Source organism: Arthrobacter sp. B0427-1-12 (assembly GCF_059092905.1).
In genome coordinates this window covers 1-55,953 of the sequence record NZ_JBNHIC010000021.1, presented here as the reverse complement: position 1 = coordinate 55,953, position 55,953 = coordinate 1, and the positions used below count along the sequence as shown (strand labels likewise).

At 67.5% G+C, this 55,953-nt stretch carries 52 protein-coding genes and 1 pseudogene; 15 read left to right on the top strand and 38 right to left on the bottom strand.

The window, feature by feature from the left end; translation table 11 throughout:
• Positions 1–3: 3 nt before the first annotated feature.
• The 7 genes from AC5RWU_RS13690 to AC5RWU_RS13660 form a co-directional block, all read right to left on the bottom strand.
• Entirely contained in the window at positions 4–195 is a 192-nt protein-coding gene (locus AC5RWU_RS13690) for a DUF2795 domain-containing protein (protein WP_494031282.1), read from the bottom strand.
• Positions 196–257: 62 nt separating this feature from the next.
• Positions 258–1,133 (bottom strand): glycosyltransferase, encoded by an 876-nt coding sequence (locus AC5RWU_RS13685; RefSeq protein WP_494031283.1) that lies wholly within the window; start codon positions 1,131–1,133, stop codon positions 258–260.
• Positions 1,130–2,662 (bottom strand): D-glycero-beta-D-manno-heptose 1-phosphate adenylyltransferase, encoded by a 1,533-nt coding sequence (rfaE2, locus tag AC5RWU_RS13680; RefSeq protein WP_494031284.1) that lies wholly within the window; start codon positions 2,660–2,662, stop codon positions 1,130–1,132. The genes AC5RWU_RS13685 and rfaE2 overlap by 4 nt, the downstream gene beginning before the upstream one ends.
• On the bottom strand, positions 2,659–4,086 hold the full coding sequence (locus tag AC5RWU_RS13675) for an aldehyde dehydrogenase family protein (RefSeq protein ID WP_494031285.1): 1,428 nt from the start codon (positions 4,084–4,086) through the stop codon (positions 2,659–2,661). The genes rfaE2 and AC5RWU_RS13675 overlap by 4 nt, the downstream gene beginning before the upstream one ends.
• 216 nt (positions 4,087–4,302) lie before the next feature.
• Complete coding sequence (locus AC5RWU_RS13670; RefSeq protein WP_494031286.1) at positions 4,303–4,545, bottom strand: NfeD C-terminal domain-containing protein; 243 nt, start codon at positions 4,543–4,545, stop codon at positions 4,303–4,305.
• Positions 4,546–4,549: 4 nt separating this feature from the next.
• Positions 4,550–5,992: a flotillin family protein gene (locus tag AC5RWU_RS13665; RefSeq protein ID WP_494031287.1), complete on the bottom strand. Its 1,443-nt coding sequence runs from the start codon at positions 5,990–5,992 to the stop codon at positions 4,550–4,552.
• Positions 5,993–6,123: 131 nt separating this feature from the next.
• Positions 6,124–6,870: a hypothetical protein gene (locus AC5RWU_RS13660; protein ID WP_494031288.1), complete on the bottom strand. Its 747-nt coding sequence runs from the start codon at positions 6,868–6,870 to the stop codon at positions 6,124–6,126.
• Positions 6,871–7,078: 208 nt separating this feature from the next.
• On the opposite strand from AC5RWU_RS13660, the gene AC5RWU_RS13655 reads away from it, so the two are divergent.
• Positions 7,079–7,681: a hypothetical protein gene (locus AC5RWU_RS13655; RefSeq protein WP_494037030.1), complete on the top strand. Its 603-nt coding sequence runs from the start codon at positions 7,079–7,081 to the stop codon at positions 7,679–7,681.
• 148 nt (positions 7,682–7,829) lie between these two features.
• On the opposite strand, the gene AC5RWU_RS13650 is transcribed toward AC5RWU_RS13655, so the two are convergent.
• Positions 7,830–12,161 carry a LamG-like jellyroll fold domain-containing protein gene (locus AC5RWU_RS13650; RefSeq protein ID WP_494031290.1) on the bottom strand — a complete coding sequence of 1,444 codons (4,332 nt, stop codon included), beginning with the start codon at positions 12,159–12,161 and terminating at the stop codon, positions 7,830–7,832.
• A gap of 195 nt (positions 12,162–12,356) precedes the next feature.
• Here AC5RWU_RS13650 and AC5RWU_RS13645 point away from each other — a divergent pair, with 195 nt between their 5' ends.
• Positions 12,357–13,259, top strand: coding sequence for a ribonuclease Z (locus AC5RWU_RS13645; protein WP_494031291.1), 903 nt, complete (start codon positions 12,357–12,359; stop codon positions 13,257–13,259).
• Positions 13,260–13,362: 103 nt separating this feature from the next.
• Here AC5RWU_RS13645 and AC5RWU_RS13640 read toward each other — a convergent pair whose 3' ends face one another.
• The 3 genes from AC5RWU_RS13640 to AC5RWU_RS13630 all read right to left on the bottom strand — a co-directional run bounded on the left by AC5RWU_RS13640 (position 13,363) and on the right by AC5RWU_RS13630 (position 14,955).
• Positions 13,363–13,716, bottom strand: coding sequence for a hypothetical protein (locus tag AC5RWU_RS13640; protein WP_494031292.1), 354 nt, complete (start codon positions 13,714–13,716; stop codon positions 13,363–13,365).
• Positions 13,713–13,925 carry a hypothetical protein gene (locus tag AC5RWU_RS13635; protein ID WP_494031293.1) on the bottom strand — a complete coding sequence of 71 codons (213 nt, stop codon included), beginning with the start codon at positions 13,923–13,925 and terminating at the stop codon, positions 13,713–13,715. Before AC5RWU_RS13635 ends, AC5RWU_RS13640 begins: the two co-directional genes overlap by 4 nt.
• Before the next feature lie 286 nt (positions 13,926–14,211).
• Positions 14,212–14,955: a hypothetical protein gene (locus tag AC5RWU_RS13630; RefSeq protein ID WP_494031294.1), complete on the bottom strand. Its 744-nt coding sequence runs from the start codon at positions 14,953–14,955 to the stop codon at positions 14,212–14,214.
• Positions 14,956–15,150: 195 nt separating this feature from the next.
• On the opposite strand from AC5RWU_RS13630, the gene AC5RWU_RS13625 reads away from it, so the two are divergent.
• Together AC5RWU_RS13625 and AC5RWU_RS13620 are read left to right on the top strand one after the other, a co-directional pair.
• Entirely contained in the window at positions 15,151–15,657 is a 507-nt protein-coding gene (locus AC5RWU_RS13625; RefSeq protein ID WP_494031295.1) for a hypothetical protein, read from the top strand.
• 96 nt (positions 15,658–15,753) lie between these two features.
• Positions 15,754–17,094: a glycosyltransferase family 9 protein gene (locus AC5RWU_RS13620; protein ID WP_494031296.1), complete on the top strand. Its 1,341-nt coding sequence runs from the start codon at positions 15,754–15,756 to the stop codon at positions 17,092–17,094.
• On the opposite strand, the gene AC5RWU_RS13615 is transcribed toward AC5RWU_RS13620, so the two are convergent.
• The 7 genes from AC5RWU_RS13615 to AC5RWU_RS13585 are packed head-to-tail and all read right to left on the bottom strand — an operon-like array spanning position 17,060 to position 24,026.
• A complete protein-coding gene (locus tag AC5RWU_RS13615; protein ID WP_494031297.1) occupies positions 17,060–17,800 on the bottom strand; it encodes an SDR family oxidoreductase in 741 nt (246 codons plus the stop codon). The genes AC5RWU_RS13620 and AC5RWU_RS13615 overlap by 35 nt on opposite strands.
• Before the next feature lie 42 nt (positions 17,801–17,842).
• Positions 17,843–19,210, bottom strand: a complete 1,368-nt coding sequence (locus AC5RWU_RS13610; protein WP_494031298.1) for a PfkB family carbohydrate kinase — start codon at positions 19,208–19,210, stop codon at positions 17,843–17,845.
• Positions 19,207–19,917 carry a D-sedoheptulose-7-phosphate isomerase gene (locus AC5RWU_RS13605; protein ID WP_494031299.1) on the bottom strand — a complete coding sequence of 237 codons (711 nt, stop codon included), beginning with the start codon at positions 19,915–19,917 and terminating at the stop codon, positions 19,207–19,209. Before AC5RWU_RS13605 ends, AC5RWU_RS13610 begins: the two co-directional genes overlap by 4 nt.
• Positions 19,914–21,260 (bottom strand): glycosyltransferase, encoded by a 1,347-nt coding sequence (locus AC5RWU_RS13600; RefSeq protein WP_494031300.1) that lies wholly within the window; start codon positions 21,258–21,260, stop codon positions 19,914–19,916. Before AC5RWU_RS13600 ends, AC5RWU_RS13605 begins: the two co-directional genes overlap by 4 nt.
• Complete coding sequence (locus AC5RWU_RS13595; protein WP_494031301.1) at positions 21,257–22,288, bottom strand: glycosyltransferase; 1,032 nt, start codon at positions 22,286–22,288, stop codon at positions 21,257–21,259. The genes AC5RWU_RS13600 and AC5RWU_RS13595 overlap by 4 nt, the downstream gene beginning before the upstream one ends.
• Entirely contained in the window at positions 22,285–23,427 is a 1,143-nt protein-coding gene (locus AC5RWU_RS13590) for a glycosyltransferase family 9 protein (RefSeq protein ID WP_494031302.1), read from the bottom strand. The genes AC5RWU_RS13595 and AC5RWU_RS13590 overlap by 4 nt, the downstream gene beginning before the upstream one ends.
• Positions 23,424–24,026 (bottom strand): D-glycero-alpha-D-manno-heptose-1,7-bisphosphate 7-phosphatase, encoded by a 603-nt coding sequence (locus AC5RWU_RS13585; protein ID WP_494031303.1) that lies wholly within the window; start codon positions 24,024–24,026, stop codon positions 23,424–23,426. The genes AC5RWU_RS13590 and AC5RWU_RS13585 overlap by 4 nt, the downstream gene beginning before the upstream one ends.
• Positions 24,027–24,189: 163 nt before the next feature.
• Here AC5RWU_RS13585 and AC5RWU_RS13580 point away from each other — a divergent pair, with 163 nt between their 5' ends.
• Positions 24,190–25,173: a glycosyltransferase family 9 protein gene (locus tag AC5RWU_RS13580; RefSeq protein ID WP_494031304.1), complete on the top strand. Its 984-nt coding sequence runs from the start codon at positions 24,190–24,192 to the stop codon at positions 25,171–25,173.
• Between the two features lie 26 nt (positions 25,174–25,199).
• On the opposite strand, the gene AC5RWU_RS13575 is transcribed toward AC5RWU_RS13580, so the two are convergent.
• Both AC5RWU_RS13575 and AC5RWU_RS13570 read right to left on the bottom strand, forming a co-directional pair.
• On the bottom strand, positions 25,200–25,946 hold the full coding sequence (locus tag AC5RWU_RS13575) for a sigma-70 family RNA polymerase sigma factor (RefSeq protein ID WP_494031305.1): 747 nt from the start codon (positions 25,944–25,946) through the stop codon (positions 25,200–25,202).
• Between the two features lie 132 nt (positions 25,947–26,078).
• On the bottom strand, positions 26,079–26,627 hold the full coding sequence (locus tag AC5RWU_RS13570) for a CGNR zinc finger domain-containing protein (protein ID WP_494031306.1): 549 nt from the start codon (positions 26,625–26,627) through the stop codon (positions 26,079–26,081).
• Positions 26,628–26,750: 123 nt separating this feature from the next.
• Between AC5RWU_RS13570 and AC5RWU_RS13565 the strand changes: the two genes are divergently transcribed.
• Positions 26,751–27,713, top strand: a complete 963-nt coding sequence (locus AC5RWU_RS13565) for an EamA family transporter (protein ID WP_494031307.1) — start codon at positions 26,751–26,753, stop codon at positions 27,711–27,713.
• A gap of 23 nt (positions 27,714–27,736) precedes the next feature.
• Here AC5RWU_RS13565 and AC5RWU_RS13560 read toward each other — a convergent pair whose 3' ends face one another.
• The 4 genes from AC5RWU_RS13560 to AC5RWU_RS13545 all read right to left on the bottom strand — a co-directional run bounded on the left by AC5RWU_RS13560 (position 27,737) and on the right by AC5RWU_RS13545 (position 31,423).
• Positions 27,737–30,052: a heavy metal translocating P-type ATPase gene (locus AC5RWU_RS13560; RefSeq protein WP_494031308.1), complete on the bottom strand. Its 2,316-nt coding sequence runs from the start codon at positions 30,050–30,052 to the stop codon at positions 27,737–27,739.
• 26 nt (positions 30,053–30,078) lie between these two features.
• Positions 30,079–30,306, bottom strand: coding sequence for a heavy-metal-associated domain-containing protein (locus tag AC5RWU_RS13555; RefSeq protein ID WP_494031309.1), 228 nt, complete (start codon positions 30,304–30,306; stop codon positions 30,079–30,081).
• Positions 30,307–30,331: 25 nt separating this feature from the next.
• Positions 30,332–30,655 carry a metal-sensitive transcriptional regulator gene (locus AC5RWU_RS13550; RefSeq protein ID WP_494031310.1) on the bottom strand — a complete coding sequence of 108 codons (324 nt, stop codon included), beginning with the start codon at positions 30,653–30,655 and terminating at the stop codon, positions 30,332–30,334.
• A gap of 117 nt (positions 30,656–30,772) precedes the next feature.
• Positions 30,773–31,423: an arsenate-mycothiol transferase ArsC gene (locus AC5RWU_RS13545; protein WP_494031311.1), complete on the bottom strand. Its 651-nt coding sequence runs from the start codon at positions 31,421–31,423 to the stop codon at positions 30,773–30,775.
• Positions 31,424–31,685: 262 nt separating this feature from the next.
• Between AC5RWU_RS13545 and AC5RWU_RS13540 the strand changes: the two genes are divergently transcribed.
• The 4 genes from AC5RWU_RS13540 (at position 31,686) to pstB (ending at position 35,479) form a co-directional block, all read left to right on the top strand.
• Positions 31,686–32,639 (top strand): PstS family phosphate ABC transporter substrate-binding protein, encoded by a 954-nt coding sequence (locus AC5RWU_RS13540; protein ID WP_494031312.1) that lies wholly within the window; start codon positions 31,686–31,688, stop codon positions 32,637–32,639.
• Between the two features lie 19 nt (positions 32,640–32,658).
• Positions 32,659–33,612, top strand: coding sequence for a phosphate ABC transporter permease subunit PstC (gene pstC, locus AC5RWU_RS13535; protein WP_494031333.1), 954 nt, complete (start codon positions 32,659–32,661; stop codon positions 33,610–33,612).
• 10 nt (positions 33,613–33,622) lie between these two features.
• Positions 33,623–34,528: a phosphate ABC transporter permease PstA gene (pstA, locus tag AC5RWU_RS13530; protein WP_494031313.1), complete on the top strand. Its 906-nt coding sequence runs from the start codon at positions 33,623–33,625 to the stop codon at positions 34,526–34,528.
• Between the two features lie 177 nt (positions 34,529–34,705).
• Complete coding sequence (gene pstB / locus AC5RWU_RS13525; protein ID WP_494031334.1) at positions 34,706–35,479, top strand: phosphate ABC transporter ATP-binding protein PstB; 774 nt, start codon at positions 34,706–34,708, stop codon at positions 35,477–35,479.
• A gap of 21 nt (positions 35,480–35,500) precedes the next feature.
• Here the strand turns inward: pstB and trxB are convergent, their stop codons facing one another.
• The 11 genes from trxB to AC5RWU_RS13470 all read right to left on the bottom strand — a co-directional run bounded on the left by trxB (position 35,501) and on the right by AC5RWU_RS13470 (position 47,611).
• Positions 35,501–36,478 carry a thioredoxin-disulfide reductase gene (gene trxB / locus AC5RWU_RS13520; RefSeq protein WP_494031314.1) on the bottom strand — a complete coding sequence of 326 codons (978 nt, stop codon included), beginning with the start codon at positions 36,476–36,478 and terminating at the stop codon, positions 35,501–35,503.
• Positions 36,479–36,564: 86 nt separating this feature from the next.
• Entirely contained in the window at positions 36,565–37,386 is an 822-nt protein-coding gene (locus AC5RWU_RS13515) for a GDSL-type esterase/lipase family protein (RefSeq protein ID WP_494031315.1), read from the bottom strand.
• A 112-nt stretch (positions 37,387–37,498) separates the two neighbouring features.
• The gene (locus AC5RWU_RS13510; RefSeq protein WP_494031316.1) at positions 37,499–38,077 is read right to left on the bottom strand and encodes an alpha/beta hydrolase; all 579 of its coding nucleotides are present in this window, start codon (positions 38,075–38,077) and stop codon (positions 37,499–37,501) included.
• Positions 38,078–38,243: 166 nt separating this feature from the next.
• Positions 38,244–39,065, bottom strand: coding sequence for an HpcH/HpaI aldolase family protein (locus AC5RWU_RS13505; protein WP_494031317.1), 822 nt, complete (start codon positions 39,063–39,065; stop codon positions 38,244–38,246).
• Positions 39,050–39,835, bottom strand: a complete 786-nt coding sequence (hpaH, locus tag AC5RWU_RS13500; protein WP_494031318.1) for a 2-oxo-hept-4-ene-1,7-dioate hydratase — start codon at positions 39,833–39,835, stop codon at positions 39,050–39,052. Before hpaH ends, AC5RWU_RS13505 begins: the two co-directional genes overlap by 16 nt.
• An 85-nt stretch (positions 39,836–39,920) precedes the next feature.
• A complete protein-coding gene (gene hpaD / locus AC5RWU_RS13495; RefSeq protein ID WP_494031319.1) occupies positions 39,921–40,997 on the bottom strand; it encodes a 3,4-dihydroxyphenylacetate 2,3-dioxygenase in 1,077 nt (358 codons plus the stop codon).
• 27 nt (positions 40,998–41,024) lie between these two features.
• The gene (gene hpaE, locus AC5RWU_RS13490) at positions 41,025–42,542 is read right to left on the bottom strand and encodes a 5-carboxymethyl-2-hydroxymuconate semialdehyde dehydrogenase (RefSeq protein WP_494031320.1); all 1,518 of its coding nucleotides are present in this window, start codon (positions 42,540–42,542) and stop codon (positions 41,025–41,027) included.
• 28 nt (positions 42,543–42,570) lie between these two features.
• Positions 42,571–43,251 carry a GntR family transcriptional regulator gene (locus AC5RWU_RS13485; protein WP_494031321.1) on the bottom strand — a complete coding sequence of 227 codons (681 nt, stop codon included), beginning with the start codon at positions 43,249–43,251 and terminating at the stop codon, positions 42,571–42,573.
• A 1-nt stretch (position 43,252) separates the two neighbouring features.
• Entirely contained in the window at positions 43,253–44,752 is a 1,500-nt protein-coding gene (locus tag AC5RWU_RS13480) for a fumarylacetoacetate hydrolase family protein (RefSeq protein WP_494031322.1), read from the bottom strand.
• 639 nt (positions 44,753–45,391) lie between these two features.
• Positions 45,392–47,218 (bottom strand): glycoside hydrolase family 15 protein, encoded by a 1,827-nt coding sequence (locus tag AC5RWU_RS13475; protein ID WP_494031323.1) that lies wholly within the window; start codon positions 47,216–47,218, stop codon positions 45,392–45,394.
• 180 nt (positions 47,219–47,398) lie between these two features.
• Positions 47,399–47,611 (bottom strand): hypothetical protein, encoded by a 213-nt coding sequence (locus AC5RWU_RS13470; protein WP_494031324.1) that lies wholly within the window; start codon positions 47,609–47,611, stop codon positions 47,399–47,401.
• A 466-nt stretch (positions 47,612–48,077) separates the two neighbouring features.
• Here AC5RWU_RS13470 and AC5RWU_RS13465 point away from each other — a divergent pair, with 466 nt between their 5' ends.
• The 5 genes and pseudogenes from AC5RWU_RS13465 to AC5RWU_RS13445 all read left to right on the top strand — a co-directional run bounded on the left by AC5RWU_RS13465 (position 48,078) and on the right by AC5RWU_RS13445 (position 52,895).
• The gene (locus AC5RWU_RS13465) at positions 48,078–48,353 is read left to right on the top strand and encodes a DUF3040 domain-containing protein (RefSeq protein WP_494031325.1); all 276 of its coding nucleotides are present in this window, start codon (positions 48,078–48,080) and stop codon (positions 48,351–48,353) included.
• A 922-nt stretch (positions 48,354–49,275) separates the two neighbouring features.
• Complete coding sequence (locus AC5RWU_RS13460) at positions 49,276–49,740, top strand: Hsp20/alpha crystallin family protein (protein WP_494031326.1); 465 nt, start codon at positions 49,276–49,278, stop codon at positions 49,738–49,740.
• 36 nt (positions 49,741–49,776) lie between these two features.
• Entirely contained in the window at positions 49,777–50,184 is a 408-nt protein-coding gene (locus AC5RWU_RS13455) for an Hsp20/alpha crystallin family protein (protein WP_494031327.1), read from the top strand.
• A 740-nt stretch (positions 50,185–50,924) separates the two neighbouring features.
• A pseudogene (locus AC5RWU_RS13450) lies at positions 50,925–51,569 on the top strand (proteasome activator).
• A gap of 996 nt (positions 51,570–52,565) precedes the next feature.
• Entirely contained in the window at positions 52,566–52,895 is a 330-nt protein-coding gene (locus tag AC5RWU_RS13445; protein ID WP_494031328.1) for a histone-like nucleoid-structuring protein Lsr2, read from the top strand.
• 264 nt (positions 52,896–53,159) lie between these two features.
• On the opposite strand, the gene AC5RWU_RS13440 is transcribed toward AC5RWU_RS13445, so the two are convergent.
• From AC5RWU_RS13440 to AC5RWU_RS13430, 3 genes are all read right to left on the bottom strand, one after another.
• Positions 53,160–53,657 carry a hypothetical protein gene (locus AC5RWU_RS13440; RefSeq protein WP_494031329.1) on the bottom strand — a complete coding sequence of 166 codons (498 nt, stop codon included), beginning with the start codon at positions 53,655–53,657 and terminating at the stop codon, positions 53,160–53,162.
• Positions 53,658–53,781: 124 nt separating this feature from the next.
• Entirely contained in the window at positions 53,782–54,255 is a 474-nt protein-coding gene (locus AC5RWU_RS13435) for a MarR family winged helix-turn-helix transcriptional regulator (RefSeq protein ID WP_494031330.1), read from the bottom strand.
• Positions 54,256–54,941: 686 nt separating this feature from the next.
• Positions 54,942–55,676, bottom strand: a complete 735-nt coding sequence (locus AC5RWU_RS13430) for a GAF and ANTAR domain-containing protein (RefSeq protein WP_494031332.1) — start codon at positions 55,674–55,676, stop codon at positions 54,942–54,944.
• Positions 55,677–55,953: the final 277 nt, after the last annotated feature.

Genomic DNA, 55,953 nt, shown 5'->3' with positions numbered 1-55,953 from the left:
GCCTCAGCTGCCGCTGATGGCCTCGCTCACGTCGGTCGGCTTGTTGTATTCCTTGTCCGGCAGGTTGCGCAGCGCCTCGAGGACGGATTCGTCCGCGCCGGACTGCTCAGCCTTGCTGACCAGGTCCTGGGCGGTGGCGGGGTAGTCCACGCCGCCGAGGGCTTTCTGGATGTCGATCGGGCTGGGGTTGGCCATGCTGGTTTCCTTTCCCTGGTTCCGCACCGGAGGTCCCGGTGCGGGTCTATCGGTTTCCTTGGTCAGTCAGCGGGCTCCACCGCGTCCCCGAACACCACCTCGTAGGCGTTCAGCGGACGGTCCGCGATGGTGGTGGGCGCCTCCAGATGCACCGCGCCGCTGGGCAGGATGCCCGCGCCGCCGTAGCGTTCCATCACCTTCCACTGCGCGGCCACATCCTCGCCGACCGTTCCTTCCGGCAGGTCCTTCCAGAAGCTGAAACCGCCGCAGTCCACCAGCTTCTGGCGGTCGAACAGCACGCAGCCGCCCACCCAGGCGACCCTGTAGGCGAGCCAGCCTTCCCCCGGAAGCTCCTGCTCCTCGGCAAGATGGACCAGGTTCGCGGCATTGTGCAGCGTCCAGCGGCCGAACTCCGGAGTGTCCGGCCGGATCCGCTCCGGCTGCACCTTGCCCTCCCACGGATCGAACGGCTCCAGCTCCTGGGGCCGGCGGTCGCCCAGGAAGGACAGGCCCTGCACGGCGGAGCCGATGAAGCCGCAGCTGTGCGTCTCCAGCGCCTTCGCCATCCGGCCCAGCGTGTTCGGCTCCAGCCAGACATCGTCGTCCAGGAACAGGACGTACGGCGCAGAGGACTTCTCCAGCAGGAACAGGCGGTGTTCGGCCAGGCCCTGCCGCGGCAGGTGCCGCAGGGTGCGGACCGCGATGCCCTGCGCCGCCAGGACGTTGACCATGGCCAGTACCGCCGGCGTCTTCCACGGCGGTTCGCCGTCACTCTGGTCGCTGATGATCACGCCGAAGGCGGGGCCTTCCTGCGCGGCCAGCCCGGCCAGGGTGACCGCGAGTTCGGCGGGCCGGTTGCAGGTGGGGATCAGCACCTGGATGTCCTCGCGCGGCGGGGCCATCGGCCTGCCCCAGTCCGCGGGCGGGCGGCGGGTCATGCTCCCTCCGCCGTCCGGATCCGCCGGACCACCGCCGTCGTCGAGTGCTCCGGCACGTAGTCCAGGATCCGCACCTGCCCGCCGCTGGCTTCCACCACCGGGGTTTCCTCCAGCATCTGAGGGGTGTAGTCGCCGCCCTTGGCGTAGATGTCCGGCCGCAGCGCCTCGATCAGCGGGATGGGGGTATCGGTATCGAACACGGTCACATAGTCTACGCAGCTGAGCGCGGCCAACACCCCGGCGCGGTCCGCCACCGGATTGATCGGCCGGCCGGGCCCTTTCAGGCGCCGCACCGACTCGTCCCCGTTCAGCGCCACCACCAGCACGTCACCCAGCTGCTTGGCCTGGTTCAGGTAGCTGGTGTGGCCGCGGTGCAGGACGTCGAAGCAGCCGTTGGTCAGCACGATCCGCCGTCCGGCCGCGCGTTCGGCCGACAGCCGCGCCAGCAGATCCTCCGGCGCCAGCGCCGCTTCGGCGAAGCTGCCCAGGTGGGCGGCCAGGTCCGCGGTGCTGCACACCGAGGTGCCGAAACGGTGCACGACGACGTCGGCCGCCGCCTGCGCCAGGTCCAGTCCGGTGGTCAGCGGCAGGCGGCAGGCCCGCGCCAGCGTCAGCGCTGCGACGAAGGTGTCGCCCGCCCCCGAGGCCTGCTTCTCACTGGAGGGCCGGGCCCAGGTGCGGTGGCGTCGCCCGTCGGAGGTCAGCAGCACCGTGCCGTCTCGGTCCAGGGTGACGACGGCGGCCCGCGCCCCCGTGGCGGTCAGCAGCTTTTCGCGGTGCTCGGTGATGACCGCGGCACGGTCCGTGTCCTGGTCCAGCTTCAGGCCCAGCAGCCCGGCCGCCTCCTGCGCGTTGGGGGTCACGAGGTCCGGTTCCAGCACGGCCCAGGGCCGCGGATCGTGGGCGTCCACCACAGTCAACGGACGGCGTCCGGCGGGCATGCCGGCCAGGGCCGTCCGCACACTTTCCCCGAGTGCCCCGGAGCCGTAGTCGCAGATCACTAGCGCGCCGGCGTCGTCCGCGGCCTCTCCTGCCATGACGGACGCGGCGGCAGCGAGGTCCCGCAGGACCTCCGGCGGGAAGTCCGCGCCGGTGTCGTCGAGGCGCAGCATGACCTGGTCCCCGCCGATGACGCGGTACTTGGTGGTGGTGGTGACGCCGGCGTGCTGGAGCAGCCCGGAGGTGTCCACCCCGGCGGCGGCTAGCAGCGCGCGGAGGCGCTCGCCCGCGTCATCCGTTCCGGTCAGCCCCACGATCCGCACCCGGGCACCAAGGGCGGCCAGGTTCATCGCCGTGTTGGCGGCGCCGCCGGGGGCATAGTCGCGACGGCGGATGTCCACCACCGGTGCGGGGGCCTCGCGGCAGAAGCGCTCGATCGTCCCATTCCACCAGCCGTCCAGCATCACGTCGCCGACCACGGTGACCGCCGGGGCCTTGGCAGCCAGCAGCGCCGGGACCAGCGGGGTCAGGCCGCGCAGCGCGGCCAGGTCGTGCGGCGCGGTCTCCGGAGACTGCTCGCCGGTGGTCACGCCTGCTCCCGGGGCAGGCCGACGTGGACCACCTTGACCAGGGTCATTTCGTCCAGCAGCTCCGGGCCATATCCGAAACCGGCGCCGCTGTCCTTGCGCGGCTGGGCGGATCCGCCGGGGGCACCGCCGAAGACGTTGTTGACCTTCACCGTACCCACGGGCAGTTCCGCGACGGCACGGTGGGCGTTGGCGATGCTGCCGGTCAGCACGGAGGCGGCCAGCCCGTAGCGGTCCGCAACGGCCAGCTCCAGGGCCTCATCGAAGTTCTTCACCACGGCCACGGGCGCCACCGGGCCGAAGGTTTCCTCGGTCATGATGCGCATCCGTGACGTGCAGTCCAGCAGTACCGTGGCGGGGTAGTGGGCGCCGGGGCCCTCGGGAATCTCGCCGCCGACTGCCGCTTCCGCGCCCTGGGCGAGGGCCTCGGACACCTGCGCGTGGACCTCGTCCCGCAGGCGGGTGTCCACCAGCGGCGCGATCCCGGTCTCGTTACGGCGGCGGGCCTCGTCCGCGAGTGCCGCGCAGAACGCGTCCGCGACGGCCTCATGCACGAAGATCCGTTCCACGGAGGTGCAGATCTGGCCGCTGTTGGCGAACGCCCCGATGGCCGCCTGCTCGGCAGCCCAGACGGGATCGACGCCGGCATCCACGATCAGCGCATCGTTGCCTCCGTTTTCCCGGATCACATGGGCACCGGTGAGTGCTGCGGCGCGGGCGATCCGCGTTCCGGTGGCGCTGGAGCCGACGTGTGCGACGGCGCCGACCCCGGCCTCGGCGGTGAGCATCGCGCCGACGGAGGCACCGCCGTCGACCGTCACCAGCACGTCCTGGGGCAGGGCGGCGGAGAGGACCTCGCCCAGCCGGGCACCCAGATGCGGGCAGCGCTCGCTGGGCTTGTGGACCACGGTGTTACCGGTGACGATCGCCGCGCCCAGCAGGCCGGCGGCCACCGCCACCGGATCGTTCCACGGGGTGAGGACGACGACCACGCCGCGGGGCTCGGTCACAGTGTAGTCGGCGGCGTCGATCCCGCCGCGGAGGCTGTGGCCGCGGTGCACCGGGCCCAGCTCCGCGTACTGTTCCAGCGTGTGCACACCGGCTTCGACGCCGGCCAGCGCCTCTTCACGGGGCCGTCCCGTTTCGCGGCTGTTCAGGTCGGCGAGTTCACCGGCGTGGGCGGCGAGTTCGGCGGCCGCCTGGCGCAGCGCCCGGCCGCGCTCCTCGGGGGAGGTCCGCCGCCACGCCGGCTGGGCCTTGCGGGCTGCGGCCAGGGCCGCAGCTACCTCGGCGCGGGTGGCGCTTTGGATGGTGCCGACGACGCTGCCGTCCCGCGGGTCGAGCACGGTGAACTGTTCGTCGTCATGCTTGGCGGGGTTTTCCTGCGCGTTGTTGTCTTGGGCAGCCAGATTTGTTGCGGTGGACATGTGCCTCCTCGGTGGTCGCGCCGGAGCCATGGCCCGGCGTGGCGGGCAAACCGTTCTAGATGTTCCATACCCACCGGGGGAGGAGGTTAGACAGCAGGCCGCAGGTACTGGGGTGTGGCCCGGGACCTCTCCGGACAGACTTCCGGAGCCGTCATGGTCTCCCGCATCCTGCGGGTCCATGCCTGGCATTAAGAACCGAGGCTCCTCCTCGGGGCGCTACTGCTCCTCCCTGAGGATGTCCGGCAACTCATCCACGAAGACCGTCTGCGGCGGTTGGAAGTAGATCACCAATACCTTGTCGCCTTCAGGGAATTCGCTCATCTTGTCAAAGGGATGGGCATGGAAGGCGCTGGTTCCGCCGCGGTAGGCCAGCATGACCTCGCCGATCGTGCCCGGCGCGATCCGTCCCGTGACGCGGCCGATCTTCCCCGTGAGGGTGGTGTCCACTTTTCTGCGCATGGTGCTACTGCCGGGGAACGGCCGGGTGATGCTGCTTGGAGTCCGGTGATTTCCCGTTCTTCAGCGCATTGGACAGGGAAGGAAGGAACTGGCCTACCTGGGCCAGGATGCCGCCCACCATATTGTTCAGCCCCTCGCCGCCGTTGAGGACGGTCAGCTGGTCCACATGCGCAAACGGCTCGGCGGCGGCCTGCACGATCGACGGCATGTTCTCGGCCAGCTGCTGCGAGATGACGGCGTCTTGGTTGGTTTCGAGGGCCTCGCCGCGCGCCTTGATGCCGTCCGCCTCGGCCAGGGCCTTCGCCTTGATGGCCGACGCCGCCGCCTCGCCGCGTGCCTTCGTGGCCGCTGCTTCTGCCTCACCGGTGAGCCGCGTGGCGCCGGCTGCGGCCGCCGCAGCATTGGCGCCCGCCTGCGCCTCCATTTCGACGCGCCGTGCGTTGGCCTGCGCCTCCAGCTCCGTCCGCCGGGCCCTGGCCTCGGCGGCGCTGATGTCGGCTGCCTTCTGCGCCTCGGCCTCCGTCTTCAAAGCATAGGCCTTGGCATCGGCGGGCTTCCGTACGATGGTCTGCAGCTTCTGTTCCTCGCGCGCGGCCTCCAGCTTGGCGACCTCTGTCTCCTGCACCACCACTTGTTGCCGGGCCGTGGCATCGGCGAGGGGCCCGGCCTGCGCGGCATTGGCTTTGGCCTGCTCGGCATTGGCCTGTGCCGCGGACTGCTTGATCATCGAGATGCTCTGCGCGTCTGCGATGAGGGCAGCAGCCTCGGCTTCCTTCTCCGACGCTTCCCGGTTGCGGGTGGCCTCGGCGATGCGGGCTTCCATCTTGACATGGGCGATGTACGGCTTGGCCAGGTTCTGGATGTAGCCGGTGGGGTCCTGGAGGTCCTTGATCTGGAGTGAGTCCACCACGAGGCCCAGCTTCTCCATTTCAATGCCGCTCGCGCCGCGCACATGGGAGGCCAGCTTGTCGCGCTCCCGGATGATCTCCTCCACGGTCATGCTGCCGACGATGGACCGCAGGTGGCCCTCGAAGACGTTGTAGACCTGGCTCTCCATCTTCGCCTGCTGGCCAAGGAAACGGCGTGCGGCGTTGGCGATGAACGCAGGGGAGTCGCCGATCTTGTAGATGACCACGCCCTCCACCACCACCTGGATGCCTTGCGAGGTTACGCAGGACACCTTGAGTTCCGTCTCATTCAGGGTGAGCGCCAGCGCCCTGACCGTCTGCAGCCCCGGGACCACCAGGGCGCCTTTGCCGGTGACGATCCTGAAGTCCATGCCGTCGGTGTTTTCCAGCGTTGCGCGTGTCAGGCCAGAGATAATGAGTGCTTGGTTCGGCTCTGCAACCTTCCACATCGCCTTGATAAGGGCCCATACGAGACCGACGACGACGATGACGCCGACAATCGCGAGGAAGGTGGGCAGATACGCTGCAACGTCGGGCATGACCCTGTCCCTTCAGACACTGGTGAACCGGCGCGGCGGTAACCCGGGCAGGCCTGGCGCCGCTTCGTGTACACAGTCTGGTTGGGTACGGTCAAAGTGTCCAGAGGCCCTGCCGCGCCACCCGCCTCCAGCTAGCCCGCCGGACGCAGTGAGGTGATCATCCTGCGGATGTCCTGGTACTCCTGCGTCTCCATATACGCCTGTGGTGTGTCGATGTGCGGCTCGCCAACCGGTAGGAAAGGATCATAGATGCCGGCAAAGACAGCACCGCTCGGGGGCCACATGAAGAAGTGGTAGATGGGGCACGCCGTTGGCCCGGTGGGCTCCGGAGCTGAGGTGATCCCGTAGGCCAGGACGTTCGCCCTGGCTGGATCGGTGGCGGTGGGATCCATCCTTCCCTGGAAGACGAACCACGGGGTGCTCCCGGGCTGCGCCAGGGCCGGAAGGGGCTCCGAGTCCAGGATGGAGTAGGGCTGCTCCGCCATGCACTCCGCACCGGTAATGACGTTGGTCTCCAGTGTGGCGAATGTCTTGTTGTTTCCTACCACTTCCACAAAGATCCCGCCGGTGGGTGATTCGCTCGACCGGTCAAGGATGTTCCAGTCCGCCGGATGCTCGAAGGTCAGGTCTCCGTCCGTCGTCGTGTAGTTGGTCCAGTCTGAAGCGGGGGCCGTCGTGTTCTCAGGCGACGTCGTCGGCGGGGCTGATACGGAGGCGCTGGGGCTCGGGGAGGAAGCGGCTGTGGTCGTTGCCGAGACCGCCGGGGAACTGGTTACGGGCGCAGCGGTCGGCGTACCGCAGCCGGCCAGCAGGACGGCCAGACCGGTCAGACCGGCTGCGGCGAAGTAGGGGAATCGGTCTTGTCTGAGCGGGCGCATACGTCCTCCTGGATAATCCAAATCAATGGACTAATTCTGGAATGGACAGCGGGCGAGGGGAAGACTTCCAGCGGTACTGTGGCCGAAGTGTTGCAGGGCCGGGCCGTACCGCCGAACCAGCAGCCGTGGCAGACTGGCGGCCATGGGGATGAATCCGGGATCGGTGGACCCGCAAGGACTTCCGCGAGAAGAACTGCCTTACTCTTCCGTGCAGCGCTCGCTGCTGTACTTCACCACGACCAGGCGCAAGGCCGCGGCCATCGCCGTCTTCATTGCCGGGTGGTTCGGCCTGGAGGTCATGGCCGAAAGCAGCGGCATCCTCTTCCCGGGGCTCATCACCAATCTCTACTTCTTCGGTGGCATTTGTGCGCTATCGGTCTTGTTCACGCATGGTGCGAGGCTGCACCGGCCGGTTCACCTTCCCGCAGAGATCATGGTCGGGAACGCCAAGCAGCGCTTTTTTCTCGAAGAGGAATGGACAACGTCCTTGCCTCCGCAGGAGGCGCTGGAACGGCTGCGACGTGCCTTCGACCAGCCGAACGTGACGGTGAGAACCATCGGTCCAACCCTCTGGATAGAGATCGACAGGCAGTGGGACGCCGGACAGTGGCTGTACCGAAGCGCTGCCCCGCACCTGAAATTCCGGCCCGACATCCAGTTCTTCTTCGACGTTACCGACGGTGGAACCGGCATCACTGCCTACAGCCGTGACCGGCGGTTCGCCGGGATGTACGACGTGCTGAAACTGGCGGATGAAATGAGCGCCACAGCGGTGGAACTGGCTAGGAAGGCAACCACCCAGGCCGATTGACCTGCCGGCACTGCCTAAACCTCCGTCCGGTGCCACGTTCCGGCCTGACGAACCCCTGAGCCGGGCCGTTGCCAGCACCCCGGAATGACAAACAGCCCGCCCCAGCGCCGGGGCGGGCTGTTTTGCCGCTGCTACCTAATTGCCGGTGCTACTTGGCGAGTTTGCCGTCCAGGCGGAAGAGGAAGGCTGCCATGGCATCCCGGTTGACCGGGGACCAGGGGCGGTAGGACCTGGTGCCGTCGGTTTCGGTCCAGCCGGTGGAGATCTCCTGGCCGGCAAGCCAGGCCATTTCCTTGTAGAACTGCACGCCGTCGGCGATGTCACCGAACGGTGAGCCCGACGGTGCGGTGTACTGGGGTTCTCCGGCGAGCCGGTAGAGGAAGGCTGCCATGGCATCCCGGTCGATGGATTCGTAGGGGCGGAAGGTCTTGGTGCCGTCCGCTTCGGTCCAGCCGGTGGAGATGCCTTCAGCAGCAAGCCAGCTGATTTGCTTGTAGTACATGTTGTCCGTGGCTACGTCCGTGAACGGGCTCTCTGCCGGAGCCGTGAACTCCGGCTCGCCTGCCATCCGGTAGAGGAAGGCCGCCATGGCGTCGCGGTTGATGGCCTCGTAGGGGCGGAAGGTCTTGGTGCCGTCTGCTTCGGTCCAGCCGGTGGAGATGTTCCGTTCGGCGAGCCAGGAGATTTCCCGGTAGTAGACGTTGTCCGTGGCCACGTCGGAGAACAGGCTCTTGGCTGGCGGGACATAGTCGCCAGCTGCCTCAACGACCACCGACCGTGACGCGATGGACTGGTTGCCGTTCGCGTCCTGGACCACGTAGGTGAGGGTGTAGACACCCTCACTTGCGGCATTCACCGACCCCAGGACCTCGAGGTTGGCAGTTACGTCGCCGTCGGTGTTGTCCGCTGCCGTCACACCCTCGAGCGGGTCGAAGGTGTCCCCGGCGGTGATCGTGGTCGGGGATCCAGGCAGGGTGATGACCGGAGCGGTCGTGTCGGTCCCGGCGGCCCGGGCGGTGAAGACGCCCATCTGGTCCACCGATCCGGCGGCCAGCTCCTGGCCGGTTTCGGCGTCGCGGCTGACCGCGTACCAGGCGTGCACCTCGCCCTCGGTCAGGCCGGACCATTCCACGGAGGCCGGCCAGCCGGAGCGGGCTGTGGCTTCGCCGATGACTGTCTCGGTCGGCGCGGTGACCATCACGGAGTCGGTGGTGAAGCTGGTCTTGCGGGTCTCCAGCTGAATTGGCAGGCGCAGGTCGTCTTCGGTGCCGTTGTAGCGTTTGTCGTCGTCATACTCGGTGGCGCCGAAGTTGTCCAGCAGCGGCGAGTAGGTGTCGATCGCCAGTTCAGAACGGTCAATGTCGAACTGGAGCATCCGCAGGTAGCTGGAGCCGAAGCGCAGCAGCTCGGAACCGGTGAGCCCGTCCACGCCGGTCAGACCCAGCTCCTCGGAGCTGACTTCGTAGAACTGGTAGTCGGCGAGCAGCTCGACCACATTGTTGCCGGTCTGTCCCACGTCCTTGCGGACCTCGATGCTGACACCGTGCTCGTGGCCGGAGAGAACCAGGAAGACATTGTCGTTCTTCTCCAGGATGCCCTCGGACACGGTCTTACCGTCGCGGGAGTACGCCGCGCCCCGGCCGTCGGCGCTGGTGCTGGGCTTGTTGTAGGCGTGGGTGAGCAGGATGGCGTTGCGGTCGGAGTACTGCTCCAGTACGTCGTTGGCCCAGGCGATTTCCTCGTCGGTCACGTCGTAGCCCAGGTAGACGCCAATGAAGTCCAGCCCGCCGGCGGAGAACAGGTCGTAGTGGTTGTCGTTGTCCCCCTCCTTCCACGCCTGGTAGGACGCGCCCGCTTCCTGCCAGCCGGCCGTCTGCTCCAGCGCCTCGTAGCGCTCGGGACCGAAGAACTGGTTGTACATGTTGTCCGCGCCGTTGTCGGTCCCGGTGCGGTTGTCGTGGTTGCCTGGCAATACGCCGTTCGGAATCCCGGTGTCGTCAAGGATCTTTTGGGCCTCGGAGGCAAACGCGAACTCTTCGAGGGCGATCTCTTCCTGAGCTGCCTCGTCGGCATAGGTCTTCGCGTGCCAGTTTTCGATGATGTCGCCGGTGTGGGTGACGTACTCGATCTTCTTCTCTTCAGCGTTCTCGGCAATCCATTCCGGAATGGCGGTGTAGGCCTTCTGCCAGACAGCCTTCTGCTCCTCGGAGTAGGCGTCTTCCGCGGCGCCCTCGGCGAGATACTGGGTGTCGGTGTAGTGCACCATGGAGAAGTCGTAGGCTTCGGGGTCCTCGAAGGAGTCCTTGACGGGCTCGTTCAGATCGTCGGCGAAAGGATCCTCGCCCGTGACCATGACGTGGACCGCGCCGCCGTCGACGTACTCGGCCTTGACATCACCGGAGAGCACCAGCTGGCCTTCGGTAAGGCCGCGTCCGCTGTCTACGGTGTCCCAGGTCTGGGACACCGTGTTCCAGACCCGCAGGGTCGCCTGGCGGGCCGGATCGACGGTGCCGCTCCAGCGGACCGACTGTCCGTCCGCCGCGGTGCCGACCTCGGCCTCGAAGCGCTGGAACGGAATCTGACCCTCGGTGGCGGAAACGCTGGAAAGCTCGGCGCCGTCATTGGGCTTGGCCGGGCCGGTGAGCTCTTCGCCCTCGGTGTAGGTGAACTCCAGCGTGGCGGGCAGTTCCGTCACGATGCCCTGCACGCCGCCAGCGGCCACGGCCGCGGTGCCGGCGTAGAAGGTTGAGGTGACGTCTCCGCCGTCCGGATTGGTGGCGTTGGCCGAGAGGGTCACCGTGCCCGCCCCCTGGCCGGTCTCCACGCCGCCGGCGGTGGGGATGCTGGCGGAGGTGAAGGGGACGTCACGGGTCAGGGTGCGCCCGAAGACGTCCTTTGCCTCGATGCGCACGGTGTGGTTGCCGGCTGCCAGGCCCGCGCCGATCATTTGGCCGGGCTGGATCTGCACGCCGTCCAGGGTGTAGGTGGTGTCCTGGCCGACCAGCGCCTCGTTGGTCCAGTCAATGCTGAACTGCGTAGCCCGGTCGATCGAGGCACCGGCGGCCGGCGTGGTGGACACAATCTCCAGCGGCGCGGACTGCGCCTCACCGAGCGCCGTGGTGTTGAGCGCGGCAATCTGCGCGGTATCCAGCGCGTCGCCGAAGACGCGGGCCGAGGCGATGGTCGCCGTGGCATGGAACTGAGCGCCGCCGTTGGAGGAATCGGCACCGATCACGAAGTTGTGCGCGCCGGGGTTCGGCGGCCAGGTGATGGCCGGGCCGCCGGCCACGGAGGCGGCCAGCTCGCCGTTGACGTACAGCTTGGCGGTGGAGCCGTCGTAGACGCCCACAGCGTGGTACCAGCGGCCGGGCTCAATCTGTACGCCGGCGTTCTTGTAGCCCGACGTGTTCACGGCGAAGGTGAGCTTGTCGCCGTACATGGTCATCGAGAAGCCGCCGGCCTCTTTGTTGGCACACAGGTTCGTCTCGCCGGAGGCGGGGAACGCACCGTTGTACTGGAAGACGCACTCGACGGTCATCGAGTCACCCAGGGCGGGGTACTGGGCGCCGAACGGGTAGAGGAGGGCATCGTCACCGTCGAAGGTGGCAACGTTGCGGCCCAGCGCGCCGCTCTCGGCGATTACCGGCTCGCCATGGGTGGTGGCCGGCAGGCCCTGCACCTTGTCGGCAGCGGTCCCATCGGAGAAATCGACGTCCAGGACGTCGGCAGCGGGGGCGTCCGGTACGGCGTGGAACGCCTGGCTCAGTGCGCCCGCCTGCTGGCCGGTGATCGCCTCGCCGTAGACGCGGGCGGAGCCGATCGCCGTCTTGGCGAAGGACTCGGCCTTGCCCGAGGCACTGTCCGCGCCGATGACCATGTTGTGGGCGTTCACATTCGACGGCACAGTCATCGGGCCGCCGGCTTCGGCCTCGGCCGCCAGTTCACCGTCCAGGTAGAGCCTGATCGTCTGACCGTCGTAAACACCGGCCGCGTGATACCAGCGGTCGGCCTCCACCGTGGTGCGCGCGTACTTGTAGCCGCCGTTGGTGTGGAGCATGAAGCCCAGCGAGTCGTTCTTGAGGATCAGCGCGAAGCCGCCGGCCTGCTTGTTTCCGCAGAGAGTAACCTCGGAGGTCGGAAGCGCCGGATCGTACTTGAACGAGCATTCGACGGTGAACGAATCGGCCAGCTTCGCATAGTCGTCCGCGGTCATGTCGTAGGAGAATGCATCGTCCTGGCCGTCGAAGTCCGCGGCATTGCGTGCCAGCTGTCCGTCGACATCGATAACAGGTTCGCCGAAGGTTGTCACGGTCTTGCTTTGGGCGGCATCGGCAGCAGAACCGTCTGCGAAGCTCACGTTGAGGATATCGGCGGCAGGGGCGGCGATCGCCGCCGTCGCCGCCGGTGGAAGTGCGAATCCGCTGGTCACGACGCCGGCGCCGAGCAGCATGGACAGCACTGATTTAGAGGGGGGTTTCATTTTTTGCTCTTCCCGCAAGTGATGAGGACACCCGCAGGCTAGGGAGCGAAAATGAACCCTCTATGTACTTGTTGTGAAATAGCCATCCTGTGGCTGTGATCTGCACCATGGCCTATTGGGCCAGGGCAGTCCAGGCGGAAACGGCGGCAATGGACATGATGGCCCTACGTCACGAACGGGTGGCACACTCAGTTCATGCGTGAATTCGTCGTCCTCGGTACCGCCTCGCAGGTCCCGACGCGGACCCGCAACCACAACGGGTACCTGCTGCTGTGGGACGGTGAAGGCCTGCTCTTCGATCCGGGGGAGGGCACGCAGCGGCAGATGATCCATGCCGGTGTTGCGGCCACCCAGATCACGCGCATCTGCCTCACCCATGTCCACGGCGACCACTGCTACGGGTTGCCGGGTGTGCTTTCACGCATGGCCCTGGACGGTGTGGCGCATCCGGTCCACTTGCACTATCCCGCCTCCGGCGAGGACATGGCCCGGGCGCTCGTGTCCATTGCCTCCCCGGGCCTTGATCTGCGGCTGCACCCGCACGCGGGCCCCGGCCCGATCGCGCCCGGCCTGGAGGTGCGTCCCCTGCACCACCGCCTCGAGACCTACGGCTACCGGCTCGCCGAGCCCGACGGCCGTACCCTCCTGCCGGAGCGGCTCGCGGCGGCCGGAATCGCAGGGCCGGACGTCAGCCGGCTGCAGCGCGAGGGAAGCCTGCGCGGGGTGCGCCTGGAGGAGGTGAGCGTGCCGCGGTCCGGCCAGCGCTTTGCCTTCGTCATGGACACGGCGCCGTGCCCGGGCGCCGAGGAACTCGCCGATGGGGTCGACATGCTGGTGGCCGAGTCCACCTTCAGCGACGACGACGCCGAGCTCGCCGCGCAGTACCGCCACCTCACCGCCGGGCAGGCCGGGGAACTGGCGGCCTCCGGCAGCGCTGGACTGCTAGTCCTCACCCACTTCTCCTCGCGCTATGGGGACGTTGCCCCGCTGGCCGAGCAGGCCCGGGTCCGCGCCGGAGGGGCCGCCGTCGTGGCCGCGAAAGATCTGGACCGCATCCCGTTCCCCAAGCGGCGCCGGACCACTCAACGAACGGCCTAGACGAACTCCGCGAATCGCTCCGGCAACCGACCGCGCTGCCGGAGGTCCTCACAGTCCGGCCTTCCCCGCCGCCGCCGGAGGTCGAGATGCTGGAGGCGGTGCCTTAGCCCTCCTGACCCTTGGCGAGCGCGTCGTCGACGAGCTTTACGAGTTCGGCCTGGGCCTCTGACGGGACGGCGGATCCGACCTTGACCGCCGTGGCCGCCAGCGTCCCCTGGACACCGGAGACGGTCATGATTGTCTGTGTTTCTCCGGTATCGAGGGCCTGGGTGACGGTCGTGCCGATGGATTCCTCGCCGATGGTGGTCACCTCCAGCGGCTGCACCTGTCCGGTGAGCGTCCGGCCCTCGGCCTGGATCTGGAAATTAGCGCATTCGGCGGACGCCTCCTTGGCCTGGGCCAGTTCATCCGCCATGGCCTGCGGATCAGGAACGGCGAAGACCGTCACGGTGGTCACTGTGTTTTCCGCAGCTGACTGGCTGGTGCCGGCGGCGTACGTGCTGCCTTCGGGGATTTGCGCGCTCTCGGTGGCGAGGCGCTGCAGGATTCAGGGGTGATGGTTGCGGTGGTCTGCAGTTCCTTCGCCTGGGCCAGGAGCTGGTCCAGCTGGGCCGCCGGGACGACGATCAGGGGCTGGCCCTGGGCATCGGTGAGGGAGGAGACCAAGGCGGTCAGGTCCTCATTGGTGTAGGTTTTGGCCGCGGTGGGGGTCCGCGAGGGCGCTTCGGAGGACGCCGGCGCGGCTGACGCAGGCTCCGACGATTCCGATTCCGCCTCTCCGCCGCAGCTGGTCAGTACCAGCGCCTACGCCAGCAGTAAACCGCAGATCCCGCTGTTCCGTTTCATCGGCTTCGTCCTGTCCACTAATAGCTGTCCCAGCACAGCGTGGTTTATGTATGCAGATCACGCTAAATTCAGTCTGCGGGACCCCGCCAGAGTGCCGGTACTCGGCTCAGTAGGCGGCTCCCGTTTCGGCTGCGGCCAGGGCATCGTTGACGAGCCCGGTGAGCTCGGCATCGGCTTCAGGGGCGATGGACATCCCGATCTTGACGGCGGTTGCCGCCAGTGTTCCGTCGGTGCCGGTCACGGTCATGATCTGCTGGGTTTCCCCGGTTTCGAATGTCTGGGTGATCAGCGAACCCAGGGATTCCGCGCCGATCGTCTCTGCGTCCAGCGGTTCCATGTGGCTGGACAGCGTCTGGCCCTGCATTTCCACCGTGAAGTCGGCACATTCATCCGCGGCGTCCCTTGCCCTGTCCAGTTCCTCCTCCATGGTCGTCCGGTCCTGGACCGCGAAAAGGGTGAGGGTGGTCAGGGTGCTGTCCGCCAGTGACGGGCTGATGCCCGCGGCGTGGGTGCTGCCCTCGGGCAGCTGCATGCTCTCGGTGGCGAAGACGCTGCATTCCTCCGGAGTGATGGTGGCGGCGGCCAGCAGCTCCTTGATCAGGGCAGCGCCCCGGTCCAGTTCGGCCGCCGGCACCACGATCAAGGGCTGCCCTTGGGCATCGGTCAGCGAGGCCACCAGGGCGGTCAGCTCCTCGGTGGTGAACGTTTGACCGCCGGCCTCAGGCGGCGGTACTTCCGAAGTGACCGGAGGTGCTGCCGGCTGCGCCTGCGCGAAGGCGGCTCCGCCTCCGCCGGTGAAAACCAGTGCTGCCGTCAGCAGCACGCAGCCGATGCCCGTGTTCCGTTTCATGGTCCCGTCCTGTCGGTCAGACCACTGTCCCAGCCACAGCAGTGTCTATGTAATACACCACACGCTACATTCAGCTCTCGGGACCCGCCAGAGTGCCGGACTCCGCAGGACCTGGTTAATTGTTGCAGCTGCCAAGTCCACCCCGGCTGGCTAGACTTTGTGGATCAGCGATCCCACCCAGTGCCAGGGGGAACCGTGGACAAGGCCAAGAGGATACCTGCTGCCGCCGCGGTGATTGCTGCGCTTGGCCTCGCCGCCGGAATGACCGGCTGCGAACAGACCCCGCCCGGCTCCACCTCGGTCCAACCGCAGCCGGAACGGCCGGCGGAAGCAGCCGCTCCGGCGGAAACGCCCGGGTCCACGGCCACCGCGGCGGACCGTTGCCTGCCGGTCGACCTGCGCATGCTCGAAGCGATCGCCCAAGGCGCACACGACTACGAAGTCACACCGATCCGGGGCGCAGCCGTCAAGTCTGCGGACTACGAGAACCTCTACCTGATCGTCATGCAGTTCACTCCAGATGACAGCGAACCGGAAACCGGCATCTGGGCCTCGGAAAGTCTCGAACCCGGACAGGCACAGATCATCGCCGTCAACGGCTTTGCCCGGGAATACACGGTATGGCCGTTCGGTGCGGATACCTCCCTGCAGGTCACCCAGGACGATGACGGCGCCCAGGAAGCGGCGGCGCGCCTGGATTGACCGCAGGGGTGCCTGAACAGACCTCCGCAGGTGACCTCCGCGCCGGATGGTTCTATGGTGAGAGGCGCAGCTAGTGCCAGTGGAAGGAGGACCGCCGTGAGCCACGAACATCGACGCGACGGGCACCGCCACTTTGGGATCGGCCGCCACATCAGCCACTACGCCGGACAGGATGCCGGCGCCAGCCATGAAGCCGCCGGGCACGGCGCCGACAGTCCTGCCGAAGAGTATCCTGCCGTGGCGGTGGCCGGCTACGGCATGCGCGACGGTGAGGCCCATGCGCCCGTCCCGCACGGCCTGAAGCCGCAGGGCGCCGGTCCGGTCGCGGAGCCGTTCGACGGCGTCGAACGCATCGCGGTGCTGCGCGGCGGCGGGCTGGGCGACCTGCTGTTCGCGATGCCGGCCATCGAGGCCCTGGCCGCGGCCTACCCGCAGGCGGAAATCACCCTGCTGGGGACGCCGCTGCATGCGGAACTGCTGCGCGGTCGCCCCGGACCGGTATCCCGGGTGGAGGTGCTGCCGGTTGCGGAGGGGGTCCGCCCGCCGCGCCGGGGCCAAACCGAGGACCCTGACGCAACGGGCCGGTTCCTGGACCGCATGAGCAAGCAGGGCTTCGATCTTGCGCTGCAGCTGCACGGCGGCGGACGCTTCTCCAACCCGTTCCTGCGGCGGCTGGGCGCGCGCCACATGGTGGGAATGCAGACGCCCGACGCCGAGCCGCTGGAACGGAACCTGCCCTACACCTACTACCAGCATGAGGTGCTGCGCGCCTTGGAGGTCGCGGGGCTGGCCGGAGCGGTGCCGGTCACGCTGGAGCCCCGGCTGGAGCCGACGCCGGGCGAGCTCGCCGCGGCCGCGGGCCTGGTCGACGACGGGTGCGCCGGCCTGCTGACGCTGCATCCCGGGGCGACGGACCCGCGCCGGCGCTGGCCGCCGTCGCACTTTGCGAAGGTGGCGGCGCTCGCGGCCGCCGATGGCTGCCAGGTGCTGGTGGTGGGGGACGACGGCGACCGGCCGGCTGCCGTGGAGATCGTCCGGCTGGCGCGGCAACAGGGAGGCGACGGCGGCGGTTCCATCCGCTCGCTGGCGGGCCGGCTTGAGCTGGGCGAGCTGGCCGGACTGCTGGCGCTCAGCGACGTGATGGTGGGCAACGACAGCGGCCCGCGCCACCTGGCCCAGGCGGTGGGCACTGCGACCGTGGGCGTCTACTGGATCGGCAACGTGATCAACGCGGCCCCGCTGGGCCGGGGCCGGCACCGGATCCAGATCTCCTGGCTGACGCACTGTCCGGTGTGCGGGGCGGACTGCACGCAGATCGGCTGGACGGCCGAACGCTGCCCACACGATTTCTCCTGTGTGGACAGCGTTCAGCCGGAAGCGGTCTACCGTGACGTGGCGGACCTTAAGGCCACGACGGTTCTTCCTCGGGCGCGATGACCAGTTCGCGGACCTCGCAGCCCTCCGGCTGGGACAGGGCGAAGAGGATGGCGTTGGCCACCCGGGAGGGGTCGTTGAGCTTGGAGGGGTCCTTCGGCCTGTACTGCTCCGGCCGGTCGTCGAAGAAGCGGGTCTTCATGCCGGCCGGCACCAGGGTGGTGACGCCGATCTCCCCTTCCGTTTCCTTGGCCAGCGCGCGGCTGAAGCCGACCACGGCGAACTTCGAGGCGCAGTAGGCCGTGGCTTCCGGCACCGCGCGCAGGCCCAGGGTGGAGGCCACGGTGATGACGCGGCCCTTGGATTCCTTCAGGTACGGCAGCGCGGCGCGGACCACCGATACCGTGCCGAACAGGTTCACGTTGACCACGTTTTCCCACTCGTTGGTGGGAACGTCGGCCAGCTTGCCGCAGCGGTCGGTGCCCGCCGCGGTCACGACGGCGTCCAGCCCGCCGAGCGCGTCGGCGGCCTCCTGCACGGCCTGGGCGGCGGCCGCGGTGTCGGCCAGGTCCACCTGGAAGACCTTGGTTTCCTGGTCCAGCGGGCGGATGTCGCGGTCCAGCACCACGGGGGTGCCGCCGGCGGCGTGGACGGCATTGACGACGGCGGCGCCCAGGCCGGAGCAGCCGCCGGTGACCAGGACGCGGCCCGGGTTGAAAGCGGCCGTATTGACCGTTGCCGGTTCAGTGGTTGTGGTGCGTTCAGTCATGATGATCCTTTCGGGTTCGGAACGATTCCGGGAAAACAGCGGCTAGCCGACGCGCTCGAGCGCGGCCGCCAGACTGGTCGTGGAGCGCGCAGGGTAGTAGGGGACCGTCACCGTCTGGCCGCCCCAGCCCGCCACGAGCTTCGCCTCGGGGAGCTGGCCGGCGTCGTAATCGCCGCCCTTGACCCACACATCCGGGCGGAGCTGGTCCAGCGCAGCCTCCGGGGTGTCCTCCCCGAAGACCAGCACCGCATCAACGCACTTCAGGGCGCGCAGCAGCTCGGCGCGGTCCTCCTGCCGGATGATGGGCCGCGAACTGCCCTTGAGCCGGCGGACTGAGTCGTCCGAATTCAGCAGCACGATCAGGCAGTCGCCCAGCCGGCGCGCGGCCTCCAGTGTCCGGGTGTGGCCGGCGTGCAGCAGATCGAAGCAGCCGCCGGTGGCCACCACGGTGCCGCCCTTGGCGCGGGTCTGGGCGGCCAGCCGCTGTGCGTCCACGGCGCCGCTGTGCAGTTCCACCAGGGCGGCTCCGCCGTCCATCGCGGCGACACCGCCGGCGGCGAGGAAGGCGGCGGCATCGGCCACGGCCCGGGAGACGGCGTCGGGCAGGGCCGCGCCGTCCAGCAGCTGGACCGCCAGGGTGGCGGCGAAGCGGTCGCCGGCGCCGCAGGGATCGGCGACCGAGACCGGGGGAGCGGGGAGGACCTGCGGCAGGCCGTCCGGGGTTTCCAGCAGCAGCGCGCCGCCGGCGCCCAGGGTGACGACGGCGGCCCGGCAGTCCCAGCGTGCCAGCAGTCCGGCCGCGGCCGCCGTTGCGGCGGCGGGCGTGCCGGCACCGTCGGCCAGGTCCGCGGCGCGCAGCGCCTCGTCCAGGTTCGGCGTCACTACCGTGCCCGGCAGCGGGTCGCTGCCGGCCGGGTGCGGATCCCAGACCACCGGGATCCGGCCGATCCGCCGCTGCAGCGCCTCGCGCAGCCGCGGGTCCGCGGTCAGCCTGCGGCCGTAGTCCGAGACCAGGATGGCGTCCGCGGCTTCGACGGCGGCGAGCATCTCCGCCGTGGCCTCTGGGACGGGAGCGGGGCCGCAGCCCTCGTCGAACCGGACCACCGACTGGCCGTTGGCGCGGATGCGGGTCTTGACCGGGGTCGGGGCGCCGGAGGGGCCGGCCACCACGTCGATGCCGTCCAGCGCCTCGCGCAGCTGGGCGGACGCGCCGTCGTCGGACAGCACAGTGACCAGGCGGATGTCCCGCCCTTCGCGGGCCAGCATGCGGGCCACCAGCCCGGCACCGCCGGCACGGCGGCGGACGCCGTCGACGTCGACCACCGGGACCGGAGCCTCCGGGGAGAGCCGGCGGGAACCGCCGGTCAGGTCCGCGTCCAGCAGCACGTCTCCGACAATCACCAGGCTCATGGAAACTCCTTCAGGTTGGCGGGGGCAGTCTTGGCGGGGGCGCCGTTAGCCCCGGCAGCGCGGGCGGAACCGTTGGTTCCGGCGGCGCCGGCAACGCCGGAGGAGCGGCGGGCCACCTCGGCGTCGAAGGCGCGGCAGAGGGCATGCAGCCCGATCAGGTGCGCCTCCTGCACGTTCGCCGAGGGCGCGTCAATCGCCACGAAATCGTCGGAGGCGAACGCCAGCGGATTCGGTGCCGGGCCCGTCAGTGCCCAGGTGGTCGCGCCTGCGCTCCTGGCCGCCGCGGCGGCGTTGAGCAGGTTGGGGCTGCTGCCGCTGGTGGACATCAGCACCAGCACGTCCCCGGGCCGGGCATGGCCCTCGACCTGGCGGGCAAACAGGTGCTCGAAGCCGTAGTCGTTGCCAATGGCGGTCACCGCTGAGGTGTCCGCGTGCAGGGCGATCGCGGAGAAGGCGCGGCGCTCGCCGTCGAACCTGCCGACCAGCTCGGCGGTGAGGTGCTGCGCCTCCGCCGCGGAACCGCCGTTGCCGGCGGCGAGCAGGCGCTGCCCGTTGAGCAGCCGCTGCGCCAGCTCGGTACCCCAGTGCGCGAGCTGCCGCGCCTGGCACTGCAGCGACGCGACGGCGGGAGCCAGATTGGCCAGGTGGTCCAGGACGGGGTCAAGGCCGGCGTTGAGTCGGGTGTTGCTTCCGGGGGCCAGGGTCACTGTGCCGCACCCCCGACCTGCTCCAGACTGGCGGCATTCCTGGCCGCCCGCGCACCGGAGGCCCCGGCCAGGGCCAGGCGGTAGGCCTTTTCCGTGTCCGCGGCGATGCGGTCCCAGGAGTAGCGCTCGTTGACCCGCCGCAGTCCGGCGGCACCCAGCCGCGCGGCCAGCTGCGGCTCCTGCAGCAATTTGGCCAGGGCCGCCGCCAGGGCATCCGGGTCCCGCGGCGGGACGTGAAGGCCGGTGACGCCGTCGACCACGGTGTCGATCAGTCCGCCGACCGCGGAGGCGACCACGGGGGCCGCACAGGCCATGGCTTCCAGCGGAACGATGCCGAAGGGCTCGTACCACGGCGTGCAGACCACCGCGTCGGCGCTGCGCAGCACCTCAGGCATGCGGTCCCGCGGCACCCGGCCGCGGAAGACCACCTGGTCCGCTACACCCAGCCGCGCGGCCAGCTGCTGCAGGCGCTGCGCCTCCGGATCCGCGCTCAGCCCGGCGGCATCCGCGCCGCCGCCGATGATCAGCAGTTCGACGTCGTCGACCCCCTGGGTGCGCAGCCTCGCCAGCGCCTCGATCACCAGGTCCACGCCCTTGCGCGGCACCAGCCGGCCTACGCTGACGATCCGGTGCTTGCGGCCGCGCTGCTCCACGGTCCCCTCCGCCCCGAACAGCGCCAGGTCCACGCCGCAGGGGGCAATGGAGACATTGTCCGTGTCCACCCCCATGGCCTTGAGCTCGAAGACCTCGTCCGAGCAGGTGGCGATGATCCGGTCCACGCTCCGGCCGACCCACGGTTCCAGCCAGGCGCGCTCGGCCGGGCTGGTGTCCTGGGCCCCCTGGTTCCGGCGCTTGACGGTGCCGAGGGCGTGGAAGGTCTGCACGACGGGAACCGGGGACGCGTCCGGGCTTCCGGTTCCGGTGCTCCGGGTTCCGCCGCTGCGGCGAGACTTGGCACCCGAGAGCCGTCCGCCGCGGGGGCGGCGGGCTGCCTCCAGCGCCGCGATGCCGGACATCCAGAAATGCCCGTGCACCACATCCGGCGGCGCGGCACCCCAGTCCCGGGCGATGCCGTCCGCCAGGGCCTCCATGTAGGGCAGCATCTCGTCCTTGGGCACATGCGCCGCCGGACCGGCGTCGACATGCACCACCTCGACGCCGGGCTGCACGTGCACCCGGGCCGGCAGTTCGGGGTCGTCGCGCCGGGTATAGACGGTCACGCGATGGCCGCGGCGGGCCAGCGCCGTCGACAGCGCCGCCACGTGCACATTCTGACCGCCGGCATCCACGCCGCCCAGCGCGGCCAGGGGGCTGGCATGTTCAGAAACCATCGATATTTTCATTTCGGATTCCCTTCCCTGGCGAATACGGCATCCCGGGCGGCCGACGCTGCGCCGGGCCGCCGCTTCGGCAGAACCTGGTCCCCCAAAACTTCATCCCACGCGTCAAGGAACGCGCCGAGGCCGTACCGTTCCAGCGCCACCTGGCGAGCCACCTTCCCGTGCGCCCGCGCTTCCTCCGGGTCAGCCAGCAGCGCGGCGGCGGCGCGCTGCAGCTGCCCGACGTCGGTGGAAACGGCCCCGGCCTCCGGCGGCACAGCGCGGAGCGCCTCCGTGGTGGCCAGTACGACGGCGGGCATACCCAGGTGCATCGCCTCCAGCAGGGACAGGCCCAGGGAAGTCCAGCGCAGCGGGTGCAGGTAGACACGGCAGCCGGCCAGCCGCTCGTGCAGCCGGGCGGTGGGCAGGTCACCGTGGACGGTCAGCCGTTCCGGGCCCAGTCCGACGGCGGCAGCCAGGTCCGCGGTGCCCATCCCGAACACCTCCAGCGGCCCGGCCTCGGCGAAGCGCGGCAGCAGGTCCGTGCCCGTCACCCGCCAGCGGCGCACCGGCTCGTTCACCACGACGCCCAGGCTGGCCCGCTCCCCGGTGTACAGGTGGCCGGGGTCCACGATGCCATGCTCAATCACAGTGGTCCGCGCGCCGGAGCAGTCCCAGAACAGCTCGTTGAAATGCGTCACGTGGACCACCGGGATCTCCGTCTGCCCCGCCATCGGATGCAGCGACTGCGGCACGTCCCCCTTGGGTGTGTTGTGCTCCAGGAAGACTGCCGGCAGGTCCCGGCCCGGACGGCGTCCGGTCAGGCGCTCGCATTCGGCCAGTTCCTCCGGCCGCTGCAGCACCACAGCGTCGATCTCCATTCCGGCAAGGTCTTCCGGAGCGATCTCCCTGGCGGATTCGGGCCAGTTCCGGCCGCCGCGGCCCAGCCCCCACGGCCCGCCCTCCGGCGTGGCGGGGAGCAGGTACTCGTGCCGGCCGCGGACAAAGGCGTCCGTCCAGCCGCCGTGCACATGCCACAACAGGATCCTCATCGTTGTCTTACACCTCCGGTCCGTGGTTCTGGGAAGCCGCCGCGGTGCCGGATCGCCCGGCGCGTCGTCAGGGTCTGCACCCCTGAGGCCAGGCGCCGCACCGCCTGCAGCACGTCGTCCGGCGTGACCGAGGTCAGGCAGGGGTGGCCCGGCACCGGGCATTCGCGGGCGCGGGTGTTCCGGCAGGCCGCATTCTGGTCGCCGAGCAGTTCCACCGGCACGCCGTACGGCGCCCAGCGGATGGCTGGTACCACGGGGGAGAAGAGGCTCACCACGGGAGTGCCGACGGCCGCCGCCAGATGCGCCGGGCCGGTGTTGCCGCAGACGACGACGGACGCCTTGCCCAGAACGCCGGCCAGCGTCCGCAGGTCTGTCTTCCCGCCCAGGTCCGTTCCGGCGGTACCCGCGACGGCGGCGGTCAGCTCCGTTTCGCCCGGGCCGCCGGTGACCAGCACGCGGTAGCCCTCCGCGGCCAGCAGTTCGACCGCGGCGGCATGGTGCTCCGCCGGCCACGTGCGGGCCGGGACAGCGGCGCCCGGATGCACCGCGACGAACGGTTCCTCGCCGACCAGCTCCGAAACGTCCGGAATGCCGCTCACCTGCAGGCCGCCGTCGTCATCCTCGGGGAGCCCGAAGCCGGCGGCCGCCGCGATCTGCAGCGCGCGCTCCGCCTCCGGCTGGTCCTCGGGGAAGTCCTCGCCGGGCTTGAGCCGCACATCCAGCAGTGAGCCGGCGAAGTCCACCGAGGCACCGGTGATCCGGGGGACCCCGGCCAGCCGCAGCAGCATCGCCAGCGGCAGCGGGGACTGGTGGAAGGAGGTGAGGATGACGGCCTCGTCCACATTCGCGGTGCCCAGGAAGGCCAGCAGCGGGGCCAGGTGCTCCGTGGTGACCGGCGGCGCCGGGTCGACGATCCACGGGCAGGCCCAGGAGTAGACGTGCGAGACGCCGGGGAGCAGCTCGGCTGCGGCCTTGCCCTGGGGCCCGCACAGCATCAGGACTTCGGTTTCTTCCGTTCCGGCGCCCTTCCCGGGGCCTGTTTCTGTGCCGCCGCCACGGGAGATGGCCCGCACGGCCGGGCCCGCGAGCAGCACGTCACCGGCGCTGTCTAGGCGGGCCACCAGCACGCGGCGGGTCACGAGGACTCTCCCATGGCGGCGGGGTACGGAAGATTGGACTCGGTCTGTTCGCCCTGTTCGCCCGCCAGGCCGCCGAACAGCAGGTTGACGGCGGCATTCAGGTCGGGCGCCACGAGGGCTGCAGCCTCCACCTCGGCGGGGAGGGTGACCGGCGTCGGAATCAGCACGCCGCGCGCACCGGCCGCGGCGGCGGCGGCCATATCGGCGCCGATGTCCCCGATGAACGCGGTCTCGGCGGGCGCGACGCCTAGCTCCGCGCAGGCGTCCACGATCATGCCGGGTTCCGGCTTGCGGCAGGTGCAGCCGTCGTCGGGCCCGTGCGGGCAAATGCGCCAGACATCGAACGGGCCCAGCAGCTCCGCCACCCGGGCGTTGACCGCGTCCACCTCCGGGCGGCTCAGCAGGCCGCGGGCGATCCCCGATTGGTTGGTGATCACGCCGGTGCGGATGCCGGCCGCGCGCAGGGCGGCGAGCACGCCGGCGGCGCCCGGCATGGGCTGAACCTTGGCCGGGTCCCCGTTGTAGGGCACGTCCCGCACCAGGGTGCCGTCCCGGTCGAACAGGACGGCCTTCGGTGGAGTGGAAAGCATGCTTGCCATGTCGGATCAATGCCCCGCCCGGCGCCGGCCTAAACAAAACCGCAACAAATGCCTGGGAAATCTTCCGTGATTTCCGCCGTAGCCCGGCCGGGCGTGGGACGATTTGTCCTTATCGGACCTGCCGCAACCGGCATGCACCTTGGCAGAGCAACAGGAGGAGCCCATGGACAGATTCGATCCGGCCGCCGTCCGGCCCGAACAGCCGGAAATGCTCGTCCTGCGCGCCCTGAAGCTGGGCGACCTGCTGGTCGCGGTGCCGGCGCTGCGCGCTTTGCGCCGGGCCTACCCGGAACACCGGATGATCCTGGCTATGCCGGCCTGGCTGGAGCCGCTGGCGGAGCTGATAGGCGGCATCGACACGCTGCTGGATTTCTCCGGGCTCGACGGCGCGCTGCCGCTGGAACCGGGACGGGTGGCTGTTGCCGTCAACCTGCACGGCAACGGCGCGCAGAGCCGGGCCCTGCTGGACTCACTGGAGCCGCGCCAGCTGATCCGCCATCGCCGGCCGGGGGAGGACAGCGCCGGTGCGTGGAACGGGCGCCCGCGGCCGGAGTGGGTGGACCTCATGCATGAGCGCGAGCGCTGGACCCGGCTGCTGCAGGAGCACGGCATTCCCGCCGATCCCCTGGATCTCCGCCTGAGGATCCCCTCCGTGCCGAGCGTGGTGCCCGGCTGCGCCGTCGTCCACGTCGGCGCGGCCTTCGGAAGCCGCCAGTGGCCCATCGGGCGGTTCGCGGCGGTGGCGCGGAAGCTCGCGGCCCACAGTATTCCGGTCATTTTCACCGGCAGCGCGGCCGAACGTCCGCGGGCGCTCGAGACGGCGCGGGAGGCGGGACTGCCCGCCAGTTCCGTGGTGGCAGGTGAGCTCGCGCTGGATGCGTTCGCGGCCGCCGTCGCACAGGCCGCGGTGGTGGTTTCGGCGGATACCGGTGCCGCGCACCTGGCCTCTGCCTATGGGACGCCGTCGGTGGTGCTGTTCGGACCGGCATCGGTGGAGCAGTGGGGGCCGCCGGAGGGGCCGCATATCGTGCTGACGGATGCCCGCCGGCGGCGGGGCGACGTGTTCGCAGACACTCCGGACCCGGCCCTGCTGGCCGTCTCCGCCGCCGATGTCCTGGCCGCCGTCCGGCAGCTGGGCGTGCTGTAACGCCGCTACCCCACGCGTGTCAGCGGTCAGCCGCCGAGCTTGCCGCGGAGGCGCTGCAGCAGCCGGTTGAGCATGCGGGAGACCTGCATCTGGGTCATCGCGGTTTCCTCGCCGATTTTCTGCTGGGACTGCTCGCGGAAGAAGCGGAGGTAGAGGACACGCTTTTCGACGTCGGTCAGGTCCCGCAGCGCGGAGGCGAGGGTCAGCAGCTCCTCGAGGCGCTCCAGGTTCCCGTCCGCTGAGCCGAGCATTTCGGTGATGGGCCGGCCTTCGGAGTCCGCGGCCGGAGTATCGAGCGATTCGGGGTAGGCCTTGCGCTGGGCATCGAGTGCCTCCTGGACCTCAGCTGTGTCCATATTCATGGCCGTGGCTATCTCTCCTGCGGAAGGGTCGCGGCCCAGGGACTGGGCGAGTTCGGCGCGGGTGGCCCAGACCTGTGGCCGAAGGGTGTGGACGCTGCGTGGGGCACGCATCATCCCCGCGTGGTCCCTCAGGTAGCGCTTGACCTCGCCGGTCACGGTTGGCACCGCATAGGCCGGGAACGGGTTGCCGGTGTGCGGGTCGAAGCGGCGCACGGCCTTGACCAGCCCCAGATAGGCGACCTGCCGGATGTCCGCCGGGTCCTGACCGGGTGCGGAGTACCTCCGGGCGATGGACTCAGCGATGTTCAGGTGGGCCAGAACGAGTTCATCGTGCGTAGCCTGGCGGGGCGCTCCGGTGTTGGGGAGCGTCTGGCTTAACAACTGCATATTCGAAGAGCGTGAGTCTGGCATGCGGGCCACCAATTCTGGGTCGGAGGCAAAGGCCGTTTACTGGACCGGTTCTCTCAGAGAAGCAGAAGAAGTAAGTATGCGCAATATTTTAGTAAGCAGGCGAAGTGTTTCCCGATGCCCAGGAGAGCGGCGTCAGCCTGCCGCGGCCCGGCGGCGCTGCCGGTAGGCCTTCACGTGCTCACGGTTGCCGCAGTTGCCCGTGTCACAGTAGAGCTTGGAGCGGTTCCGGGACAGGTCGAGCAGGACGGCGCTGCAGTCCGGCGCGGCGCAGAGCCGGAGGCGGTCCAGTTCCCGGGAGCGGATGACGTCGGTCAGCGCCATGGCGGCCTCGACCGCCAGGCGGCTTTCCAGCGGAGCCTGAGGGGTGGTCGCGTGGATATGCCAGTCCCAGTGGTCGTGCTTGACCAGCTGGGGCAGGGCGCGGGAGTTGCGCAGGATGCTGTTGACCATCCGCACTGCCTCCTCTTCGGATGCGGTCCAGATGGTGCGCAGCTGCGACCGCAGGTGCCGAACCGCCCGCAGTTCGCCCATGGTGTGCGTCCGCGAGCCGGTGAAACCGTGGACGTTGAGGAACTCATCCAGGTCTGCCAAGGTACTGAGCCGGTCCACTTCTGCTTCCGCCGTGTTGATCAGCGCCGCCACCGTTTGAAGCGCTACCTTGGCGTCATTGGCAAAATCCATGTTGACTCCTGTCAGAACCCGAGACTATGGTCACTACCATATCCGTGTTTTGATCCTGACAAAACCTGAGTTGGGGTTTCATCCTGCCGCTTGGCGGTGCCCGTGCACGAATGGAAGATCACCATGAGCAGTTCCCGCTTTGCCGCCGCCGGCCTTGGCCTGGCCCTGGCCTCCGCGGCGACCTTCGGCGTCTCGGGTCCCTTCGCGAAGTCGCTCTTCGAGGCCGGCTGGTCGTCGGGAGCGGCGCTGGCGGTCCGGGTGGGCGGTGCCGCCGTCGTTCTTTTGATCCCCGTCCTGGTGACACTGCGAGGACGCTGGCACCTGCTCAAGCGCTCCGGCGGCATCGTGACGGTCTACGGGCTCATTGCCATTGCGCTCTGCCAGTTCGCCTACTTCAACGCCGTCCAGCGGATGGACGTCGGGGTGGCCCTGCTGCTGGAATACCTGGCGCCGGTCCTGATTGTCGGCTGGCTGTGGCTGCGCAGCCGGAGGGCGCCGCGGATCCTGACCGGCGCCGGCGCCGTGCTGGCCGTTGCGGGGCTGCTGCTGGTCCTTGACCTGTCCGGGTCCGCCCGGCTGGATCCAGTGGGGGTGCTCTGGGGCCTCACCGCCGCGGTCTGCCTGGCCGTCTATTTTGTGCTCTCTGCCCGCGTGGACGCGAACCTGCCGCCGATCGTGATGACGGGCGGCGGGATGATCATCGGAGCGGCGGTCATCCTGGTGCTGGGCCTCGCCGGGGTCCTGCCGTTCCGGTTCACCGGCACGGACGTGGTCCTGGCGGGCTGGGAGACCAGCTGGCTGGTGCCGGCCCTGGGCCTGGTGCTGGTTTCCACCGTCGCGGCGTACTTCACCGGAATCCTGGCGGCGCAGAAGCTCGGTTCCAAGTTGGCCTCCTTCGTAGCCCTGACCGAGGTCATGTTTGCCGTGCTGGCCTCGTGGCTGATGCTGGGCGAGCTGTCGGGAACCGTGCAGCTGCTCGGCGGGGCGCTGATCGTAGCCGGGGTGGTGCTGGTCCGGCTGGACGAGCTGCGCGCCACCGCCCCGGCCGAACTGGACGTGCCCAACTCCGTGGAACCCGTGCCCTAGCCCGGCCCCACCCGGCGGAGGGGTCAGCGGGCGAAGGCCCGCAGGCGCAGGGAGTTGGCGACCACCAGCACCGAGCTGAACGCCATCGCCGCCCCGGCGATCATCGGATTCAGCAGGCCGAACGCGGCGATCGGGATGCCGATGACGTTGTAGAAGAAGGCCCAGAACAGGTTGGTCTTGATGGTGCCCAGGGTCCGGCGCGAGAGCTCGATCGCCTGCGCCACCTGCCGCAGGTCGTTGCCCATCACGGTCAGGTCCGCGGCCTCGATCGCCACATCCGTGCCGCTGCCCATGGCGATCCCCAGATCCGCCTGCGCCAGCGCCGCGGCATCATTGACGCCGTCGCCCGCCATCGCCACGGTCGCCCCGGATTCCTGCAGCTGCCGCACCGCGGCCACTTTATCCGCCGGCAGCACCTGGGCCCTGACATCCGCCGCGGGGATGCCGACGGCGACAGCCACCTGGGCGGCGACAGCCGCATTGTCCCCGGTCAGCAGGATGGGCCGCAGGCCCAGCTCCCGGAAGCGGGTGATTGCCGCCGCCGAGCCGTCCTTGACGGTGTCCCGGAGGCTGATGATGCCCGCGGGCTCGCCGTCCACGGCAACCCAGACGGCGGTGGTTCCCGCCTCCTGCTCCGCGCGGTGGAGGGCCTCATGCGCATCGCTGATAACGACGTCGTTCTCCCGCAGCCAGGCGGCCTGGCCCGCCACCACGGTGGTGGCAGCTGCGGTGCGGATCCGCCCGCCGGCCGGCGCGGCTACCTGGACCACCTCGCCGCGCACGCCGCCGCCGGCGGAGCTGAGGAAGGCGGTCACGGACGGAACTCGGCCGTGCTCCTTCGCCGCGCGGGTTATGGCGTGGGCAATGGGATGTTCGCTGCCGGCTTCCACTGCGCCGGCCAGCAGCAGGACCTCCGCCTCGCTCCGGCCATTGAGCGGGGTGATGTCGCTGACCGCCAAGTGCCCGGTGGTGACGGTGCCGGTCTTGTCCAGCACGATTGTGTCCACCGTGCGGGTGTCCTCCAGCACCTGCGGGCCCTTGATCAGGATCCCCAGCTGGGCGCCGCGCCCGGTACCGGTGAGCAGGGCGGTGGGAGTCGCCAGGCCCAGCGCGCAGGGGCAGGCAATGACGAGTACGGTCACGGCTGCCGTGAAGGCGGCCTGCAGGTTTCCGGCCAGGAGCATCCAGAGCGCGAACGCCACGACGGCGATCGCGAGCACCACCGGGACGAAGACCGCGCTGATCCGGTCCGCCAGGCGGGCGATCGGCGCCTTGCCGCTCTGGGCCTGGCTGACCAGCCGGCCCATCTGCGCCAGTGTGGTTTCGCTGCCCACGCGGGTGGCCCGGACCACCAGCCGGCCGCTGGTGTTGATCGTCGCGCCGGTGACCGTGTCATCCGGGCCGACGTCCACCGGCAGCGATTCACCGGTGATCAGGGAGGTGTCGATGGCGCTCTGCCCCTCCACCACGTAGCCGTCGGTGGCGATTTTCTCGCCGGGCCGGACCACGAATTCGTCCCCGGCCACCAGCTGGTCGATCGGGACCTTGACCTCGTGCCGGGCGCCGTCCGGCCCGGTCCGCAGGACCGAGGCCTCCTTGGCGCCCAGGCTCAGCAGCGCCTTGAGCGCATCGCCGGCCCGCTGCTTGGCATTGGCCTCCAAGAAGCGGCCCAGCAGCAGGAAAGTGGTGACGACGGCGGCGACCTCGAAATAGAGGGACTCGCTGCCCATGCCCATGCCGACGTGCTCGGTCAGCCGGGGGTCGGCGAACAGCTGCCAGGCGGAGAACAGGAAGGCGGCGGTGACGCCGATGGACACCAGGGTGTCCATCGTGGAGGCCAGGTGCCGGGCATTGACGGCGGCGGCGCGGTGGAACGGCCAGGCGGCCCAGGTCACCACGGGCAGGCTCAAGGCGAAGGCCCACCAGCCCCAGTGCGGGAACTGCAGCCCCGGGATCATCGAGATGGCGAAGACGGGGACCGTCAGGATGACGGCGGTAATCAGCCGCGGGCGCAGCTGCGCAGCGGTGCCGCCGTGCGCCATGTGATCGTGCTCTTCTCCAGCCGGGTGCCCGCCGGGCGAGGCATCCGCACCTGGGTAACTGCCGCCGTCGTGCTTCAGGGAGGCCTGGTAGCCGGTGGCGTTCACGATGTCGATGAGCTCCTGGTCGGTGACGCCCTCCGGCACGGTGACCCGCGCGGATTCCAGCGGCAGGTTAACGGTGGCTTCGACGCCGTCGAGCTTGCCGAGCTTGCGCTCCACCCGCGTTACGCAGGAGGCACAGGTCATGCCCTGGATCTCCAGTTCGACAATCCGGGTGTTGGGGGCGGGGGTGGTCATGCTGCTCCTTCCGGGGGCCTCGGTGCCTAGGCGTCGTTGGCGACGACGAGGTAGCCGGCTTCGGCGACGGCCTCGCCGATCTGCGCCGGATCGAGCTTCACGTCCGAGGTGATGGTGGCGGTGGAAATGCCGCCCTTGTTCAGGTCCACCTCGATGTCCTGGACGCCGTCGAGGGCCTCAAGCTCCTCGGTGACGGCGGCGACGCAGTGGCCGCAGGTCATGCCGGAAATGCTGACGGTGGTCGTGGTGCTCATGATGTTCTCCTTGGGATGGGGTTGGCTAGCGCAGCAGGCGAGCGATCGCGTCCGACGCTTCCTTGACTTTGGCCTGGCCGGCCTCCTCCGATTCGGCCGCGGCGCCGACGACGCAGTGCCCGATGTGCTCCTCGAGCAGTCCGATGCTGACGGCGTGGAGGGCCTTATTGACGGCGGAGACCTGGGTCAGGATGTCGATGCAGTACTTGTCCTCCTCGACCATCCGGGCGATGCCGCGCACCTGCCCTTCGATCCGCTTCAGGCGCCGCAGGTAGGCGTCCTTGTCCGCGGTATAGCCGTAGTGGTCGTGGTCTGGATCCATGGCATCCCCTTTCGGTGTCGACGCCATGAATCTATACCCGGTGGGGGTATCTGTCAAGTACCCCCAGGGGGTATGTGCGAAGGGGGCCCATAACCCAGTGGCCCCGGCGGTTGCCGGGGCCACTGAAGGTCTCGTCGCAGGGGTTCAGCGCTCCTTGGTGACCTCCTCCAGGAGGGGGCGGATGCATCCTTCGAGGGTTCGCAGCGCGGTCCGGGCATTATCCATGCCGTCCTGCGTGGGGTCAGGGACCACCCACTCGTTCACGTTCTTTCCCGTCAGCAGCGGCAGGTCGCGGGGCACACCGAAGGTAATAACGACGTCGGCCGCCCTGAGGACGTCATCGGTCAGCGGTTTGGGGTACTTGTGGGACGCGTCGATGCCCGCTTCGCGGAGGACCTCCACCACCTGCGGGTTCACCGCACCGGCGGGGGCCAGGCCGACCGAGCGGGCGCGGACCCTGCCGTCGGCGATATGGTCCAGCAGCGCGGCCGCGAGCTGGGACCTGCCGTCGTTGGCGGAGTCCAGGAACAGCACCACGGGCAGGTGCCCCGTTCCGGAGGCGCGCGTCTTGGCCAGGGATTCCAGCCGGCCCAGCGCGTAATGCCGGGTGGTGGTGTTCAGGTGGGCGTGGACCTTGGATGTACGCGCCAGCGAGGTGTAGGACTCGAATACGATCCGCTCGATGGTCTCTTCGGAGAAGACGCCGGAGAACTTCTCCTGGAGCTCTTCGACGATGCGTTGCAGGACGCGGTTGTCGCTGTTGAGTCCAAGGTGCGGGTCGTCGGGTGCGGACATTTGGGCCTCCTGGCGTGTGCGGTCGTGTGCGGCCGGAAGGGCGGGCCGCGACACCCTGCGGCGTCGTACTACAACTATCCGTCGAAAAGCCAAGCCGCAACATTGCACGACATTCCGGCCCGCAGGGGTGACACGCATTCTTTATGGAATCGTTACCGGAAACCCGCACCTGATCGCTGACGGGTACGCGTTGTTCACCTGAAATTCACCTAAACGTACTCTCATTGAAGAGGAGTGCTTTCCCGGCGAAGGGAGCCCGGCGATGCAAGACCCATCATCTGTTCGTGCCGGACCGGCTGTCCTGGCCGTGGCTGGGCTGATTCTGGTGGCCTGCGGGGGCCAGCCTGAAGGCGAGGCCAGCGGTGTCAGCGGCTCAGTTACCGCAGACGGTTCCTCGACAGTCGCTCCGCTGACCGAAGCGGCCGCCGACCTTTTCCGTGACGTCAGCCCCGCGGTGAATGTCACGGTCGCTACCTCCGGCACCGGTGGAGGATTCCAGAAGTTCTGTGCCGGCGAGACGGATATTTCCGATGCGTCGCGTCCCATCCAGGACGGGGAAATCGCGCAATGCGCGGCGAACGGCGTTGAATACACCGAGATCATCATGGCCAATGACGGCCTGTCCGTCGTGGTGAACCCGGAGAATGACTGGGCGCAGTGCCTGACTGTCGAACAGCTCAATACCATCTGGGGGCCAGAAGCGGAGGGCCGGGTTTCCAATTGGAACCACGTTGATCCCGCTTTCCCGGACGAGCCGCTGATGCTCTACGGTGCCGGCACGGATTCGGGAACCTTCGACTATTTCACCGAGGCCATCAACGGCGCAGAAGGCGCCATCCGGACGGACTACAGCCCGTCCGAGGATGACAATGTGACCATCCAGGGCGTCCAGGGGTCGAGGGGAGCCATGGGTTTCTTCGGTCTGTCCTACGCCGAGGAAAACCCGGAGGCAGTTCGAATCGTTGAAGTGGACGGCGGCGGTGGTTGTGTGGCTCCGTCGGCGGAAACCGTGCAGAACGGCAGCTACCAGCCGCTGGGACGCCCGCTGTTCATCTATGTGTCCAATGCGTCCTATGCCGAAAAGCCGCAGGTCAAGGAATTCGTGGATTTCTATGTTGAGAACGAAGCCGAGATCGCGGATGCGGCCCTGTTCATTGGTCTCACCGCGGAACAGAAGGCCACAGCCCAGGACTCCCTGGCATCCGTTTCGCAGTAGCTGCAGGACCTGACCGGTGATGACGAACCTGCGCGAACTCGGCAGCCGGGTGACCTTGCGGGACCGGCCGGCTTCGCCGATTTTTGCCGGCAGGCCCCGGTATGGCGAAAGGGCAATCCGCGTTGGCCTGGCCGTGGCCGCCGGAATCACGGTGGCGACGACCCTGGGCATCCTCGTGGCGCTGTTGATCCCAGCGCTCGGTTTCTTCGCGGATGTGCCGCTCACGGAATTCCTCTTCGGTGACCGGTGGACTCCACGGTTCGCGGATGCGTCCTATGGAGTCCTCCCGCTGATCACCGCCACAGCATGGACCACGGGCATAGCGCTGCTGATCGCAGTCCCCCTCGGACTGGGGGCCGCTTTCCTGCTGTCCGAATACGCCAAACCGCAGGTCCGGAGGGTTCTGAAGCCGGTACTCGAAATCCTTGCCGGCGTTCCGACGGTTGTGTACGGATTGTTCGGGCTGACCTTCATCCAGTCCACGATCCTGCGCGAATGGCTGGGGCTGGAAACCGGTGCCTTCAGCGTGCTCGCCGCCGGCATCGTCATGGGCATCATGATCGTTCCCACGGTCGCCTCGATTTCGGAGGATGCCATGTCCGCCGTCCCGCAGGCGCTCCGCCAGGGCTCGGCCGCCCTCGGTGCCAACCGGATGCAGACCAGCATCCGTGTTGTCTTTCCCGCAGCGCTCTCCGGAATTGTGGCGGCCGTCATTCTTGGCGTGTCGCGGGCCGTTGGCGAAACGATGATCGTGGCCATGGTTGCCGGCAGTCAGGCACGAATGGTGGGCGGCGCGTTGGAAGAAGGCCAGACCATGACCGGCTTCATCGCTAATGCGGCCTTGGGGGACTCCCGGGTGGGGTCGCTGGAATACGACACCTTGTTTGCAGTGGGCTTGCTGTTGTTCGTGATTACGTTGCTGATCAACTTCATCAGCATCACCCTGGTCCGCAGATTCAGGGAGACCTACTGAGATGCGTCCCATGCTGCATGCCGTTACGGATCCGGTGAAGCCGCTGGGCTACCGGAAGAAGAAGCTGAGCGGCGAAAAGGGGCCGCGGGCGTTGGTGTTCCTGGTGCTCATCTGGGCGGCCCTGGCTGTTTCCTTCGTCTTCCTGCTGACGCTGATCGTCAGCATCATTGTCGAAGGCTGGGACATGATGACGCCCGGGCTGCTGACGCAGTATCCCTCGTCATCTCCCGAACGCGCGGGGGCGCGCCCGGCGATCCTCGGATCCATCTGGGTCGTCGCCACCACCGCCGTCATGACCATTCCGCTGGGCGTGGCCGCCGCCGTCCACATGGAGGAATTTGCGGACCGGAACAACAGGTTTAACAGGCTTGTCGAACTCAATGTTCAGAACCTGGCTGCCGTACCGTCAATCATCTACGGTCTGCTGGCGCTGGCCTTCCTTTCGATGCTCGGCGTCGAGAATAAGAACATCGTGATCGGCGGTGCCCTGGCGCTGAGCCTGCTGATTATGCCGGTCGTTGTCATTTCGACCCGTGAGGCCATCCGTTCGGTGCCGGTGGAGATCCGCGAAGGATCGATGGCGCTGGGGGCCAGCAAATGGCAGACGGTCTGGCGCCAGGTGCTGCCGGCATCAGTACCCGGCATCGCTACCGGTTCCATTCTGGCGCTGTCACGGGCGCTCGGCGAGGCGGCCCCACTGCTGGTGCTGGGCGCGCTGGTCTTCGTGTCCTTCGACCCCAATGGCCTGCTCAGCGGATTCACGACGCTTCCCATCCAGATCTTCAATTGGTCCAGCCGGCCGCAGGAGGAGTTCCACCAGCTGGCCGCGGCCACGAGCATTGTCCTGCTGGTGCTCCTAGTCCTGATGAACGCGCTGGCCATCTATATCCGCAATCACTTCCAGAAACGGTGGTAGATCGACGTGGCAGACGACAGCATGGGCAGGACCCGAACCGAAGAAACCCGCGTGGACCCGGAGGACCCGCCGGTTGTAGAGCGGGTCCGGTCCACAACCGGGCCCCGGGACGTGGTGCCGGTCCACCTCTACCAGGGCAGGCCGGCCGAGGCCGTTTCCGGCCAGGTCAAGAGCGCCATCATTACCTGCCGAGACGTGAACGTTTACTACGGTTCCTTCCGTGCAGTCAGGGACGTCAATCTGGATTTCGGCCTGCATGAGATCACCGCCTTGATCGGCCCATCGGGGTGCGGAAAATCCACCCTGATCCGCTCGCTGAACCGGATGAACGACCTGGTTGAAGGCGCCCGGGTGGAAGGCACAGTGGCCTTCCGTGGCGTGGACATGTACGCCAAGGAAGTCGACGCCATCGAGGTGCGGCGCCGCATCGGCATGGTTTTCCAGAAACCCAACCCGTTCCCCAAGTCCGTCTACGACAACATCGCTTATGGGCCCAGGGTCACCGGCATGAAGGTGGGCAGCATGGATGACCTCGTGGAGGAGGCGCTGACGCGGGCTGCGCTCTGGGATGAGGTCAAGGACAAGCTCAAGCAGTCCGCTTTGGGTCTCTCCGGCGGCCAGCAGCAGCGGCTCTGCATCGCCCGCACCATTGCCGTGAAGCCGGACGTGATCCTCATGGATGAGCCGTGTTCGGCGCTGGATCCGATTGCTACGACCCGCATCGAGGACCTCATGCACGAACTGCGCAGGGAGTTCACCATCGTCATCGTTACCCACAACATGCAGCAGGCCGCGCGCGTGGCGGACCGCACGGCATTCTTCACCGCACTGGCCGCCGAAGGCACCGGGGACCGCACCGGCATTCTCGTGGAATTCGGCGGGACCCGGCAGATCTTCGAAGCGCCGCGCGATCAGCGGACCGAGGACTACGTTTCCGGACGGTTCGGCTGAACCCCCAACCGGCGGTGCGTATCAGGCGTGGGTGGGTTCCTCGACGACGGCGGTGGCGATGCTGTCCGCGTCGGCCAGCGCGGCGAGGTAGCGCTCGGCATCCAGCGCGGCGGCGCAGCCGGTGCCGGCTGCGGTGATGGCCTGGCGGTAGCGGTGGTCCACGGCGTCGCCGCAGGCGAAGACGCCGCGGGCGCTGGTCACCGTGGTGGGCGCATCGACCCTGATGTAGCCCTCGCTGTCCAGGTCGACCTGGCCCACCAGCAGTTCGGTCCGCGGCACGTGCCCGATCGCCACGAAGATGCCCGTGGCGTCCAGCTGCCGGACGGCGCCGGTGACGGTGTCCGTCAGCGTCACGCCGGAGACCTTGCCGTCGCCGTGGATGGCCGTGACGGCGCTGTTCCATTCAAAGCGGATCTTCTCATTGTCGCGGGCCCGCTGGGCCATGATCCGGGAGGCCCGCAGCGCGTCCCGGCGCACGATGACGGTCACCGTCCTGCCGAACCGGGTCAGAAAGAGCGCCTCCTCCATGGCCGAGTCGCCGCCGCCGACGACGATGATGTCCTGCTCGCGGAAGAAGAACCCGTCGCAGGTGGCGCACCAGGACAGGCCGTGGCCGCTGAACTGCTTCTCCTCCGGCAGGCCCAGTTCCTTGTAGGCGGAGCCGGTGGCCAGGATGACCGCCGGCGCCTCGTACGTCCTGCCGGCTCCGGTGACCACCTGCTTGAGGTGGCCCTTCAGGTCCACGGCGGTGGCGTCGTCGTACTCGATGACCGCCCCGAACCGTTCGGCCTGCCGCTGCAGGTTCTCCATCAGCTCCGGGCCCTGGATGCCGTCGGGGAAGCCGGGGAAGTTCTCCACCTCGGTGGTGTTCATCAGGGCGCCTCCCGCGGTGACCGAGCCGGCCAGCACCAGCGGTGCCAGGCCCGCGCGGGCGGCGTAGACGGCGGCGGTGTAGCCGGCGGGACCGGAACCGATGATGATCAGACTATGGGTACTCATGTCAGGATCCTAGGTTGTTGACGGCATTAGGGCGAGTGCGGAACGTGGATCAGGCCTGCCTCCGCAGCAGGTGGTGCTGGTGATCCCTATGGATGAGGCTGGGAACGGTGCTGCCGGAATTCGTTCCAGGTCAGCTCTGCCAGGGCGGCCTGGCCGCCGGGGCCTGGATGGAAGTAGTCCATGGTGCTGATCTGGCTGGCGGGGAACCGGTAGCGGTAAACGGTGCCTCCGTCCCACCGGCAGTTCCGGTACTTCCCGCAGGTTTCGGCCAGGATTCGGTTGAAAGCGATTTGGCGGGAAATGACTTCCTGACGTTGGGCCTCAGTGTTTGCTGCAGAGAGCATGGACTGGCAGATCCGGCCGGCTGACCAGGCCCGTGCAGCCTCGGGGTTTGTGTGGAGGACGGACCATAGCCGGTGGAGGTCGGGAATGCTGGCGACGAAGATGCGGGCCCCTGGCAGTCCTTGATGCAGTGCGTCCAGGGCCGCGTTGATCTGCTCGGCGAAGTCGGCGGTGGAAGTCATCGTTGACGCTGAGGGGGTGCACAGGTCGTTGGCTCCGATAAGGATGGTGACGTAGTCCGCCTTTTGGGCTATGGCTTTGGACGCCTGCGCGGGAAGATCAGCTGCCTTGGCGCCGCTGACGGAATTATTGTGATTGTTGTTGCCGCTCCCAGGGTGCAGGACCGCCAGCCGCTCATAGTGGCTCCGGACGCCGTCGAACCCGTCGTCCCCGGTGGACCAGGACTTCGCCGGATGGTTTCCAGGTTCACAGCAACTGTTTGTGGCCTGGGTGATCGAGTCCCCGAGGCCTGCAACGGTGTACGGTCCGTAGACGCCGGAGCCTGGAACGCCCAGCAGCGGGAACAACACCAGCGCAACCATCAGGAAACGGGCCGCGTGACGCACAAGACCTCCTCGGGACGCCGGCCTTGCTGCCTCCACTGAAGCCCCGGGCGGCGGCAGCGCTGCTGTCCCTGGACTGCGGGATTCCGGAGATGAGGGTATTCCCTCCCCGCGTCTACCAGCCGAGCCATTCGGCCGCTTCCCGGACGATGTGCCGGGGTATGGTGTGGGCGCCGGGGAATTCCCGGTAGACCACATCGTAATCGTCCCGCCGAAGCGCGGGAACGATCCTTCTGCTGGTCGAGCCGACGGGAAGTACCACATCGTGATCACCGTGGGAGATAAAGATGGCGGGCTTGCCCACGCGCGGGGCGGGCGGGATAAAGCCCGGTGAGAAGGCGATGACGCGGCGGATTAGGCTGCCGTTGGCCAGACCCAGGCCGAGGGCGTATGAGGCGCCGTCCGAGAAGCCCGCGATGCCGATGTGCGCAGGGTCTATGGGGACGGTGCGGACGACCCGGCCCAGTGCCCGGTCGATGACGGCCACGTCCGGCCCGTAGCGGTGCCCGACAGCGTCCCAGGTTGATCCGCGCGATGCCGGGGCCAGGAGGGCCAGACCGTATTCATCCGCCACCGGGGCCAGCAGGGACAGGCCTGCGGCCGCGTCTGCTCCGGCGCCATGGAGGGTGAGGACGAGCCCGGCCGGATTTCCCCCCTGCAGGCCGGGCGGGACGTAAAGGAGTGAATCACGCACCCGTTCCAGTCCCAGCAGGAGCCTGCCTAAGGGCAGGGGCCGGGCCGGAGGCGTTTGCGGCGGCCGGGCCGTCAGCGAGGCCGGACTCCTGATCCCGTCCAAAGCGCCCCTCCCCGGCCTAACAACAGTGCCAACGGCACGGGCCGCTTGGGCCCGTTGCAATGATTCAGTAACTGGCGACCCTTGTGACCGGTTCCTCAGCACTTCCGGACGGCGGAAGGTAGGTTCTGGCCAGGGCTTCGGTGGCGCGGGCCAGCAGGGCGACGTCGGCTCCGACCAGGATGAAGTTGACCCCGGCATCCAGGTAACGGCGGGCGGTCGCCTCGGCGAAGGCATTGACCCCGACCGGTTTGCCCAGTGCAGCCGCTGCCTTGATGCAGTGTTCGACGGCGGCAACCACCTCCGGGTGGTCCTGCTGGCCGAGGTAGCCCATGGAGGCGGCCAGGTCGGAGGGGCCAATGAAGATCCCGTCGACGCCGTCGACGGAGGCAATGGCCTGCACGTTCTCTACCGCTGTGGCCGATTCAATCTGCACCAGCAGGGTGATGGTTTCCTCGGCAATGCCCAGATAGCCATCGATCCGGTTCCACCGGGAGGCGCGGGCCAGGGCGGACCCCACGCCGCGGACGCCCCGGGGCGGGTAACGGACGGCCGCGACGACCTGTTTGGCCTGGTCAGCGGTGTCCACCATGGGGATGAGCAGGTTCTGTACGCCCACGTCCAGGTACTGCTTGAGGATGACCGCATCGCCGCTGGGAGGGCGGACTACCGGTGTGATGGGGTATGCGGCAACTGTCTGCAGCTGGAGCTGGATGGATTCGAGGCTATTGGTGCTGTGTTCGCCGTCGATCAGCAGCCAATCCAGCCCGGACCCGGCGCAGATTTCGGTGACCAGGGGGTTGCCGGTGCAGGCCCACATGCCGATCCGGGCACGGTCGGCAGCGAGCACCGAGCGGAAGGGTACCGGGGGTTCTACTCGAAACGGCATGTGACTGATCCCATCTGTCCGTAGTCTGCGTGCACGGTGTCGCCTTCGTAGACCCACATGGGGCGTGTGAAGGAACCGGCGAGAATGATTTCTCCGGCACCGAGGGAGGTACCGTGGGCGGAGAGCTTGTTGGCCAGCCAATAGACGCCGGCGGCCGGGTGGTTCAGCACCCCGGCGGCGACGCCGGTTTCCTCGATGGTCTGGTTCCGGTACAGGAGGGCGGAAATCCAGCGGAGGTCCACGTCCTTGGGCCGGACCGGGGTCCCGCCCAGGACCATGGCGCCCATGGCCGCGTTATCGGAGATGGTGTCCACGATGGTGCGGCCTTCCATCTCGATGCGTGAGTCCAGGATCTCCAGTGCCGGAATGACGTAATCGGTGGCATCCAGCACGTCAAAGATGCTGCAAGCCGGCCCGGTCAGCGGCTTGCCCAGGACAAAGGCCAGTTCCACTTCGATGCGCGGATGGGTGTACCGGTTCCACTGCACCGTACAGCCGTTCTCCAGCACCATGTCGTCGAAGATCATGCCGTAGTCCGGTTCGGTGATGCCCGTGGCGGCCTGCATGGCTTTGGAGGTCAGCCCGATCTTGCGTCCCACCAGGGTCCGGCCCGATTCCTGCAGGCGCCGTCCCCACAGTATCTGGACCGCGTAGGAATCCTCCACCGTCATGTCCGGGTAGCGGGCGGTCAGGCGCGGGACCGGAGTCCGGGTGCGGCCGGCCTCCACCAGCTCATCGGCAATCGTCTCAATGGTTGTCTGGTCAAGCATGAAGCCTGCTTTCTGTGCTGGGACCGCAGGGCTGCGGGCCGGAGGTCTTCGGGACGCCACCGGCCCGCAAGCCCGGTGCGGAGATCTAGACCTGCGCGCCGAGTTTGAAGCCCTCCACCGCGGTGTCGTCCTTGCGGGTGTAGGAGAAGCCGTCGGCGCCGACGGTGACCGCCAGCTCGGAGGCGTCGGTGCGTTCGATCACCGGCTGGGGGTTGCCGTCCAGGTCCAGGACCAGGGAGGCTTCGGTGTACCAGGAGGGGACGACGGGGTTGCCCCACCAGTCGCGGCGCTGGTTGTCGTGCACATCCCAGGTGATGGTGGGGTTGTCCGGGTCGCCGGTGTAGTAGTCCTGGGTGTAGATCTCCACGCGGTGACCGTCCGGATCCAGGATGTACAGGTAGAAGGCGTTGGAGACGCCGTGGCGGCCCGGGCCGCGCTCGATCCGGTCGGAGATGCGCAGGGCGCCCATCTTGTCGCAGATCTGGATGATGTTGTGCTTCTCATGCGTGGCGAAGGCGATGTGGTGCATGCGCGGGCCGTTGCCGCCGGTCAGGGCCGTGTCATGGACGGTCTGTTTGCGGTGCATCCAGGCGGCGTAGGTGACGCCGTCGGAGTCCTTGATGTCCTCCGACACCCGGAAGCCCAGGTCCTCCAGGTACTTGCGCCCGCGGGGTACGTCCGGGGTGACCTGGTTGAAGTGGTCCAGCCGGACCAGTTCGCCGGCGGAGTAGAGGTCGTAACGCTGGGTGAGGCGCTCGACGTGCTCGGTTTCGTAGAAGAACTCGTACGGGAAGCCCAGCGGATCCTCGACCCGGACGGAGTCGCCGATGCCTTTGGTGAAGCCATCCCGGCGGCGCGCGGTGCGGCAGCCCAGCTCTCGGTAGTAGGCCTCGGCCTTGTCCACGTCCCCGGGGGTGCGGACGCGGTAGGCGAAGGCCGCGACGGCGGCAACCGGGCCCTTGCGCAGCACGAGGTTGTGGTGGATGAACTCCTCCAGGGAACGCAGGTAGATCGCGTTCTCGTCCTCCTCTGTCACGTGCAGGCCCAGGACGTCCACATAGAATTCGCGGGACTTGGCCAGGTCCGTGACGACAATGTCCATGTAGGCGCAGCGGACGATGTCAGGGGCCGGAACCGAGGGGGTGGGAATCTCGTTGCTCATGGTGTTTTCTCCTTCATCGTGAAGCGGTCAGTAGTCGATCTTGGCGGCGGCTTCGGCGCCGAACTTCGGGGTATGGACGGAACCCAGGGTGATATGGACGGCCTGCTGGTCGGTGTAGAAGTCGATGGACCGGTAGCCGCCCTCGTGGCCCAGCCCGGAAGCCTTCACGCCGCCGAACGGGGTGCGCAGGTCCCTGACATTGTGGCTGTTGAGCCACACCATGCCGGCCTCGACATCCTGCGCAAAGTTATGCGCCCGGGTCAGGTCCTGGGTCCAGATGTACGCGGCCAGCCCATACTTGACGCCGTTGGCCAGGGACAAGGCCTCCTCATCTGAGTCGAACGGAGTAATGGCCACCACCGGGCCGAAGATCTCCTCCTGAAAGATGCGGGCATCCGGGGCGACGTCGGCGAAGACGGTCGGCGCGACGTAATTGCCTTCCTCCAGCCCCTCCGGCCGTCCGCCACCGGCCAGCAGGCGTCCTTCGGACTTGCCGATCTCCACGTAGCTCATCACCTTGGCGTAGTGCTCCGGGTGCACCAGTGCTCCCACCTGGGTCTTCGGATCGTGCGGATCCCCGACGACGATGTTCTTGGCCCGGGCCGCGTAGCGCTCACAGAACTCGTCGTAGATGGGCCGCTCCACCAGGATGCGAGAACCGGCCGTGCAGCGCTCACCGTTCAGGGAGAAGCCCCCGAAGAGCGCCGAGTCGATGGCTGCGTCCAGGTCGGCGTCGGCGAAGATGACGCACGGGCTCTTGCCGCCGAGCTCCATGGACAGGCCCTTGAGATTGGCCGCGGCGTTGCGGAAGATGGTCTGGCCTGTGGTGGTCTCGCCGGTGAAGGAGATCAGCGGCACGTCCGGATGCTTGACCAGCGCATCGCCGGCTTCCTCACCCAGGCCGTTGACCAGGTTGAATACGCCTGCAGGGACACCCGCGGCGGTGAAGATGTCCGCCCACAGGGAAGCCGACAGCGGGGTGAACTCAGCCGGCTTGAGCACCACGGTGTTTCCGGTGGCCAGTGCCGGGGCCAGCTTCCAGGACTCAAGCATGAACGGGGTGTTCCACGGTGTGATCAGGCCCGCGACGCCGATCGGCTTGCGGTTGACGTAGTTGAGCTGGGACCCCGGAACCTTCATCGCGTCGTCGAACTGGGCCACGATCAGGTCCGCGAAGAAGCGGAAGTTCTCCGCCGCCCGGCGCGCCTGGCCCTTGGCCTGGGTGATCGGCAGACCGGTGTCGAAGGTTTCCATTTCGGCCAGGCGGTCTTCCTGGGTTTCGACGGCGTCGGCGATCTTGTTCAGGATCCGGGCGCGTTCGCGCGGCTTCAGCTTGGGCCACGGTCCGTTGACGAAAGCCTCGCGGGCGGCGGCGACAGCGGCGTCGATGTCCTCCTTCTGGCCGGCGGCGGCGGTGGCGTAGGTCTGGTTGGTCACCGGATCGAGCACGTCGAAGGTGGCGCCGTTGATCGAGTCGACGAACTTGCCGTTGATGAAGTGTTGGATGTGGGCGGGCAGGTTCTCGGGCACGTAGTGGTCGGCCATGATCTACCTTTCGTGGTGTCCAGGTTTGCTAGAGGACTGAGGGCGGCTGGTTGGTCTGCGCCATGTAGGCGTTGAGCGTGGCCGTCCGGTGGGCTCGGGCGGCCATTTCGATTTCATGGGGATCGGCTTTTGCCTCAAGCAGGGCGAGCAGTCCGTCGTGTTCGGCAACGGACTCGCGGGCCCGCCCGGGGACCAGGTCGAAGCTGGAAGCACGGATGGCATTCAGGCGGTTCCAACCCCGGTGCACCAGGTCCAGAATGTGCGGATTGGGGCACCTGCCGTAGAGGATGGCATGGAATTCGTTGTTGAGCTTGGTGAAGCGGACGGGTTCGAAGGTCTCCAGGCACTCGCGCAGCTGCGCATTGAGCTTGCGGGCCCGGCGCAGATCGTCGTCGGTAATCAGGCCGGCGGCCAGCGCCGTTGCCGCACCCTCGATGATGCTCAGCGTCTGCATGGTATGCAGGTACAGCGTGGTGTCGAGGGCAGCAACGGTAGCGCCCACATTACGCTCGAAGGTGACGAGTCCTTCGGCTTCCAGCCGGCGGATCGCTTCCCGGACCGGTACCACGCTGCAGCCGAGTTCTTCTGCAATGGTGCTGAGCACCAGACGGTAGCCGGGGACGAACTGGCCGGTGCCGATCCGGTCGCGGAGCAGCTGGTAGGCCTGTTCCGACTTCGACGCCGGCGCCGGGGCAGTAGCGGTGGACATATCAGGACCCGTTGCCCTCTGCCACCCACTGCTGGTATTTGGCAAGCCAGTCGGCGTTCATCGGGAACAGCCCGTCCACCTTGTGGCCTTCCTTGACCATCTGGAAGACGAAGGTGTCCTTGCGTTCCTGCTCCACGGCCTCGTCCGCTACTTCCTCGGCCAGCGCCGGCGGCAGCACCAGGATGCCATCGTCATCGGCCACAATGATGTCTCCGGGTTGAACCGTCGTGCCGCCGCAGCCGATGGTCGCATCGACTTCCCACGGCACATGCTTGCGGCCGAGTACGGCCGGGTGCGGACCACTATGGAAGGTGGGGATATCCAGGCCGGCGACCGCCGAGAGGTCCCGGACACCGCCGTCAGTAATGATGCCAGCAGCGCCGCGCACCTGGGCGCGCAGGGCCAGGATGTCCCCGAGGGTTCCGGAGCCCTTTTCGCCGCGGGCCTCCATCACCAGGATGTCTCCGTCGTTCAGCGCATCAATGGCGCGCTTCTGGGCATTGTAGCCCCCACCATGGCTCTTGAAGAGGTCCTCGCGGTTGGGCACGTAGCGCAAGGTGCGGGCAGTGCCGATGACCTTTTGGCCCGGCTTGGTAGGCTGCAGCCCGTCGATGCTGACGTTGTTGAGCCCTCGCTTGCGCAGGGCCGCGGAAATCGTGGCGGTCGCCACGGAGGCGAGCTTGGTTTTGAGTTCTTCAGTGAGCACGGGCTGCTTGGGCGCCAGGCCGGCTGCTTCGGCCGAGCCGTAGGCGTCCTCGCGGTCCTGGTCCGTCACCTTGGGGGTGTTGCCGAAGTCGGCGAAAGGCACTTCGCCCTGGACCACGGTGGTTCGGAGCCTGCCGCTGCTTAACGCTGCTGCACTGTCGCCGGGCGCGGTGTCCACCTCAACCTCCACTACGTCACCGGGTACCACCACGGAGGAGCCGGCTGGGGTGCCAGTGAGGATGATGTCTCCCGGTTCCAGCGTCATGAGCTGGGACAGGTCCGCGATGATCTGCGCGAAGGGGAACAAAAGTGACTCAGTGGTGTCCTCCTGGACAAGTTCACCGTTGACCCAGGTGCGGATCCGCAGTGCCGTCGGGTCCACCTGATCCGCCGGGATCAGCGCCGGACCGATCGGGGTGAAGCCGTCCCCGCTCTTGGAGCGGATGTTGGAGCCCTTGTCCGCGTACTTGATGTCATAGATACCCAGATCATTGCTGGCCGTGACGGCCCCGACGTAGCTCCAGGCATCCTTGAGCCCAACCCGGCGGGCCTCCTTGTCGATGACCAGAGCCACCTCGCCCTCAAAGGCGAGCAGCTCAGTTCCGGCCGGGCGTTCCACCGTACCTCCGGTCAGGCTCAGGGAGGAGGATGCCTTCATGAAGTAGGACGGATGCGCGGGAACCCGTCCGCGCTGTGCGGCCCGTGAGGCGTAGGAGAGATGGACAGCCAGTACCTTGCCGGTGTTTTTCAGGATGGCCGAGTCAACCACCGGCAGAGTGGCTGCCACAGTGCTCATATCTTCGCTCAAATTCTTCTCCAGATCATGTATGAGATCATATATGATCCATCATGAAGAGTGACGTGGATCATGTCAACCCCTCTTGGGCCTCGCCCCCCGATTGCCCGCCCGCTTCGCGTGTCAGATCTCTGTATTCGCGTCGAACGGCGATCAGGAATGGTACGTCTATAGCGGCCATGAGGGCACCGAGGATGAGCAGCGCCACATGCCTAGCTGGTTTCCCAGCACGGTGGCCACGGCGACCAGGGCCGGAACCAGCAACAGGTTGAGTCGGGCGAACCGCTTGAGAGAAGCGGCGGCAGATCTTCGGGGCTGTCGCCCTTTCCTTGCCGGGTCATGGCATCACAGTAACGCTGATGTACCGGGATGCGGACCGGTCCAGCCCTAGCTTTTGGGACCGGTTGACCTGGCAGGGCCGACGGCGGGCAGCCGGAGCGTTCCTGTCCCGGGGGATCCACGCGTCCTCGGGGTATCCCAAGGAATGCTGAACGCCGTCGCGGAAGAAGACCCATACCGGCTGAGGCCGCCCTGAAGGTAGGGCCGTGGGAGGGAACCGGATGAAACCCAGGCCGGCAGGGTACCCAATGCTTCGGGCCGGTACAGCCGCTGCTTCAGGCAGAGGTGCTCTGATGCCTGTCAGTGCGCATATGGGCCGCTGTTCGCTGTCCAGGCCCCGGGAATGGGTGTGTCGCTTTTCCGGACGGTGCCGAGGTGCAGTTGCAGGGCGCAGTGGACGAGGGGGAAGTGGCTGAAGGCCTGCGGGGTGTTGCCCAGCTGCCGGCGGGTGCGCGGGTCCCATTCCTCACTGAGCAGTCCGACGTCGTTGCGCAGGCAGAGCAGGCGCTCAAAAAGTTCGACGGCTTCGTTGTAACGGCCGATGCCGAGCAGGGCCTCGGCGAGCCAGAAGGAGCAGGCCAGAAAGACACCCTCGTCCCCGGGCATTCCGTCGATGCCGGTTTGGGGGCGGTAGCGTAGGACGAAGCCGTCTTCGCTCAGGTCGCGGCAGACTGCGTCCACGGTCCCGATGACGCGTGGATGGGTATAGGGCAGAAAGCCGACGCGGGGGATCAGCAGCAGGCTGCCGTCGAGCTCGGTGCTGCCGTAGGACTGGACGAAGGTGTTGAGCTGGTCATTGAAGCCATGAGCCATCACATCGGCATGGATTTGTTCCCGGAGTGCGGACCATCTCCTGTCGGGGCCGGGAAGCCCGGATTGGCGGACGCCTTTGACCATGCGGTCTGCGGCGACCCAGGCCATGACCTTGGAGTGGGTGAAGTGGCGCCGGGGGCCGCGGACTTCCCACAGCCCGTTGTCGGGTTCGTTCCAGGCTCCTTCGAGGAACTCCATCAGCGCGACCTGGATGTCCCAGGAGCTGTCGGAGGTTCCGGGCGGGCCCGCAGCACGGGTGAGGGAGAGCGCGTCGAGGACTTCGCCCCACACATCCAGTTGTAGCTGTCCGGTGGCGGCGTTGCCGGTGCGGACCGGCTGTGAGCCTTCATAGCCGGCCAGCCAGGCCAGTTCGGTCTCGGGCAGCCGGCGGGTTCCGTCAAGGCCGTAGAGGATCTGGAGTTTGGACGGTTCTCCGGCGATCGCACGCAGCAGCCACTCGCGCCATGCGGCGGCCTCTTCGGTGTAGCCGACGGCGAGCAGGGACTGCAGGGTCAGGGAGGCATCGCGCAGCCAGCAGTAGCGGTAGTCCCAGTTCCGGGGCCCGCCGAGCTGCTCGGGCAAAGAGGTCGTGGCGGCGGCAACGATGCCGCCGGTGGGGGCATAGGTGAGTGCCTTGAGGGTGATCAGGGAACGTTTCACGGCGTCGCTGTATTTTCCTTCCACCCGGCTGCGGCTGATCCACTGCCGCCAGAAGGCCTCCGTTGCCTCCAGCGCTTTGGTCGGGTCGATCCGGGCCGGTTCCGGGTGGTGGCCCGGGGCCCAGCGCAGGACGAAGGGGACCCTGTCCCCGGCCCGTATGGTGAATTCGCTGACTGTGTGCAGCTTGAGCCCCTTCAACGGAGCCGGGGTGGTGAGGTAGGCGGAGTCGGGGCCGGCGACGGCGCTGATGCCGCCCGGGATGCGGCGCACCCACGGTATGACCCGGCCGTAGTCGAAGCGCAGGCACAGCTCTCCGTGCATCGGCACCGTGCCGCTGAGGCCCTCCACGATACGCACTACATCCACCGCGTCATCGCGTCCGGGCATGAAGTCGATAATCCGGACGCTTCCTCCGGCGGTGTCCCATTCGGTTTCCAGAACCAACGTGTCCGACCGGTACCTGCGGCGGGTGCACTCCCCGGCTCCGGCGGGAGCAAGCAGCCAGCGTCCTGCCTCGGGGGAGTCCAGCAGCGCCGCGAAACAGGCCGGGGAATCAAAGCGCGGCAGGCACAGCCAGTCGATGGACCCGTTCCGCCCGATCAGTGCCGCCGTCTCCAGGTCACCGACGATGGCATAGTCCTCGATTCTCGCCATGCAAACGCCTCCTGCGGCCTAATGCTGCTCAGATTATCCAGCCGTGGCCCCGCTGGCCAGAGCACCGCAACGCGGGGGCCGAAGAGCGTCCGTTCCCAACCGGAACAGGGCCCGATAACCGCGGCCGGACATGTGGCAGGGAAGGGCCGCACCCTGCCGGGTGCGGCCCTTCCCTGCCGTCTAGATCCGGTGGGTGTCCCATTCATGCACGCTCAGAGGGACACCTCGGGAGATGAACAAGGTGGAGGGGTAGCGTTCTCCGTTGATGAGCTCGCTTACGCCCAAGGCGGTTACCTCATTCTTCCCCAGCGCCTCCAAAATTTTCTGCCGGTACTCTTCAACATCGGAATCCTGAATGTGGTAATTGCGGTCACCGTAGCGAATGTGGGCCATGTTCCTCCTCATCCCGCAGTGCCGGGCGGCACTGCCTGCATCCTAACCGGTGCCCTCAGCGATGCTCTGCCCTGGCTTCCAGGTGTCGTATGCGCTGTTATCGGCGTCCGTGCTGCTGGTGGGCCGGTAGGGCGGTCCCGGACTGGGGCCAAGAATTCCTCGTACAGCATTTTGTGGTTCTCCCTGCCGTGAAGCGGTCATTTCTCAGGGATACGAGCCAGCCGGCCGGCAGCGGAAACAGATCCCGGCTGCCGTCGTGTCCGGCCGCTGGTCCGAGGACAGGGAAACCGGCCGCGGGAGGGGACGCCGGCGGGCCCGGGGTTTGCCGGGTTGTTTCGGGCAGGTGCGGGGGGTCGGGGCGCGGATCCATAATGGGAACAAGGTGCAAAAAGCACCTTCAGGGTTTCAAGCCAGTACGGGGCTGCGGGTGCTTGAGGCGGTCCCGTACCGGAGCGGGAGATGTCCGGTGTTTTCGTATGAAGAGAACAGGCGCCTGGCGGAACTTGAGCGTGAACTGGCCGCCGAGGATCCCAGGCTGGCACGGATTCTGACCGAGGGGTTCGCCGGTCCGCCACCCGGGGCGGTGCGCCGGGCGGTCCTGGCCGCGTTGGTGGGGACGGTGGTGCTCATCCTCGGTGTTGCCTCGGAACTGGCGGTCCTCACTCTTGCCGGGTATGTGCTGGTGTATGCGGCTGTCCTGCGGTATTTTTTCCTGCGCGATTCGGACAGCGCCTGCACGTAGGGCCGGCAGCAGCGCGCAGGGCAACCGTCCGCCCGGATGAGGCGCCGGTGGGGTCCCGGATGACGCACCCGGATACGGGTGAGGGGATGCATCGGGGGCGGCCGAGGTGCCTGACTGCTCAGCGCTGCAGCGGATACCGTCCGTGCAGCGCAGCTGCCGGTTCCCGGCTGGGCGGTGGCCGCGACCTGGACGCTGAGCAGATCGACCTGGCCGCCGGCGCGGGTGTGGGGTAGCTGGGGTACCTGATGATCCGGACGGGGCGGGCCTGCAGGAACGGGGACCGGAAGCCCGTGCAACAGGAAGCCCGGTTGCTGCGACGGTTTCAGGCCAACCCGTCCCAGTTGGGGGTGTCCAGGTATCCGGTACCCGGTGGGCGCGGGTGCTCCCGCAGCGGCTGCAGATGTAGGCGGCGTGGGCCGGTTCCTGCCGGCGGTCCGGCAGGGTCCGGGCCGGGAGGTACTCCTGGAAGTGAAGGAACTCATCGGACCGCACCCGGGACAGGAGGGCACTTCAGCACCGGCGGCCGGGGGGGGCCTGCCTGGGCTGGAGCTCGTGCCGGTGCCGGGGCCGCTGCGGGGTGTTGGGGGCTTGCATTGGGCGATCAACACATTGTCATTGGTGCCGATGTATCGAATGGTTTGCCGGCAGGCCGGCTGCGAGCCATCGGAACGCGGTTCCTTGTGAGCCGCTCCGGGCGGCATCCCAGCGTATCCCGGCCCGCCGGCCCAAGGACAGGCCCGGCTGACGGAAAATGCGTTAACCGCTGAGCGCCTGCGTACCCAAGGCTGCCGTCTTTACCGCTTCCCGGAACCCCGGAAACGGTCTACCGCTTCCGGGCGGGAGTGCGTTAATATGGTCGTAGTTGAGCGTAGTAGGCTCAACTTTGGGATGAACGAAGTTTGGAATGAAGGAGTTGGTGAGCATGACGGCCAGGTTTGATCCATTCCAGGAACTGGAGCGCGTTTCCCAGGCCCTGTTAGGCCGCGGACAGGGGCCGCGGGTGATGCCCATGGACCTGTACCGGGAAGGGGACCACTACATCCTGAACGCGGACCTGCCCGGCATTGACCCGGGATCGGTCGATCTGGACGTCGACGGGCAGCTGCTGACCATCCGCGCCCAGCGGACCCTGAAGGAAACCGAGGGCACACAGTGGCTGCTGCGGGAGCGCGAGAGCGGCTCCTTCCTGCGCCAGCTGACCCTGGGCCAGGACATTCAGGTGGACGGCATCTCGGCGCACTACGACAACGGGGTGTTGAGCGTGACCATCCCGGTCAGCGAAGCCGCCAGGCGCCGGAAGATCGAAGTGGTTGCCGGACACCGCCAGGAAGCGGTCGAAGCGCCGGCCGAACAGAAATCGGCCGGGCAGCAGAAGACCGGATCCTGACACATGCCGGAGATGCATTGATTGGAGGTAGTAGCGATGGCCAATATTCTGCGCCGTGCCGGAGTTGACGTTCCCGAACCCCTGCGCCGGCTGTGGGAAGGGGATCTGGAGTGGCTGCGGGTTGAGGAATACCGGGAGGACGGGTCCATGGTCGTGCGGGCCGAGGTTCCCGGTATTGATCCGGAAAAGGATGTGGACATCACCCTGACCGGGGATCAGCTGCGGATCGAGGTCAAGCACGAGGAAAAAACGGAGAAGAAAAGCAAAAAGGGTTACCGCTCCGAATTCCGCTACGGCGCGTTTTCCCGCACGGTGACCCTGCCCGGCCCCGTGGATGAGAAGGATGTCCAGGCCTCCTACAACGACGGGATCCTTGAAATCCGTGTCCCGGTGCCGGAGGAACCCGAGTCCGGGCCCCGGAAGATCCCCATCAGCCGCGGCTGACCCCCGGCCGCAGCCTGAGGTTGTCGCCCGTTTCCGGCCCCGGGCCGGGAACGGGCAGCTCACCTTCCCGCGCGGCGCCGGGGTGAAGCTGCGGCGCCCGGCCGATGAGCGGAAAGTGACTGGAAGCCCGCGGTGTTTCCCGGCTACCGGCCGAAGGTGAGTCCTCTGCAGGCGATAAGGCACTGTCCGGGATCCTGGCCAAAATGCTCCGGCAGCCGTCTTATCTGCCTTGTGCGCCAGCAGTAATTTAATGGGCGTAGCGCACAATGCGGTCCCGCACAGTAGCGGGATGGCTGGCCGGAGGCAATTCCGAGAGGTGCGCTACCGACTCCGCTATGGCGGAGCAACGGGACCGGGGGGCCTTGGCGGCAAGAACGCCAGACCCCCGATCTGTTTAAGACAGCGGCTGCCCTGTCTTGGCATCATTTGGCGAAGCGGGGGGAGGTCCAGTCAGGCGTTGGTCTGCCCGGACCGCCCCACCTAGCCTGCCTCAATATGGTTCCACCGTTCAGACGGGGCAGAAGCGCCGGCGCGGGCACATGGAATGAGCCGGCCGCCTCTGCGGCATCTGCTAAAGGCGTTCTTCCTCTGGAACGGCCAGAGCGGGGGAGCGGTATCATTTTGGCGTAGTTGAGTCGATATGGCTCAACTTTAGGACTGTGGAGGAGACGGTGATAGTGGCAGCCGGATTCGATTCGTTTCCGGTGGCAGCAGGTGACTGCCGTCCCGGGCTGGGGACCATGGCGGCGGAGACTGTGCGGACCGTAGACATGGCGGCGGAAGGCTCCCCGACCGCTGCCGGGCGTTCGGAAGATGCGCAGCCGCGGCAGCCCGGGCAGGGCAGCCCGAAGACCGCCCAATGCGACCCGGCCGATGCTGCAGGTTCAGAGCCGGCTGGGCGCGGCATGCCGGTGGATGAGCCCGCTAAAGTCGTCCGGATCGGCAGGACGGTCGGGCAGCTGCTGGAGGAGGTGCGCAATGGACCCCTGGATGAGGGTGCGCGGTACCGGCTGGCGAGCATCTATTAACAATCCGTTCTCGAGATTCAGGACAGAATCGCCCCTGAACTGGCCCGGGAACTGGACCGGATCAGCCTGCCCTTCCCAGCCGATTCCGCTCCCTCCGAAGCCGAGCTGCGGGTGGCCCAGGCCCAGCTGGTGGGCTGGCTGGAAGGGTTGTTCCGGGGCATCCAGACAGCCCTGGCGGTGCAGGAAATCGCGAACCAGACCCTGGCGGCGCAGCAGCAACTGCGCCACATTGCGCCCGCCCGCCCGGCCGCCGGCACCGGGACCGCCGAGGACGGGGATCCCGCACCTATTCACAGCACTATGGGCCCCGCGGCGGGCGGCCGGGGCGGACAGTGCAGCGGGTTCGGGTATCTCTAGCCCCGCCCGGGCAGGGAACACTACCCATGACCGACCGAATGGGCTGGCGGTACCTGACGGTCCGCCGCCGAAGGGATACCCGGTGTCACATGCGCTAGTTATCGGTCTCGGGTTGGGGTGTGTCAGGGGTGGGCGGCCCGGTCCCGGCGGGCTCTTCCTTCGGCACCGTTGATGGGAAAAAAATATGGGTACAGTTCCTGGTGCAGTAAAGCGGCAGGGACAGGAGGTCAGCCGGAACCACCACGGTTCCGGCTCTTACCATACGGATCTCATCATGGGTCTGCCCCAGCCTAATCCCACACCAATGAGCGCTGATTCCGGGGCCGGTCCGTCCGGGCCACCCCGTGAGCACAGCGTTTTGGTCGATTCCGACGCCGCTCAGCAGGGTGTATGCGGCCGAATACACGAATCTGCGACCTGCCCCATCCACACACCGGTGCCTGCCGGTTCACCGGCACCTCGGCAGGAAAGCAGCCAGGGCTGCACGAGACCCCTGACAGTGGGCCGGCGCAGGCTTGGACCGAAGGCGATACCGGGGCCAGCGAAAGAGCCTGGTAATCCGTCAGTCAATCGGGATGAGCGAAGGGCCCCGGGTCCGCCGCCGCCGATACATGTGCGCTGATATGGGCTGTGCTCAGGGAGATGGGGCTGCCTGTCCTGTGCCGCCTCAGAGTTCCGTCGCCCGGAGTGGAGGACCGGTTATCATGCCGGCCCGGAACCTGCGGCAGCACGTCCCTGAAGGGCAGCAGGGCCGAGGGTGTCAGCGCGTCAATAACATTCGTCCGGACCTGATTCTTTACAGATACCGGACAACGGCGGACCGGCTCCCGGGTGGGCATAAATACCCCGCCGCCGGTGACGGCGCTTACTTGAACCGGCCGTTCCTGAACCGGTCGCGGTGGCCGGTTGGTGGCCGTTCTGTGCTGTCGAAAGCGCGGCCGGGATACGTAATATTTATATGGGGAAATTGTCCCCGTTATTGAGGAGTCGCTTCGCATGGCACAAAAGGTGGAAGTCGTCCTGGTATCTGATTTGGACGGGGGCCCGGCGGACGAAACGGTGCATTTCGGCATGGACGGCACGAACTATGAAATTGACCTGTCCACCGGGGACGCTGCTGCACTGCGTAGGGCCTTCAGGCAGTATGTGAAGGCCGGCCGCAAGGTCCCTGCGGTTGGGTCAACCCGCGGCAAGGCCCGGGCAGGGGCCGGCCGTGGGGATACCCGGAAAATCCGTGAATGGGCCAGGGAACACGGTTATGACGTTTCCGGGCGGGGCCGGATATCCTCCGAAGTCGCTGAGGCATATCAAAAGGCAGTGGCCTGATTCAGCGAAGATCACTGATGCCATTCAGGTCAGAGATCTTACTGAGGGCAAACAACCCGGGAGGGGAATGCAGCATTCTCCTCCCGGCTTTAATACGCCGTCGCATGCGTTGTTATCGGCGTATGTCCGAGTCGGGGCAGATTTCGGTTGCCCTCGAGGCCCGTCCAGCTTGGGTGCTGCGCACCGGCCCCCGGCCGGGTACCTGACCAAAGCCGAAAGCCGGGCCGGGGAAGAGCTTATCGGGGGCGTCGGCGTTGCGGGCCTTTAGGCTGCGTTCATTCCTGCATCCTGCCGCAGGATGTCCCAGACTTCCTGGACGGTCAGGCCTGCCGCGGAGGCAACTGATTCCAGCGGGCAACCCTCACCGACGGCGGCGCGGATGCTGGCGTTCAGGTTGGCGATGGCCTGGTCCAGGGCCCACTGCCGGTCTTCGACCTGCGCGGCGGCCAGCCATACCCGCCGCACCGACGCCTGCCGGCCGGGGACCGGATCCTGGCGGAAGCCGCAGCCGCAGACCCATTCCCGCCTGGATGCCGGGCGGGGTTCTTCCGCCGCGAAGGTGACGATCGGCAGCCGTAGCGACACATCGGCAAGGGTCATGGCCTGACCGCAGTGCACCGGAGCATCCGCCAGGGGAGGCTCCTGCACCGGAGTCTTCTGCGGGGGAAATGCCGGAGCCGGAACCACAGGCAGGGAGAAGGTGATGTTGTCTGTAAAGTCCCGGGCGGTGCGGGACTGAAGCCTGGCTGCAATGGCAGTCACGGGGTCCTCCTGATCCGAAAACTAACTAACTAGACTAGCTAGTTATAAGCAGAAGCCGGCTCTTGTGTCCAGCCCCGAGGGGCGACCGGGACTGCGGCTGTGACATCACGCGAGGCAGGGGAGATCAGTGGGGGTCGATGGCATCGACGGCATTGCGCATGCGGTGCAGGAAGGTGATTACGGTACGGGCTTCTTCCTGTGACAGGGATTGGGCGGCCTTGAGCATGCGGGCATGCATCCGCCCCAAGGTGGCCCTCACCTCGCGGTCCGAGCCGGCGGTGGCCCGCAGGATCAGGGCCCGGCCATCGGTCGGATGCCGTTCCCGCCGGAGGTGGCCGCTTTGGGCCAGTCGGTCGATCAGCGTGGTCACCGACGCTGAGGTGATGCCGAGTCGGGCAGCCAGTTCCTTCGGCCCTATCGTTTGGCCGGCGGCCTCTGCCTGCAGCAGATACCGCAGGGCCAGCAGATCGGTTTCACCCATGCCCATGGATGAGCGCGTACGCCGGCGCATGGCCGCTTCCGATGCGCGGTAATCCCGCAGGGCATCGAGAACCTCCGCCGCGGCGGCGGAGTCCCTCGTGTACCAATAGCCAGACAAGGCACCCGTATCCTCCACATAAACCCCCAGAAGGTATAGCTAGTCCGTCTAGCGATCTAGGATAGCGCGGTACCTGCGCCCGTGCAGCTGCCCATCGGCCGGGCGGGGATCCGCCGGCCCTGCGGGTATAGTAAGTTTGCTGATGATCGGGGCTGCGGCGTGGCTCCGGAGGCGGCTTCCTGCACGGGCAGGTCTTGTCCCGGCAGGAACCGGCAGGATAACGATGAGAGGGGTTTGCAGGCATGAGTGTGATGGATTATCTCTTCGGCTTGGCCGTGCTCGGAAGCGGACTGGTGGTTATCGCCGCTGGAGGGGCGCTTCTGCTTCGTCCGCCCAGCCGGCCATGGCTGCAGAACCTTCCCCGGATATCCGGCACCGGAACCAGGAAGACCCGGACGCCTGCAGGCCGGGAGTATCTCCGGCGCGATACTCTGGTCGGCTAGAAACACCGGGCCGGCCTTCAGCCAGCCATAACGTATGCGCCGTTATCGGCGTTCGGACCGGACCGTTGGTGAGGTTGTCCGTGGCAGACGGCGCCGTGGGCCTTGTTCATCAGTGTCGGCTCTTAGGTTTCGCGGTCGGCCGGATCCGGTCCAGGACACTGCAGCGCGGTCGGGGCGGACGCCGGCCGGGACGGCAGAAGGCCCGAGTGGCCAGCGTGATCTGCTCGGCTTGGGAGCGGGTGGTCAGCGGTCGAAATGTGTTTGGGTGGCGCCCTGATGGACTGTGGCGATGACTTGGGCGGCGAGGTCGCGGAGTTTGACGTTGCGGTTGTTGGAAGCGGATTTCAGGATGTTGAAGGCCTGGTCCTGGCTGCAGGTGTTTTGGGCCATGATGATGCCGACGGCCAGGTCGATGGTGGTTCGGGACTGCATGGCTGATTCCAGGTGTGCCTCGGTGTCCTGATGTTGGGCGAACCGTACGGCGATCCGCAGTGCCTTCGAGGCCATCAGCACGTGCCGCTGCACATTCCGGATTGCGGCATCATCGTATTTGTTTGGCTGATCGGAATAGACATCGAGGCCGGCCGAGGCTTCGCCTTCGAGTTCGAAGGGCACGCCCAGGACCGAGATGATGCCGTTGGCGGCCGCCGCTTCCTGGTATTCGGGCCAGCGGAATTCCCGGCGCATGTCGGGGACGTGGACCAGTCTGTGTTCGCGGGCCGCCGTCAGGCACGGCCCGTCTCCAAACCGGTACTGGATCTCATCTAGTGCCGCGGCACGCTCGCTGCTGCTGGCCACCGTGGCGGCCGATTTATCACGAAGCAGCGTGACAGCACACCACACTTCCTCCTGTCCCTGGGCCAGGTTCTCGGCCATGAGACGGGTGAATTCCTCGAGGAACTCGGTCAGATCCCGACGCTCCAGCAGCAGATCCTGCAGCCGCTCAAGAGGGGAATCTGTGCTGGTATCACCGTTCACCTTGAGTACCTCCCGAACCGGCAGCGGTTTCTCTGATTGCCCCCTCGAATCAGGTTAGCGCTGACTGCCGGTCGATGGGAGGGCCAGTGCGGGGAGTTCTTGTGCAGTTGCTGTTCCCGCCGTCCCGGCGGGAGGGTCAGACGGACGAGGGCGTAGAGGTTCCCTTTACAGCTGATTAGTACATATGCGCTGTTATCGGCGATTGGGTGGCAGAAGAGACTCGAGGGGGCCTTGAGTGGACTGTTCCCTGGAAGTTGGAGCCGATATTGAACGGTGG

What these genes read in the sequence shown, in the direction of transcription:
- AC5RWU_RS13650 (WP_494031290.1), bottom strand. Translation starts at nt 12,161, where the DNA reads ATGAAACCCCCCTCTAAATCAGTGCTGTCCATGCTGCTCGGCGCCGGC.
- AC5RWU_RS13575 (WP_494031305.1), bottom strand. Translation starts at nt 25,946, where the DNA reads ATGCCAGACTCACGCTCTTCGAATATGCAGTTGTTAAGCCAGACGCTC.
- AC5RWU_RS13485 (WP_494031321.1), bottom strand. Translation starts at nt 43,251, where the DNA reads ATGTCCACCGCTACTGCCCCGGCGCCGGCGTCGAAGTCGGAACAGGCC.
- AC5RWU_RS13600 (WP_494031300.1), bottom strand. Translation starts at nt 21,260, where the DNA reads ATGAAAATATCGATGGTTTCTGAACATGCCAGCCCCCTGGCCGCGCTG.
- AC5RWU_RS13690 (WP_494031282.1), bottom strand. Translation starts at nt 195, where the DNA reads ATGGCCAACCCCAGCCCGATCGACATCCAGAAAGCCCTCGGCGGCGTG.
- AC5RWU_RS13475 (WP_494031323.1), bottom strand. Translation starts at nt 47,218, where the DNA reads ATGGCGAGAATCGAGGACTATGCCATCGTCGGTGACCTGGAGACGGCG.
- pstC (WP_494031333.1), top strand. Translation starts at nt 32,659, where the DNA reads ATGACGAACCTGCGCGAACTCGGCAGCCGGGTGACCTTGCGGGACCGG.
- AC5RWU_RS13445 (WP_494031328.1), top strand. Translation starts at nt 52,566, where the DNA reads ATGGCACAAAAGGTGGAAGTCGTCCTGGTATCTGATTTGGACGGGGGC.
- AC5RWU_RS13675 (WP_494031285.1), bottom strand. Translation starts at nt 4,086, where the DNA reads ATGTCCACCGCAACAAATCTGGCTGCCCAAGACAACAACGCGCAGGAA.
- AC5RWU_RS13545 (WP_494031311.1), bottom strand. Translation starts at nt 31,423, where the DNA reads ATGTCCGCACCCGACGACCCGCACCTTGGACTCAACAGCGACAACCGC.
- AC5RWU_RS13565 (WP_494031307.1), top strand. Translation starts at nt 26,751, where the DNA reads ATGAGCAGTTCCCGCTTTGCCGCCGCCGGCCTTGGCCTGGCCCTGGCC.
- AC5RWU_RS13595 (WP_494031301.1), bottom strand. Translation starts at nt 22,288, where the DNA reads ATGAGGATCCTGTTGTGGCATGTGCACGGCGGCTGGACGGACGCCTTT.
- AC5RWU_RS13670 (WP_494031286.1), bottom strand. Translation starts at nt 4,545, where the DNA reads ATGCGCAGAAAAGTGGACACCACCCTCACGGGGAAGATCGGCCGCGTC.
- hpaE (WP_494031320.1), bottom strand. Translation starts at nt 42,542, where the DNA reads ATGGCCGACCACTACGTGCCCGAGAACCTGCCCGCCCACATCCAACAC.
- AC5RWU_RS13685 (WP_494031283.1), bottom strand. Translation starts at nt 1,133, where the DNA reads ATGACCCGCCGCCCGCCCGCGGACTGGGGCAGGCCGATGGCCCCGCCG.
- trxB (WP_494031314.1), bottom strand. Translation starts at nt 36,478, where the DNA reads ATGAGTACCCATAGTCTGATCATCATCGGTTCCGGTCCCGCCGGCTAC.
- AC5RWU_RS13645 (WP_494031291.1), top strand. Translation starts at nt 12,357, where the DNA reads ATGCGTGAATTCGTCGTCCTCGGTACCGCCTCGCAGGTCCCGACGCGG.
- AC5RWU_RS13540 (WP_494031312.1), top strand. Translation starts at nt 31,686, where the DNA reads ATGCAAGACCCATCATCTGTTCGTGCCGGACCGGCTGTCCTGGCCGTG.
- AC5RWU_RS13665 (WP_494031287.1), bottom strand. Translation starts at nt 5,992, where the DNA reads ATGCCCGACGTTGCAGCGTATCTGCCCACCTTCCTCGCGATTGTCGGC.
- AC5RWU_RS13460 (WP_494031326.1), top strand. Translation starts at nt 49,276, where the DNA reads ATGACGGCCAGGTTTGATCCATTCCAGGAACTGGAGCGCGTTTCCCAG.
- AC5RWU_RS13630 (WP_494031294.1), bottom strand. Translation starts at nt 14,955, where the DNA reads ATGAAACGGAACACGGGCATCGGCTGCGTGCTGCTGACGGCAGCACTG.
- AC5RWU_RS13580 (WP_494031304.1), top strand. Translation starts at nt 24,190, where the DNA reads ATGGACAGATTCGATCCGGCCGCCGTCCGGCCCGAACAGCCGGAAATG.
- AC5RWU_RS13555 (WP_494031309.1), bottom strand. Translation starts at nt 30,306, where the DNA reads ATGAGCACCACGACCACCGTCAGCATTTCCGGCATGACCTGCGGCCAC.
- AC5RWU_RS13470 (WP_494031324.1), bottom strand. Translation starts at nt 47,611, where the DNA reads ATGGCCCACATTCGCTACGGTGACCGCAATTACCACATTCAGGATTCC.
- AC5RWU_RS13455 (WP_494031327.1), top strand. Translation starts at nt 49,777, where the DNA reads ATGGCCAATATTCTGCGCCGTGCCGGAGTTGACGTTCCCGAACCCCTG.
- AC5RWU_RS13610 (WP_494031298.1), bottom strand. Translation starts at nt 19,210, where the DNA reads ATGAGCCTGGTGATTGTCGGAGACGTGCTGCTGGACGCGGACCTGACC.
- pstA (WP_494031313.1), top strand. Translation starts at nt 33,623, where the DNA reads ATGCTGCATGCCGTTACGGATCCGGTGAAGCCGCTGGGCTACCGGAAG.
- AC5RWU_RS13480 (WP_494031322.1), bottom strand. Translation starts at nt 44,752, where the DNA reads ATGAGCACTGTGGCAGCCACTCTGCCGGTGGTTGACTCGGCCATCCTG.
- AC5RWU_RS13560 (WP_494031308.1), bottom strand. Translation starts at nt 30,052, where the DNA reads ATGACCACCCCCGCCCCCAACACCCGGATTGTCGAACTGGAGATCCAG.
- AC5RWU_RS13585 (WP_494031303.1), bottom strand. Translation starts at nt 24,026, where the DNA reads ATGGCAAGCATGCTTTCCACTCCACCGAAGGCCGTCCTGTTCGACCGG.
- hpaD (WP_494031319.1), bottom strand. Translation starts at nt 40,997, where the DNA reads ATGAGCAACGAGATTCCCACCCCCTCGGTTCCGGCCCCTGACATCGTC.
- AC5RWU_RS13570 (WP_494031306.1), bottom strand. Translation starts at nt 26,627, where the DNA reads ATGGATTTTGCCAATGACGCCAAGGTAGCGCTTCAAACGGTGGCGGCG.
- AC5RWU_RS13550 (WP_494031310.1), bottom strand. Translation starts at nt 30,655, where the DNA reads ATGGCGTCGACACCGAAAGGGGATGCCATGGATCCAGACCACGACCAC.
- hpaH (WP_494031318.1), bottom strand. Translation starts at nt 39,835, where the DNA reads ATGCTTGACCAGACAACCATTGAGACGATTGCCGATGAGCTGGTGGAG.
- AC5RWU_RS13615 (WP_494031297.1), bottom strand. Translation starts at nt 17,800, where the DNA reads ATGACTGAACGCACCACAACCACTGAACCGGCAACGGTCAATACGGCC.
- AC5RWU_RS13505 (WP_494031317.1), bottom strand. Translation starts at nt 39,065, where the DNA reads ATGCCGTTTCGAGTAGAACCCCCGGTACCCTTCCGCTCGGTGCTCGCT.
- AC5RWU_RS13660 (WP_494031288.1), bottom strand. Translation starts at nt 6,870, where the DNA reads ATGCGCCCGCTCAGACAAGACCGATTCCCCTACTTCGCCGCAGCCGGT.